This is a genomic window from Amycolatopsis vancoresmycina (genome assembly GCF_000716785.1).
Classification (GTDB): Bacteria; Actinomycetota; Actinomycetes; order Mycobacteriales; family Pseudonocardiaceae; genus Amycolatopsis; species Amycolatopsis vancoresmycina.
Genome location: NZ_JNYY01000021.1, coordinates 57672 through 109310, shown reverse-complemented (window position 1 = coordinate 109310; position 51639 = coordinate 57672). Strand labels below are relative to the sequence as shown.

The 51639-nt window shown below is 72.1% G+C and carries 45 protein-coding genes (1 of these 45 cut by a window edge); 30 read left to right on the top strand and 15 right to left on the bottom strand.

Annotated elements, in window-relative coordinates:
* The first annotated feature begins 455 nt into the window (after positions 1–455).
* The 3 genes from OO60_RS36805 to OO60_RS36795 are packed head-to-tail and all read left to right on the top strand — an operon-like array spanning position 456 to position 3330.
* Positions 456–1583 carry a hypothetical protein gene (locus tag OO60_RS36805; RefSeq protein WP_003083275.1) on the top strand — a complete coding sequence of 376 codons (1128 nt, stop codon included), beginning with the start codon at positions 456–458 and terminating at the stop codon, positions 1581–1583.
* Complete coding sequence (locus OO60_RS36800; protein ID WP_003083277.1) at positions 1580–2491, top strand: ABC transporter ATP-binding protein; 912 nt, start codon at positions 1580–1582, stop codon at positions 2489–2491. The genes OO60_RS36805 and OO60_RS36800 overlap by 4 nt, the downstream gene beginning before the upstream one ends.
* Entirely contained in the window at positions 2488–3330 is an 843-nt protein-coding gene (locus tag OO60_RS36795) for an ABC transporter permease (RefSeq protein ID WP_003083279.1), read from the top strand. The genes OO60_RS36800 and OO60_RS36795 overlap by 4 nt, the downstream gene beginning before the upstream one ends.
* On the opposite strand, the gene OO60_RS36790 is transcribed toward OO60_RS36795, so the two are convergent.
* Both OO60_RS36790 and OO60_RS47985 read right to left on the bottom strand, forming a co-directional pair.
* A complete protein-coding gene (locus OO60_RS36790; protein ID WP_003083281.1) occupies positions 3320–4126 on the bottom strand; it encodes a lipase family alpha/beta hydrolase in 807 nt (268 codons plus the stop codon). The two genes, OO60_RS36795 and OO60_RS36790, sit on opposite strands and share 11 nt — an antisense overlap.
* A 212-nt stretch (positions 4127–4338) precedes the next feature.
* Positions 4339–4479: a hypothetical protein gene (locus OO60_RS47985; RefSeq protein ID WP_003083284.1), complete on the bottom strand. Its 141-nt coding sequence runs from the start codon at positions 4477–4479 to the stop codon at positions 4339–4341.
* Between the two features lie 186 nt (positions 4480–4665).
* Here OO60_RS47985 and OO60_RS45595 point away from each other — a divergent pair, with 186 nt between their 5' ends.
* Entirely contained in the window at positions 4666–4830 is a 165-nt protein-coding gene (locus tag OO60_RS45595) for a hypothetical protein (RefSeq protein WP_240490695.1), read from the top strand.
* Here the strand turns inward: OO60_RS45595 and OO60_RS36785 are convergent.
* Positions 4827–6011 carry a glycoside hydrolase family 64 protein gene (locus OO60_RS36785; protein WP_033263081.1) on the bottom strand — a complete coding sequence of 395 codons (1185 nt, stop codon included), beginning with the start codon at positions 6009–6011 and terminating at the stop codon, positions 4827–4829. The genes OO60_RS45595 and OO60_RS36785 overlap by 4 nt on opposite strands.
* Positions 6012–6048: 37 nt before the next feature.
* Positions 6049–6942: an EamA family transporter gene (locus OO60_RS36780; RefSeq protein ID WP_003083294.1), complete on the bottom strand. Its 894-nt coding sequence runs from the start codon at positions 6940–6942 to the stop codon at positions 6049–6051.
* Positions 6943–7048: 106 nt separating this feature from the next.
* Here OO60_RS36780 and OO60_RS36775 point away from each other — a divergent pair, with 106 nt between their 5' ends.
* Positions 7049–7546, top strand: a complete 498-nt coding sequence (locus OO60_RS36775; RefSeq protein ID WP_003083295.1) for a MarR family winged helix-turn-helix transcriptional regulator — start codon at positions 7049–7051, stop codon at positions 7544–7546.
* Here OO60_RS36775 and OO60_RS36770 read toward each other — a convergent pair.
* Positions 7543–8487 carry an MBL fold metallo-hydrolase gene (locus OO60_RS36770; protein ID WP_003083296.1) on the bottom strand — a complete coding sequence of 315 codons (945 nt, stop codon included), beginning with the start codon at positions 8485–8487 and terminating at the stop codon, positions 7543–7545. The genes OO60_RS36775 and OO60_RS36770 overlap by 4 nt on opposite strands.
* A gap of 438 nt (positions 8488–8925) precedes the next feature.
* Here OO60_RS36770 and OO60_RS36765 point away from each other — a divergent pair, with 438 nt between their 5' ends.
* From OO60_RS36765 to OO60_RS36750, 4 genes are read left to right on the top strand one after another with little or no spacing between them, the layout of a single operon-like run.
* Positions 8926–9402 carry a PTS sugar transporter subunit IIB gene (locus OO60_RS36765; RefSeq protein WP_003083297.1) on the top strand — a complete coding sequence of 159 codons (477 nt, stop codon included), beginning with the start codon at positions 8926–8928 and terminating at the stop codon, positions 9400–9402.
* A gap of 6 nt (positions 9403–9408) precedes the next feature.
* Positions 9409–11028: a PTS system mannose/fructose/sorbose family transporter subunit IID gene (locus tag OO60_RS36760; RefSeq protein WP_033263078.1), complete on the top strand. Its 1620-nt coding sequence runs from the start codon at positions 9409–9411 to the stop codon at positions 11026–11028.
* A gap of 11 nt (positions 11029–11039) precedes the next feature.
* Positions 11040–11432, top strand: a complete 393-nt coding sequence (locus OO60_RS36755; protein ID WP_004562120.1) for a PTS sugar transporter subunit IIA — start codon at positions 11040–11042, stop codon at positions 11430–11432.
* Positions 11429–12736 carry a hypothetical protein gene (locus OO60_RS36750; RefSeq protein WP_004562119.1) on the top strand — a complete coding sequence of 436 codons (1308 nt, stop codon included), beginning with the start codon at positions 11429–11431 and terminating at the stop codon, positions 12734–12736. Before OO60_RS36755 ends, OO60_RS36750 begins: the two co-directional genes overlap by 4 nt.
* A gap of 4 nt (positions 12737–12740) precedes the next feature.
* Here OO60_RS36750 and OO60_RS36745 read toward each other — a convergent pair whose 3' ends face one another.
* Together OO60_RS36745 and OO60_RS36740 are read right to left on the bottom strand one after the other, a co-directional pair.
* Positions 12741–13511: a GntR family transcriptional regulator gene (locus OO60_RS36745; RefSeq protein ID WP_004562118.1), complete on the bottom strand. Its 771-nt coding sequence runs from the start codon at positions 13509–13511 to the stop codon at positions 12741–12743.
* A gap of 333 nt (positions 13512–13844) precedes the next feature.
* Entirely contained in the window at positions 13845–16928 is a 3084-nt protein-coding gene (locus OO60_RS36740) for an AfsR/SARP family transcriptional regulator (RefSeq protein ID WP_033263077.1), read from the bottom strand.
* Positions 16929–17013: 85 nt separating this feature from the next.
* Here OO60_RS36740 and OO60_RS36735 point away from each other — a divergent pair, with 85 nt between their 5' ends.
* The 11 genes from OO60_RS36735 to OO60_RS36685 all read left to right on the top strand — a co-directional run bounded on the left by OO60_RS36735 (position 17014) and on the right by OO60_RS36685 (position 28612).
* The gene (locus tag OO60_RS36735) at positions 17014–17628 is read left to right on the top strand and encodes a thioesterase II family protein (protein ID WP_003066634.1); all 615 of its coding nucleotides are present in this window, start codon (positions 17014–17016) and stop codon (positions 17626–17628) included.
* Between the two features lie 142 nt (positions 17629–17770).
* Entirely contained in the window at positions 17771–19015 is a 1245-nt protein-coding gene (locus OO60_RS36730) for an MFS transporter (RefSeq protein WP_244885632.1), read from the top strand.
* A gap of 623 nt (positions 19016–19638) precedes the next feature.
* Entirely contained in the window at positions 19639–20616 is a 978-nt protein-coding gene (locus OO60_RS36725) for an ABC transporter substrate-binding protein (RefSeq protein WP_003072708.1), read from the top strand.
* A gap of 222 nt (positions 20617–20838) precedes the next feature.
* Positions 20839–21630 carry an ABC transporter ATP-binding protein gene (locus tag OO60_RS36720; protein WP_033263076.1) on the top strand — a complete coding sequence of 264 codons (792 nt, stop codon included), beginning with the start codon at positions 20839–20841 and terminating at the stop codon, positions 21628–21630.
* Positions 21623–22330 carry an ABC transporter ATP-binding protein gene (locus OO60_RS36715; RefSeq protein ID WP_033263075.1) on the top strand — a complete coding sequence of 236 codons (708 nt, stop codon included), beginning with the start codon at positions 21623–21625 and terminating at the stop codon, positions 22328–22330. The genes OO60_RS36720 and OO60_RS36715 overlap by 8 nt, the downstream gene beginning before the upstream one ends.
* A 29-nt stretch (positions 22331–22359) precedes the next feature.
* A complete protein-coding gene (locus OO60_RS36710; protein WP_033263074.1) occupies positions 22360–23211 on the top strand; it encodes a branched-chain amino acid ABC transporter permease in 852 nt (283 codons plus the stop codon).
* Complete coding sequence (locus OO60_RS36705; protein WP_033263073.1) at positions 23208–24254, top strand: branched-chain amino acid ABC transporter permease; 1047 nt, start codon at positions 23208–23210, stop codon at positions 24252–24254. The genes OO60_RS36710 and OO60_RS36705 overlap by 4 nt, the downstream gene beginning before the upstream one ends.
* 11 nt (positions 24255–24265) lie before the next feature.
* On the top strand, positions 24266–25579 hold the full coding sequence (locus tag OO60_RS36700; RefSeq protein WP_003086481.1) for an ABC transporter substrate-binding protein: 1314 nt from the start codon (positions 24266–24268) through the stop codon (positions 25577–25579).
* Between the two features lie 187 nt (positions 25580–25766).
* A complete protein-coding gene (locus tag OO60_RS36695; protein WP_003086479.1) occupies positions 25767–26333 on the top strand; it encodes a TetR/AcrR family transcriptional regulator in 567 nt (188 codons plus the stop codon).
* A gap of 21 nt (positions 26334–26354) precedes the next feature.
* A complete protein-coding gene (locus tag OO60_RS36690; protein ID WP_003086477.1) occupies positions 26355–27305 on the top strand; it encodes a GlxA family transcriptional regulator in 951 nt (316 codons plus the stop codon).
* 200 nt (positions 27306–27505) lie between these two features.
* The gene (locus tag OO60_RS36685; RefSeq protein WP_420835562.1) at positions 27506–28612 is read left to right on the top strand and encodes an MFS transporter; all 1107 of its coding nucleotides are present in this window, start codon (positions 27506–27508) and stop codon (positions 28610–28612) included.
* On the opposite strand, the gene OO60_RS36680 is transcribed toward OO60_RS36685, so the two are convergent.
* From OO60_RS36680 to OO60_RS36670, 3 genes are all read right to left on the bottom strand, one after another.
* On the bottom strand, positions 28581–28775 hold the full coding sequence (locus tag OO60_RS36680) for a hypothetical protein (protein ID WP_003086473.1): 195 nt from the start codon (positions 28773–28775) through the stop codon (positions 28581–28583). The two genes, OO60_RS36685 and OO60_RS36680, sit on opposite strands and share 32 nt — an antisense overlap.
* A gap of 71 nt (positions 28776–28846) precedes the next feature.
* Positions 28847–29503 carry a response regulator gene (locus tag OO60_RS36675; RefSeq protein WP_033263072.1) on the bottom strand — a complete coding sequence of 219 codons (657 nt, stop codon included), beginning with the start codon at positions 29501–29503 and terminating at the stop codon, positions 28847–28849.
* Positions 29491–30690, bottom strand: coding sequence for a sensor histidine kinase (locus OO60_RS36670; protein WP_033263071.1), 1200 nt, complete (start codon positions 30688–30690; stop codon positions 29491–29493). The genes OO60_RS36675 and OO60_RS36670 overlap by 13 nt, the downstream gene beginning before the upstream one ends.
* 133 nt (positions 30691–30823) lie before the next feature.
* Here OO60_RS36670 and OO60_RS36665 point away from each other — a divergent pair, with 133 nt between their 5' ends.
* From OO60_RS36665 to OO60_RS36650, 4 genes are all read left to right on the top strand, one after another.
* On the top strand, positions 30824–31564 hold the full coding sequence (locus OO60_RS36665) for an ABC transporter ATP-binding protein (RefSeq protein WP_003086470.1): 741 nt from the start codon (positions 30824–30826) through the stop codon (positions 31562–31564).
* 3 nt (positions 31565–31567) lie between these two features.
* On the top strand, positions 31568–34099 hold the full coding sequence (locus tag OO60_RS36660) for an FtsX-like permease family protein (RefSeq protein WP_081911300.1): 2532 nt from the start codon (positions 31568–31570) through the stop codon (positions 34097–34099).
* A gap of 231 nt (positions 34100–34330) precedes the next feature.
* The gene (locus OO60_RS36655; RefSeq protein ID WP_003104516.1) at positions 34331–34996 is read left to right on the top strand and encodes a glycoside hydrolase family 11 protein; all 666 of its coding nucleotides are present in this window, start codon (positions 34331–34333) and stop codon (positions 34994–34996) included.
* A 2-nt stretch (positions 34997–34998) separates the two neighbouring features.
* A complete protein-coding gene (locus OO60_RS36650; protein WP_003104518.1) occupies positions 34999–35661 on the top strand; it encodes a polysaccharide deacetylase family protein in 663 nt (220 codons plus the stop codon).
* A gap of 47 nt (positions 35662–35708) precedes the next feature.
* Here the strand turns inward: OO60_RS36650 and OO60_RS36645 are convergent, their stop codons facing one another.
* Together OO60_RS36645 and OO60_RS36640 are read right to left on the bottom strand one after the other, a co-directional pair.
* Positions 35709–36383 carry a hypothetical protein gene (locus OO60_RS36645; RefSeq protein ID WP_003104520.1) on the bottom strand — a complete coding sequence of 225 codons (675 nt, stop codon included), beginning with the start codon at positions 36381–36383 and terminating at the stop codon, positions 35709–35711.
* A 69-nt stretch (positions 36384–36452) separates the two neighbouring features.
* Positions 36453–36665 carry a DUF5988 family protein gene (locus tag OO60_RS36640; protein ID WP_003104522.1) on the bottom strand — a complete coding sequence of 71 codons (213 nt, stop codon included), beginning with the start codon at positions 36663–36665 and terminating at the stop codon, positions 36453–36455.
* A gap of 335 nt (positions 36666–37000) precedes the next feature.
* Here OO60_RS36640 and OO60_RS36635 point away from each other — a divergent pair, with 335 nt between their 5' ends.
* The 3 genes from OO60_RS36635 to OO60_RS36625 all read left to right on the top strand — a co-directional run bounded on the left by OO60_RS36635 (position 37001) and on the right by OO60_RS36625 (position 42059).
* Positions 37001–37915, top strand: a complete 915-nt coding sequence (locus tag OO60_RS36635) for an ABC transporter ATP-binding protein (protein WP_033263070.1) — start codon at positions 37001–37003, stop codon at positions 37913–37915.
* Between the two features lie 67 nt (positions 37916–37982).
* Positions 37983–39314, top strand: a complete 1332-nt coding sequence (locus OO60_RS36630; RefSeq protein ID WP_033263069.1) for an ABC transporter permease — start codon at positions 37983–37985, stop codon at positions 39312–39314.
* Between the two features lie 3 nt (positions 39315–39317).
* Positions 39318–42059: a bifunctional YncE family protein/alkaline phosphatase family protein gene (locus OO60_RS36625; RefSeq protein WP_033263068.1), complete on the top strand. Its 2742-nt coding sequence runs from the start codon at positions 39318–39320 to the stop codon at positions 42057–42059.
* Positions 42060–42100: 41 nt separating this feature from the next.
* Here OO60_RS36625 and OO60_RS36620 read toward each other — a convergent pair whose 3' ends face one another.
* Entirely contained in the window at positions 42101–42685 is a 585-nt protein-coding gene (locus OO60_RS36620) for a GNAT family N-acetyltransferase (RefSeq protein ID WP_003083463.1), read from the bottom strand.
* A 43-nt stretch (positions 42686–42728) separates the two neighbouring features.
* Positions 42729–43283 (bottom strand): hypothetical protein, encoded by a 555-nt coding sequence (locus tag OO60_RS36615; RefSeq protein WP_003083460.1) that lies wholly within the window; start codon positions 43281–43283, stop codon positions 42729–42731.
* A 143-nt stretch (positions 43284–43426) separates the two neighbouring features.
* Here OO60_RS36615 and OO60_RS45210 point away from each other — a divergent pair, with 143 nt between their 5' ends.
* The 3 genes from OO60_RS45210 (at position 43427) to OO60_RS36600 (ending at position 50234) form a co-directional block, all read left to right on the top strand.
* The gene (locus tag OO60_RS45210; protein ID WP_003083458.1) at positions 43427–48322 is read left to right on the top strand and encodes a tetratricopeptide repeat protein; all 4896 of its coding nucleotides are present in this window, start codon (positions 43427–43429) and stop codon (positions 48320–48322) included.
* Positions 48315–49673 (top strand): lipase/acyltransferase domain-containing protein, encoded by a 1359-nt coding sequence (locus OO60_RS36605; RefSeq protein WP_003083456.1) that lies wholly within the window; start codon positions 48315–48317, stop codon positions 49671–49673. Before OO60_RS45210 ends, OO60_RS36605 begins: the two co-directional genes overlap by 8 nt.
* Positions 49674–49745: 72 nt before the next feature.
* Positions 49746–50234 (top strand): carboxymuconolactone decarboxylase family protein, encoded by a 489-nt coding sequence (locus OO60_RS36600; RefSeq protein WP_003083455.1) that lies wholly within the window; start codon positions 49746–49748, stop codon positions 50232–50234.
* Here the strand turns inward: OO60_RS36600 and OO60_RS36595 are convergent.
* Positions 50195–51639, bottom strand: the 3' portion of a protein-coding gene (locus OO60_RS36595) for an aldehyde dehydrogenase (RefSeq protein ID WP_003083453.1). It continues 46 nt past the right edge of the window; 1445 of the gene's 1491 nt are visible here — the last part of the coding sequence; its start codon lies beyond the right edge, outside the window — the gene reads right to left on this strand; it ends in the stop codon at positions 50195–50197. The two genes, OO60_RS36600 and OO60_RS36595, sit on opposite strands and share 40 nt — an antisense overlap.

The following is a 51639-nucleotide window of genomic DNA, read 5'->3' as shown; positions in this document are numbered from 1 at the left end:
AGCCGGGCCCGCAACACAGAGCGCAACGCGAGAGAGCAGCGCAACCTTGCGGGCCCGGCTCAAAGTGATAGGCCTCAATCAGGCGACGGGATGACCACCCTGCGGCCCACCTCACCAACGGGAGATGACAGCGGCACGAGTGGTCATCCCAGAGCCTGCCCGTCCGGCGAGGACATGCTTTTGTCTTTTGCCGCGGCAGAATTCCCTGCCGCGGCGGAGAGGCGGGTCCGACCTCCCCCGCCCCTCCGGTGGGAGTGTCAGCCGGCGGTCGGGTTCGTCAAGGCGGGAAAGCGTGCCTTGACAAACCCGACCGCCGGCTGAAGGGAAGGCTGGGATGAGGGGCGGGGGAGGTCTGGTGAGTTCGTGCTCGGCTTCCGCTGCCGGCCGCCGGTCCGCTTCGTCGGTCGGCCCGGGCTCGTTCCATGGCGTACAAATGATGCTAGAGGTGATGCCGGATGACACCCTCGCCTGCGCGGTGGGAAAAGCGGCGCCGGTGGGCGGTCGTTGCCACCCTGGCCGTCCTGCTCGTCTCCAGCCCCTCCATCCTTACCGCGCTTGCCCCCGCCGGAGCGGCCACCGATCCGGGCAAGCTGCGTGCCCTCGTCCTCGACTCCGCCGGGAAGCCCTACCAGGGTTACGCCGAAAGCGTTGGCTCGCTCGCCCTGCCGGAACTGCCGAACCTGGGTGCCGTCACCGCTCTCTTCTCGATGCGGACGCCCATGCGCGTCTGGTACGCCGGGCCTGATCGGTACCGGGTCGACATCCTGGGTACCGCCGGTGAGCACGATGTCTACCGGCTGCCCGATGGGGAGTACACCTGGGACTACGGCGACAACACCCTCACCGAGCTGATCGGCGATCCCGGTGTCCGGCTGCCGAGGGGCGGTGACCTGCTGCCGCCGGAGCTTGCGCGGCGGGTCCTGCGTGCCGCCCGTGGTGATCCGGTGAGTGCGCTGCCCGGGCGGAATGTTGCCGGGGTTGCCGCGGCCGGGTTCCGGGTCGTTCCCGCCGATCCGGATACCACCATCGGGCGGGTGGACGTCTGGACCGACCCCGCCACCGGTGTTGCCGTGCGTGTCGAGCTCACCGCGCGGGGGCAGGAGACCCCGATTCTGGTCACCGAGTTCCAGCAGCTCGACCAGGCGACTCCGGTCGTCGAGGCGCCGCGGCCCGTGCTCGGGTCCGGGTTCACCGTCGCGAGCGCTCCGGATGTTGCCGACACCCTTGGCGCGTACAGCCAGGTGCCGCTGCCTGCGCGGCTCGCCGGGCGTTCGGTGACGTCGTCGGACTTCGGGGGTGTTCAGGGGGCCGCGTTGTACGGCAGCGGGCTGGCCTCCTTCGTCGTGATCGCCGTGCCGCGGACCGTTGCCAACGCCGCGAGCGATGCCGCCGGGAAGGCCGGTGCGGTGCAGGCCAAGCTGGCCGCCGGGAGCGTTGTGCAGCTGTCGATCACTCCGCTTTCCCTCGGCATCGTGCGGTCGTCGGTGTCGCGGCGCTCCTACCTGCTGGCCGGGACCGTGACGCCCGCCGTGCTGAAGTCCGTGGCCGATGAGCTGTCCCGGCTGCGCCGGAGCGGGCCGTGATCGTCACGCGCGGGCTGACCAAGCGGTACGGCCGCACCGTGGCCGTCGACTCGGTCGACCTCGAAGTCCGGGAGGGTGACCGCTACGGCTTCCTCGGGCCCAACGGCTCGGGCAAGACCACCCTGGTCCGGATGCTGCTCGGCCTCGTCTACGCGACGGCCGGGGAGATCGAGGTGCTCGGGAAACCGGTGCCGAAGCGGGTCGCCGAGGTGCTGCCCGACGTCGGTGCGCTCGTCGAGGGGCCGGCCGCCTACCCGCACCTGTCCGGGCGGCGGAACCTGGCTCTGCTCGACGCCGCCGGGCGCGGTGGTGGGCGGCGCACGCGGCGGCGTCGCGTCGGGGAAGCCCTCGAACAGGTCGGGCTGGGCGGGGTCGACCAGCGGCCGGTGAAGGCGTACTCGCTCGGCATGCGGCAGCGGCTCGGGCTCGCGGGCGCGCTGCTGCGGCGGCCGCGGCTGCTCGTCCTCGACGAGCCGACCAACGGGCTGGACCCGCAGGGCATCAAGGAGATCCGGGAACTGCTGGTGGCGCTGAACGCGGGCGGCACCACGGTGTTCCTCTCCAGCCACCTGCTGGCCGAGGTGGAACAGCTGTGCACGCGCGTCGGCGTGGTCGACCGGGGCCGGCTGGTGCTGGAGGAGGACCTGGCGACACTGCGGGCGGTGACCGGCCGGGTCCTGGTCGGCACGCCGGACCCCGCCGCGGCGGCCGCGGTGCTCGACGGGCAGCTCGAAGCCCGTGACGGCGACCGGCTCGTCATCCGGCACGACGACCCGGCGGCGCTGAACGCCCTGCTCGTCGAGGCGGGGGTGCGCGTGACGTCCATCCACGCCGAGCAGCGGACGCTGGAACAGGTCGTGCTCGACGTGACGGGTCCGGGCTCGGACCGGTTCGGGGCGGCCGGATGATCGGCGTCGAACTGCGGAAGCTCGCGCTGCGGCCGCGGGTGTGGTTCAGCGTGCTGTTGCTGTGCCTGCTGCCCGCGATCGTCGGCGTCTTCCTGGCGACGGCCGACTTCGCGCCGCCGCCCGGGCAGGGCGGGGCGTTCCTGTCGGCGGTGGTGAACGACGGCGCGCTGTTCCCGGCGGCCGCGCTCGCGCTGGTGCTGCCGTTGTTCCTGCCGATCGCGGTCGCCGTCACCGCGGGTGACGCGATCGCCGGCGAGGCGGCCGCCGGCACGCTGCGCTACCTGCTGGTGCGCCCGGTCGGCCGGACGCGGTTGCTGGGCGCGAAGATGGTGGCATTGGCCGTGTACGTGACCGCGGCGATCGTCATCGTCGTGCTGACGTCACTGGTGCTCGGGGTGTTCCTGTTCGGCACCGGCGGCACGCCGGGCGTCGCGGGCCCGGGCGGCCAGCCGTCCGGGGTGACGTCGTTGTCGGGGCAGTCGCTCAGTTCGTCCGCGCTCGGCCTGCGGCTGCTGGGCGCGGTGACCTACATCGTCGTGTCGATGCTGGGGTTCGCCGCCATCACGGTGTTCCTTTCGACGGTCACGGACTCGGCGCTGGGGGCCGCGCTCGGCGGGCTCGCCGCGCTGATCATCAGCACGGTGCTGGAGACGCTGGACGCGGCCGCGTCCGTGAAGCCCTACCTGCCGACGCACTACTGGCTGTCGTGGATCGACTTCTTCCGCGATCCGGTGCTGTGGCGCAACATCGACAACGGGCTGCTGCTGCAGGCCGGCTACATCGTCGTGTTCTTCGGGGCCGCCTGGGCGAACTTCGCGACGAAGGACGTCACGAGCTGAGGCATTCCGCGGGCGGTTCGAGCGGGGTGGTGCCGAGCGCCTGCAGGACGATTTCGGTGACGGCGGGATCGGTGGGCAGGTCGCCGTGGGCGGCGGTGTTGCCGGGGCACACCTCCTGCAGGGAGACGTTGACGGCGCCGTCGAGCCGGGCGGAGTCCGGCGGGGTGACCGTCTCGTCGCGGTCGGTCCAGAGCGACAGCCACGGCAGGGTCGGCGGGACCGGCTGCTTGGCCAGCTCCTGCAGCAGGCTGCTGCCCGGCGCCAGCTGCACGCACGCGGTGGGGCAGGCGCCGGGGACCAGCGCGCCGCCCGCCGTGGCCAGGCCGGTGCCGTGCATCGGCGCGCCGAGCGTCACCACCCGGCGTGCCTGGTGCAGCCCGCCCTCGCGGCTGACCCACAGCCGGGCCACGACACCGCCCGCGGAGTAGCCGACGACGTCGACCGAAGGCGCGCCCTGTTCGTAGGCCTTCTCGACGGCGTCGGCGAGGACGCCGGCCTGTTCGACGAGGTCACCGGTGCCGTCGCCGGCCAGGGTGAGCACCTCGGCGGGACGGCCGGTGGCCTGCCGGATCCGCTCGGCGAGGGTTTCCAGGGCGTCCCGGCCGCCGCCGTAGCCGGGGACGAGCAGCACGGGACCGGGCTTGTCCTGGTCCGGCACACCGGTTTCCGGCGCGGCCTTCGCCCCGGCGGTGACGACGAAGCCGGCCACGGCGACCGCGGCGAGGACACCGGCGACGCAGCTCAGCATCAGCCGCCGCCGCGGGCTGAGGCCGCCCCACCAAGCCGTGATCCGCACAGTCCCATGATGACCCGGCTCAGGCTCGGCCGGTGTGATGGAACCCGGAACTCGCGTGATCGGAGCCGGAACCCGCGTGATCGGACCCGGAACTCGCGTGATCGGAGCCGGAACTCGCGAGTTACGGCCCGGATCACGCGAGTTACGTTTCTGATCACGCGAGTTCCGGCCCGGATCACGCGAGTTCCGGCCCGGATCACGCGAGTTGCGGGTCAGCCGGCGCCGTAGCAGACGTAGCTTGCCGCGGCGGGGGAGTCCGGGAGGTCGAGCAGGCTCGCGTACCGGTCGACGAGGGCGTCCCAGGCCGCCTGGTCGCCGCGCGCGGCCGCCTCGAGCAGGGTCGTGGTGTCCACTTCACCTCCGGTTGCCCCGCTCAGCCTAACCAGAAGCGGCCCTGCGGACCGGTACGCCATGGGGGACTCCTTCGCGTCTTCCCCCCGCTCAGCCGATCCGGTGAGAGCGCGGGAAATACCTGAACCGGCGATCGGCGTGTGCCGTGTGCCCGGTGGGAGTGGTGGAGTCGGATCGGGGTGAGGGTCGTGCGGACCGTCGTGCTCGTCGTGCTCGTGGTGGACCTGGTGGCGTGCGGTCAGCCGGTGGTGGAGGTGACGGGCACGGCGGTGCCGGTGCCGGTGCGCACCGGCACGCCCCCGGGCGAGCTGCTCGGGGATACGCCGGTGGCGCCGGTCGTCGTGAAGCTCTAGTTGAACGGGTCCAGCGTCAGGTAGGCGGTCGCCGGATTGCCGTCGTTGACCAGGGATTCGTAGTGGCCGACGTCGTCGAAGGCGAACGCGTACGCCCTGCCGTCGGCCATCTGCGCGTGGACCTTGCGCGCGTACTGGTTGGTGACGGCGTCCTGGTAGAACCCGGCCGAGCCGGTGTCGGGCTGGTTCGCGTTGGTCAGCAGCGTCGAGCGGTTGAAGCCCGCGCAGAGCGTGCGCGAGATCTGCCCGCGGACGTCGTTGGGTGCGTCGAGGTTCTTGTAGCAGCCGAAGACGCTGTCGGAGTCCGGCTTCTGGAACGCCGTCACGAACCCGCCGGCGGTGTTGGTGAAGTTCATGGTGTTGCCGGAAACCCGGCCGTAGTACTTGACGTTCGGCTGGTCGGCCACCGGCGTCACGGTCAGCGTCGACGAGCTGTACTTCGTCCAGACGCGGTTGATGTAGTCCTGCAGCACGGTCGCGGGCAGCGCGCCGGCTTCGATGCCGTGGCTCGGGGCCAGCGCGCGCAGGACGGTGCCGTCGGAGCGGGTCCGGATCAGGTTGGCCCAGCCGCCCGCCTGGCTGCGCAGAGACGAGTAGAAACCGTTGTAGCCGCCTGCTTTCAGGTGCCCGGTGCTCTTCGTCGTGCCGCCGACCGGCTGCACGCCGACCGCGTACGGCGCGGAGAACATGTCCACCTGGGTGCTGTTGATCCAGAGGCCGCCGTCGTTGAGCGTGTACTCCGACCAGTTGAAGAGGATGTTGACGTTCGGGTCCGACGGGTTCTGGACCGCCGGCTGCACCAGCCCGCCGGTGGCGAGCTTGAAGACCAGCTTCTGCCCGTAGGAGAAGTAGATCCGGCCGGAGAACTTCGGGATCCGGATGGTGATCGACTGGCCGTTCGCGGGGCCGGGGATCGACGCGTCGGGCGCCGGGATCGGCGGGACCGCGCCGCCGGGCCAGGCGTGGAACCCGCCGTTCGCGTCGGCCCAGCCCTGCTGCCCGGTCGCCAGGTTCGTGCCGAGGTCGTAGAGGTAGACGGGGTCGCTGCGCCCGGAGTTGTTGGTGATCTTCAGGGGGATGGTCGCCGGGACCGCCTCGGCGGCGGGGGCGGTCGCGGTGACCACCGCGAGTGCCCCGGCCAAGACCGCAAGCCGTTGCCACAAGGACGTTTTCGTGCGCACTGGCACCTCCTCGTCGAGGCCGATGATCGCAAGTTGTTCAGACCATTTCAGCGTCGGTGTCCCGGTGAGCGGTTGTCAAAGGCTGATAATTATCAGCCCCCGTCCGGCCCAACGGCTTCCGTTGCGCGACCACGACGGCGGCGAGCACGATCGCCGCGCCGAGCAGCTGCCACGGCGTGAGGCGCTGGCCGAGGACGAGCCAGCCGAGCAGCGTCGCGACGACCGGGCTCAGCAGCCCGAGGAACGTCACGTGCGTGGCGGACAGGGCGCGGATGCCGCGGAACCACAGCGCGTAGGCGAACGCGGCGCCGATCAGGCCGAGGTAGGCGTAGCCGGCGAGGTTCGCGCCGGACAGCGATGCCGGCGGAGCGCCTTCGACGGCCAGGGTGACCGGCACGAGCACCAGCCCGCCCGCGACGAGCTGCCAGCCGGTGGTGGCCAGCAGCGGCGCCGGTGACGTCCAGCGCTTGCTCAGCACGACACCGGTGGCCATCACGACCGCGCCGCCCGCCGCGGCGGCCACCCCGATCGCGTCGAGCCGCGCGGTCGACTGCAGGACCAGGAGGCTGACGCCGGCCACCCCGGCGACGCCGGCGAGCACGGTCCGCCGGGTCAGGCGTTCGCCGAGCAGGCCGGTGGACAGGCCCGCGACGATCAGCGGCTGCAGGGCGCCGAGTGTGGCGGCGACTCCGCCGGGCAGCCGGTAGGCAGCCACGAACAGCAGCGCGAGGAACGCGCCGATGTTCAGCGTGCCGAGCACGAGCGACCGCCACCACCAGTCGCCCTTCGGCAGCCGCCGGGTGAGCGCGACCAGCAGCAGCCCGGCGGGCAGGGCGCGGAGGACGGCGGCCAGCAGCGGGCGCCCGGGTGGCAGGAATTCGGTGGTGACGAGGTAGGTGGTGCCCCAGATGGCCGGGGCGAGGGCGGTCACGAGGAGGACCCCGAGTCGATTGTTTAGCACTAAGGCAGATTACCTCAGTGCTAAGCTAAATGGCTACCATCTCACTTACCGCTAAGACATCCGTTACGCTGTGCGGATGGCCGACCACGTGGACCGGGTCCTCGAGCAGTGGCACGCCGAGCGTCCCGACCTCGACGTTTCCCCGATGGCGGTGATCGGCCGGCTCTCCCGGCTCAGCGCGCTGGTCGACGCCGAGCTGCGCCGCACGTTCGCCCGCCACGACCTCGACCGCGCGTCCTTCGACGTCCTCGCCACCCTGCGCCGCAGCGGGCCGCCCTACCGGCTGACCCCGACGGAGCTGATGCGGTCGGCGATGGTGACGTCCGGCGCGATCACCCAGCGCCTCGACCGGCTGGAGGCGCGCGGCCTGGTCGAGCGCAGCCCGAACGAGGCCGACGGCCGCGGGGTCCGGGTGGCGCTGACCGAGGCCGGCGGCGAGCTGGTCGACCGGACGCTGCCGGACCACGTGGCGACCGAGCACCGCATCCTGGCGGCGTTGAGCGCGGACGAGCGCGACGAGCTGGCCGCGACGCTGCGGACGCTGCTGGAGAGCCTGGGCGGCCCGGTGGCCTAGGAGATCCGCCGGATCGCTTCGCCACCCAGCAGGGAGTCGAGGTCGATGCGGCCGCCCGCGGCGGCCAGCACCGCGTCGATCGCCAGGTCGACGTCCAGCTTGCGGCCGTGCTGGTCGGCGTACGCGCGCATCAGGTTGCCGATGTGCCGCTCGGGGTTGCGCCACGACGGCCAGCGCAGGGACGCCTGCTTCGCCAGCTTCGTGAAGTTGGACTGGCGGGTCGTCGCCTCCAGCAGCCACTCGAGGTAGACGCGCATCCCGTGGAAGGCCGTGTGGCCCGGCGTCGCCACCGGGCCGTGGCCGGGCACCAGGGTGCGCGGCCGGAACGTGTCCTGGAGCCAGTCGAGTGCGTCTAGCCAGCCGGGGATCGAGCCGTGCACCGCCATCGGCGTGTCGCCGATGAACACCAGGTCGCCGGTGAACAGCGTGCCCGAGCGCGGTTCGTGCACCACCAGGTCGCCCGCCGTGTGGGCGACGCCCGGCACGGCCACGATGTCGACCGTCGCGCCGCCGAGGTCCAGCTCCTGCCAGCCGGTCACCGGCCGGACCGCCGACGGCTCGGGCGGTTCGAGCACGCCCCAGCTCGTGTACGTGAAGACGTTGCCGTAGGTCTGCGGGCCGGCCTTGACCAGGTCGAGGCTGCCGGGGGCAGCCAGCGCGGTGCCGCCGTCGCGCAGGGCGACGCCGAGGCCGTTGTGGTGCTCGCCGTGGGCGTGCGTGATGACGACCGTGAGCTCCTGCTCGCCCGCGTATTTGCGGACGTCGCGCAGGAGGTCGAGCGTCGCCTGCTCGGTGCCGCAGGTGTCGACCAGCGCGACGCCGTCGCTGCCCTGGATCCAGCCGCTGTTCGCGACGAACCACTCGGCCGGGCTCTTCACGTACGCCACCACTCCCGGCCGCGCGTGCCGGAGCGGGACGATGTTCGATCTGACGGCCGGCATGCTTTCCTCCCCTGGGCGGACGAAGCGTTAACGACGACGACCGGACCAGGTTGCGCGGATTCCGGCGGGAATGTCCGGCCGGCTGGCGGTCTAGACCAATGGGATCCTAGGAGTAGCTCCGGGGGCTGTCACTGACAGGACCGGACACCGGCGGGTGAACTTTCCCCGTCGATTCCCCGCGAATTTCGATCGGGCGACCGTGCGAGAATTTTTCGGATTTCGCCGTGGCCAGGGTCTTGACAGTCGATCACGACCGTCCATACTGGTATATACCTTTATGGGAGGGTCCGGGCCGAAAAAAGAGGGGGACTTCGCGCTCACGGGCCGACGGAAGGTCTGAGGGGTCCTTCCGTCGGCCGCGCGAAGGCCGGTCACCGGCAGTGTTGACACAGATACTGGTACGAACCAGTATGTCTCCTGCCGTCCGGGAGGAGAAACATGACGGGGGCACATGTCCGGATCGACAACCGGCTGATCCACGGTCAGGTCACCGTCGCGTGGACCCGCCGCCTCGGCGTGCGCCGGCTGGTCGTCTGCAACGACGACGTCGCCGCCGACGAACTCCAGTGCATGCTGCTCCCGCAGGCCGCCCGCGGACTGCCCACCGACGTCCTGTCTGTCGTGGCCACGCTGGCCGCCGAGCCCGGCGCGGACGCCATGATCATCGCGAAGCACCCCGAGGACGTCTTCCGGCTCGTCGAGGGCGGGCTGCGGCCCGAGATCGTCAACGTCGGCAACGTCGCCCCCCGTCCGGGTGAAAAAAGCAGCATGGTCACCCGCTCGGTCGCGGTCACCGCGGACGAGGCCGACGCCTACCGCAAACTCGCCGCCGCGGGTGTCCCGCTGGTCACGCAGCTGCTGCCGCAGGACAAGCCCGCCGATTTCGTCTCGTTGCTCGACCGGAAAGGGCTCTAGCTCCGCATGCTCGTCGCGTTGGCCCTGACCCTCTGGGCGATCTACTGCACGTACGACGGCCTCGGGCCGTTCCTCATCTACGCCCAGCGCCCGCTGATCGCCGGCTCGGTGGCCGGGCTGATCACCGGCCATCCGCTGCTCGGCCTGCTGATCGGCGCGACGCTGGAGCTGGCCGCGCTCGGCGTCTACACCTACGGCGGCGCCACCATCCCGGACTACCAGACCGGCGCGATCGTCGGCACCGCGCTGGCCGCGGGCGCCGCCGGTGCGCCGGCGGCGCAGGCCGCGATCGGGATCGGCGTCGGGCTGCCCGCGGCGATCCTGCTCTCGGCGCTGGACCCGGTGGGCAAGATGGTGACCACCGCGCTGGTGCACCGGGCCGACGGCTACGCCGCCGACGGCAACGCGCGCGGCCTGGCGGTGATCCACTGGGTCAGCCTGGTCCCGTGGGTCGCGGTCCGCGCGATCCCGACGTTCCTGGCCGCGCTCGCCGCGTCCGGCGGGCTGGTCAAGGACATCACCGCGAGCATCCCGGCCGGGTTCGTGCAGGGCATGACGCTCGCCGGGTCGCTGCTGCCGGCGGTCGGCTTCGCGCTGCTGCTCGGCATGATGGAGCTGTCGCGGTACTGGTACCTGCTGCTCATCGGGTTCGTCGGGTTCGCCTACCTGAAACTGCCGGTGCTGGGGATCGCGCTGGTCGGCGTCGCGGTCGCGATGCTGTTCGTGACATTGAAGCGCGACGAACCGGTGCTCGCGGTGCCCGAGGCCGCGGCCGAAGAGCCCGCCGCGGACCCGCGGCTGACGAAACAGGACCTGCGCCGCGCGTTCCGCCGGTACTTCTGGTCCAGCCAGATCTCCTGGAACTACGAGCGGATGCAGGCCCTCGGCTTCGCGTACTCGATGGAACCCGTGCTGCGCCGGCTCTACCCGGAGAAGGCCGACTACGTCGCCGGCCTGCAGCGGCACCTGCAGTTCTTCAACACCTCCGTGCTCGTCGGCGGCCCGCTGATCCTCGGCTCCAGCGTCGCGCTGGAGGAGGCGGGCACGCCGAAGTCGGCGGCGAGCACCAAGGTCGCGCTGATGGGGCCGCTGGCCGGCATCGGCGACACCGTCGTCTTCGCGCTCTACAACAGCATCGTCTTCACCATGGGCGCGTCGTGGGCGCTGCAGGGCAACTGGCTCGGGCCGGCCTTCGCCGCGGTGATGGTGCTCGTGCCGTACGCGCTGATCCGGCGCTGGCAGTTCGGGTTCGCCTACCGCGAGGGCAAACGGCTGGCCGGGCACCTCGCCGCCGGTGCGCTCGCGCGCGTCGCCCAGGGGGCGACCGTGCTGGGGTTCGTCGTGCTCGGCGGGTTCATCCCGTCGATCGTCAAGGTCGTCACCACCCTCACCTACCGGCAGACCACCACGGTCCAGGGGCAGCCGGTGACGCAGTCGGTGGCGATCCAGGACCGGCTCGACGAGCTGCTGCCGTTCCTGCTTCCGGTGCTGGTCACGGCCGGGGTGTACCTGCTGACGGTCAAGGCCCGGCTGCGGCCGGTCTGGGTCATCGGCATCGTCGTCGTCGCCGGGGTCGTCCTGGGGTGGCTCGGCTGGTTCGCGCCGTCGGCCCCGGCGAAGAGTTAGGGGGAGCCGTCATGTCCGTCCCGATCATCCTGGCCGGTCACGGCCGCCTGCCCTCCGGTGTCGGGGAGGCCGCCGAGATGATCCTCGGCCCGCAGTCGCGGCTGAAGGTGTGCGAGCTGAGCCCGCGCGACAGCCCCGAGGAGTTCGGCCGCCGGGTGCTCGAGCTCGCCCACGACGCCGACGGCGTGCTCGTGCTCGCCGACCTGCACGGCGGCTCGCCGTTCAACGCCGTCCGCGCGCTCGCCGCCGGCCCCGGCCCGCGCATCGAGCTGGTCTCCGGGCTGAACCTGCCGATGCTGCTGGAAGTCCTGCTGCACACGACCGACGACGTCACCGAGCTCGCCGGGGTGGCCCGCGCCGCCGGCCGCGACGGCGTCGTCGACGTCCTGGAATCGACCTGGTGACCGCCGCGCTCCTGCTGGCCGCGCAAGACGTCCGGATCACGCCGGGACCCGGGCACCGGCTCGGCGGTTACCTGGCGAGACACGGCGTCGCGACCGGCACGCACGACGACCTCGAGGCGTCGCTGATCTGGCTGTCCACCGAGGACGACCCCGGCGTGGTGTGGGTGGCGCTGGACGCGCTGGCGGTCGACGCCGGACTGACCCGCATCCTGGCCGACGCGGTCGCCGCGGCGGTGGAGATCGACCCCGACCGGGTGCTGGTCTGCGCGTCGCACACGCATTCCGGGCCGGAGGGCTGGACCGGCCAGCTGCACCCCGGGCTGCCGGGGCAGCGCGACGCCGGGCTGGTCGGCCGGATGGCGGAGAAGGTCACCGGCGCCGCGCTGCGGCTGCGCGCCTGCCGCGGCCGGGTGCGGGCGCGCTGGCACGCGGGCGAGACGGAGGCCGTCGGCGGCAACCGCTACCGGCCCGACGGGCCGCACGACACGTCGTTCGGCGTCCTCGAACTGCGCCGCGACGACGGCAGCCCGGCCGCGCTGCTGTTCGACTACGCGAGCCACCCCACCGTGCTCGGCCCGGACAACCTCGCCTGGTCGGCGGACTGGCCGGGCGCGACCCGTCGCGAGCTGGCGACGCTGGTCGGGCAGCCGGTGGCGGCGTTCCTGCAGGGTGCGGCGGGCGACGCCAGCTCCCGGTTCGTCCGCCGCGGCCGCGACCACGCCGAGGTCCGCACGCTCGGCGGCCACCTGGCGACGTCGATCGCGCGAACGCTCGCGGCGGTGTCGTCACCGGCCGCGGCCGCCGGCCCGGTCCGGCTGACCCGGTCCACGCTGCACCTGCCCTACCGCGAGGTGCCGTCGCTGGAGGACAGCGTGGAGCTGCGCGACGCGGCGGAGGCGGAGTGGCAGCGCGAGCTGGCCCGCCACGGCGAGGACCACCCGGCGGTCCGCATCGCGCAGACCCGCTACGAGGGCTGCGCGATGCTCGCGACGATGGCGGCGGGCGGCCGGCCCACCGGCTGCGCCGAGGTGCCGGTCAGCGTGGTGTCGCTGGGGGAGATCGCCTGGCTGCACACGCCGTTCGAGCTGTTCGCGTCGCTGGGCCTGCGCATCCGCCGCGGCAGCCCGTTCCGCCACACGCGGGTGATCGGCTACACGGACGGGTACCTGGGCTACCTGCCGGACGCCGACGGCCACCGCGACGGGATCTACGAGTCGTACGTGACGCTGTTCGGCCCGGAGTCCCCGGACGTGCTGGTGGAGCACTGCCTGCGGGTGCTGCGGGCGCACCAGTCCGGCTGTTGACGCCTCAGGAGGCCGGGCTGCGCCGCGCCTGGGTGAAGACGGTGTAGCGGTCGGCCCGGTACAGCGACCGGCCGGCTTCGATGACGCCGCCGCTCTGGTCGTGCAGGGTGCCTTCGATGATCAGGCACGGCTGGGTGGCTTCGATGCCGAGCAGGGCCGCGTCGCTGGTGTTCGGCAGTACCGCGGAGATCGCGGTGTCGTTCCACTCGGCGCGGACGCCCCAGCGTTCCTCGATCGTGCGGTGCAGGGACTGGGTTTCCCAGTCGAACAGCTCGATGTCCGGGAACCGGTCGACGGACAGGTTGGTGCGTTCGACGGCGAACGGCTCGTCCTCGACGTACCGCAGCCGTTCCAGCCGGAACACCCGCGCACCGGGCGGCACGTTGAGCCGGCCGGCGATGCGCGGGCCCGCGCTCTCGACCTCGGCGTGCAGCACCTTGGTCTTCGGGACCACGCCGCGGGCCTGCATGTCCTCGGTGAACGAGGTCAGCATGTCGATGTGCGCGGCCTGCCGTTCGGCGGTGAACGTCGCGGTGCCGTGCTGGCGGTAGAGGACGCCGTCGGCGACCAGCCGGTTGACCTCCTGCCGCACGGTGCCGCGCGCCACCTGGAAGTGCTCGGCGAGGAACCGTTCCGACGGCATCAGCCGCCCGGGCCCGGCTTCGGTCGCGACGCTTTCCAGGATTTCGCGCAGCTGGTCGCCTTTCGGCCGCCCCGGCTGCAGCGCGTCCGGGAGGCGCAGATCGCTCGCGGGAACGTGTTTCGGACGGGGCATGACTTCAGTATGTCGCGCGGCGCCCACGGAGGTAACACCCGCCGCGGCTGAGACCAGGTCGGGGAGCGGCGGGGCAAAGCCGCGGCAAAGCCGCTTTTCCCCGGCTTGCCCCAGCCCGGTGGTCGTGAGTGGTAAGGCGAGTTAGAACTCGCCTTACCACTCACGACCACCGGGGCGGATCGGCCGGAACTGTCGGTCGTCGCCGGTAAGCTGGATACCGGGGGCCGGAGGCGTCGCTCAGCCTGGGGCGCGGGTCGGGCTGGGGCTCGGTCGGCCTGGGGCTTGGCCGCTCAGGCGGGCCAGGAACTGCGCCGCGGTCGGCCTGGGGCGCGGTTAGCCTGTGGCTCGGCCGCTCAGGCGGGCCAGGAACTGGGCCGCGACCGCCTCGCCCGTCACGTGGCCCACCGCGCGGTACAGCCCCTGCGACTCGCGGGCCGTTCCCTCCGCCAGCATCGAGCGGCCCGCCGCTGCCTGGACCGCCGCCAAGCCCAGCAGCGCCTCCGCTTCCACCACGCGGAAGCCGCCCGCGCGGGCCGCGTCGAGGGCCGTCCGGGCGTGCTCGCCCGCCTCGGTCGCCCGGCCGCCCGCCGCCAGGACCCTGGCCAGCGTTGCGGCCGCTTCCGCCAGCTGGCCGCGGAGGCCCGACTCCGCCGTCAGTGCCCTCGCCTCGCGCAGGACGCGCTCCGCCGCGCCGAGGTCGCCCCGGCCCTCCTCGGCCCGGCCCAGCGCGATCAGCGCCGCCGCCTCGACCTGGCGGTCGCCGTCGCGGCGGACGCACTCCAGGGCCGCTTCCGCGGTGGCCACCGCCGCCGCGTGGTCGCCGTGGGCGATCCGGAGGGCGCTCACCACGTTCAGCGTCGTCGCCTCGCCGAAGCTGGACCCCACCTCCCGGAACGCCTGCAACGCCTGGTCCAGCACCTCCCCGGCCTGCTCCAGCCGGCCCGTGGCGAGCAGGATCGAGCCGAGGTCGGCGAGGTTGGCCGCCTCCCAGAACGCCAGGTCCTCCTTGCGGGCCAGCGCGATCGCCTCGACCAGGCAGTCCTCCGCCTGCTCCAGCCGGCCCAGCTGGCGGTAGTGGCAGCTCAGCGAGTTCAGCGCCAGTGCTTCACCCGACCGGTTGGCCAGCTCGCGGAACAGCTGGATCGCGCGCCGGCTGTGCTCCACCGCCTCCGACAGCCGCCCGGTCCACTCCAGCATCGCGCCGAGGTTCGCGACCGCCGTCGCCTCGCACTGCCGCCAGCCGCACGCCCGGCTGGCCAGCACCGCCTTCTCCGAGTGCCGGATGCCTGCTTCGTGCTGGCCTTCGCGGAAGTACGCGCCGCCGATCGACAGCTGCACCAGCGCCTCGGCGGGCTGTGCGCCCTTGTCCTGCGCCGCGCGCAGCACGATCGGGGCCAGCTCCAGCCACTCCGCGCGGCGGCCGTGGTCGTGGAAGAACCGCCGCAACGCGTCGGCGAGGTACCAGGCGCCCGGGTACGGCCCGCGCGCCGCGGCCTGCCGCAGCGCCGCCGACAGGTTCGGCACCTCGACGTCCAGCCAGGCCACGGCCGAAGCGGCGTCGGCGAAGACGACCGGGCTCGGCGCCGACGGCGCGTCCTCGCGGGGGAGCGCCACGATCCGCGCGCCCAGCAGCGCCACCGCCGCGTCCGCGGCCGCGCAGTAACCGGTGAACAACCGCGCCCAGGCCTCCTCGCGCGCCGGTTCGTCCTCCTCGGCGCGGACGCACTGCTCGGCGTAGCGGCGGGCGAGGTCGTGGAACCGGTAGCGGCGGGGCGCGTGCGCCTCGAGCAGGTTCGCCGCGGTCAGCCCGCGCAGCCGGCGCGTCGCGTCCTCGGCCGGCGTGGCCAGCAGCGCCGCCGCGTCGACGGCCGTGAAGTCGGTGCCCGGCACCAGCGCGAGCAGCCGGAACGCCTGCCGCAGCCCGGGCGGCAGCGCCTGGTACGACACCGAAAACGCCTTGGCGACGGCGCTTTCGCCGTCCCCGTCGAAGCCGAGCTGGGCCAGTGGGTCGCCGCGCAGCTCGTCGACCAGCTCGCCGATGCTGGCGACGCCGGTGTTCGCCGCGGCGATCCGCAGGGCCAGCGGGTGGTGGCCGCAGAGGCGGGCCAGCTCGGCGGCCGCCTCCGGTTCGGCGGCCGTCCGGTCGCCGAGCAGGGCGGTCAGCAGCGCCCGGGAGTCCTCCTCGCGCAGCTGCGCCAGCCCCAGCGACCGCGCGCCGACGCGGGCGACGAGCTCGTCGAGCCGGTGCCTGCTGGTCACCAGCACCCGGCCCGACGACGGCAGCAGCGGCAGCACCTGCGCGGTGTCGCGGGCGTTGTCCAGCACGACCAGCGCCTGCCGGTCGGCCAGCAGCGACCGGTAGAGCTTGCTCTGGTCGTCGACCCCCGGCGGCACGTCCCGCAGGTCGACGCCGAGGGTGCGCAGCAGCTGCGCGAGCGCGGCGGCGGGGGTGAGCGGCTCGTCGTCGGCGTCGAAGCCGCGCAGGTTCACGTACAGCTGGCCGTCGGGGTAGCGCGTCCGCGCGGTGTGGGCCCAGTGCACGGCCAGCGCGGTCTTGCCGACGCCCGCGGTGCCGGTGATCACCCAGACGTCACCGGGTTCGTCGAGCGCGGCCAGCTCCGGCGCGCGGCCGGCGAACCCGCGGACGTCCAGCGGCAGCTCGGCGGGCCGCGGCGCGACCGGGGCGGCGGGCGGCGCCGGTTCGCCTTCGCCGCGCAGGATCCGCAGCCGCAGGTCCTGCAGCGCCTGGCCGGGTTCGATGCCCAGCTCGTCGACCAGCAGCTCGTGCGCCCGCGCATACGTCTCCAGGGCCTCCGGGGTCCGGCCGCAGCGGTGCAGCGCGAGCATCAGCGCGGCACGGAGGCGTTCGCGGAACGGGTGCTCGTCGACCAGCCGCCGCAGTTCCCCGACGACCTCGGCGTGCCGCCCCGACCCGAGCTCCTGCTCGTACAGCTCCTCCAGCACGACGAGCCGGCGTTCGGCCAGCGCCGGGCCTTCGTGCGCGGCCAGCTCGTCGCTCACCCCGCCGAGCGGGGTGCCCTCCCATAGCGCCAGCGCGGCCCGCAGGTGCGCGACGGCGTCCGGCCCGGACGTCGCCCTGGCCTTCGCGACCTCGTCCTCGAACACGTCGAGGTCGCGCTCGCCGGGGGCGACCTCGATCAGGTAGCCGGACGCGCGGCGCACGATCACGTCCCGGCCGAGCAGCTTCCGCAGTTCCGAGATGTGCACCTGGAGCCGCCCGCGCACGCTCGGCGGCGCGTCCGCGCCCCAGGTCAGGTCGATGAGGCGGTCTTCGGTGACGACCCGGTTCGGGGTGAGCAGCAGCGCGGCCAGCACGGACGTCTGCTTCCGGCCGCCGGGCGGGACCGGGCCGCTTTCGCCGGGAACGGTGATCGGCCCGAGCAGGCGGTAGCGCACATATACCCCCGGAAGGCGGACCGAAGCGGAACGGAAGTGCCGTGATCGACCCTAGCCGTGGACAGCTGGGAAGGGAGGCCACGGGGTGGACCGAGACGACGCGGAGCGCCTGTTGTTCGTGTGTTTCCCGGAGGGCGGCGAAGCGGCGGGCCGCTACCGGGCCTGGCGCGATCCCCGGATCGCGGTGCACGTCGTCGAGCTGCCCGGCCGGGGCGGCCGCCGGGAGGAGCACCCGTACCGGGACATGTGGCTGCTGGTGGAGTCACTGGCCGCGGAACTGGCCGGGGCACTGGCCCGCCCGCACGTGCTGTTCGGCGCGGGGCTCGGCGCGCTCGTCGCCTACCGGCTGGCCCAGCGGCGGGTGGCCGCGGGACTGGGGGTCCCGCGGGCACTCGTCGTGGCGCACCAGGCCCCGCCGGACCGAGCCGCGCACGCGGTGCCGGACCAGGCGGAGCCGGCCGACGTCAGCCTGCTGGTCAGCGACGGCCACGTGCCGGTGGCGCCACCGCTGCCGTGCCCGATCCGCGGGTTCGGCGAGCCGCAGGTGATGACGGGCTGGGGCGAGCACACCAGCGCGGGGTTCGTGCTCACCCCGGCCCGCGCCCAGGACAGCACGGCGCTGCTGCGCGACGCGGTGCTGCGGGCGGGTTACCTGATTTCGGCGCTGGCCGGGCCGCCGCCGAGGCTGACGGAGGCGTAGCGCGGCGCGGGTCCGCCGGGACGAGCACGCCGGCGCGGGGTGCGTGCTCGTCCCGGTTCGGGCGCTGTCCCGGGGGTTCCATCGCCGCGAGACCGGGCCGGGCGAACCCGCGCCGAAGATGCATAAGCACTGTTACGATCGGGTGCGTGATCCGGCCGTGCTGACCCGCGCCCTCGTCGACCTCGTTCCCCTTCGCACCTCTCCGGCGTTCCGGCGGCTCTGGGTGGGCCGCGCCTTCTCCGGCTTCGGGTCCCAGATGACCCTCGTCGCCGTGATGTTCCAGGTCTGGGACCAGACCCGGAGCACCGTGTGGACCGGGGCCGTCGGGCTGGCGCAGGCGCTTCCGCTCGTCGTGTTCGGGTTGTTCGCCGGCTCGCTCGTCGACCGCGCCGACCGGCGGAAGGTGGCGCTCGTCGCCACCGCCGGGCAGGCCGGCTGCTCGGTCTTGCTCGCCGTGCAGGGGTTTGCCGACCGCGTGCCGGTGGTCGTCGTGCTGGGGCTGGTGGCCGGGCAGTCCTGTTTCGTCGCACTCGGCGGCCCGGCGGCGCGCACCTTCGTCCCGCGGCTGCTGCCGCCGGAACAACTGGCCGCCGGGCTCGCGCTGAACCGGATCGCCTTCCAGGGCGCGATGCTGCTCGGCCCGGCGCTCGGCGGGCTCTTCCTCGGGCTCTTCGGCGTCGGCGGCTGCTACGTCGTCGACGCGCTCACCTTCGGCATGGCCTTCTACGGCCTCTTCGGGCTGCCCGAGATGCGGCCCGGCGGCGAACCAGCGCGGCCCGGCGTGGGCGGGGTGCTCGACGGCCTCGCCTTCCTCGTGCGGACGCCCGTCGTGCGGGGTGCGCTGCTCACCGACCTGGCCGCCACCGTCCTGTCCATGCCGATCAGCCTCTTCCCGCTGGTCAACGCCGAACGCTTCGGCGGCGACCCGCGCACCCTCGGCCTGTTCCTCTCCGCCGTCGCGGCCGGCGGGGTCGCGGCGTCGGTGCTCTCCGGCACCTTCACGCGGCGGGCGCGGCCGGGCCGGGTGATGCTCGCGGGGGCGGCCGCCTGGGGCGTCGCGCTCGCCGGGTTCGGCCTGGCGCCCGGCGCGTGGCCCGCACTGGCCTGCCTCGTCGTCGCGGGCGCCGCCGACACGGTCTCGGTGGTCTCGCGCGGTGCGCTCGTCCAGCTGGCCACCCCGGACGCGCTGCTGGGCCGGGTCGCCGCGGCCGAGCAGATCGTCGGCCAGGCCGGTCCGGACGTCGGCAACCTGCGCGGCGGGCTCGTCGCCGGCGCGACCTCCGGGACGTTCGCGCTGGTCAGCGGCGGGGTGCTGTGCCTCGTGGCGGTCATGGCGGTCGGTGCGGCCACTCCCGGCCTGCGCCGCTTCGTGCCGCCTGCTAACTGATTTCCGGTGCGCTGGCGGGGGGTGTTCCGCGCCGAATTCGCCGACGACCCGGCGGCGGCCGCGAAAATCGCGTCCCGGCCCCCGAAGCACGCCGGCTGGTCCGATCGGCCGCTGCCGGATTGACCCGTCCGGACCTGTCGGACAACCCGCCGCGAGCAGGGCGTCCGTCGCCGGAAGGTGTCCGGCCGCAGGGTTCGGTTCCCCATTCTCGATCAATTCCGGCAAGTGTCCATGAATTGTCCAAGAATCGGAATTCCGCTCGATTTCTTCGGAAACCTATCGGATCGTCGAGGTTGTGTGGACTTTCTCGTGCCGGTGGTCGAGACCCTGTTTTCCGCCGCTTTTCGGTGTCCTCGTACCCGTCGAGCCTGGCTGCGACGGGTGTCACCTGCGGTGGCGAGATCACGAAACCTTCCTGCTCAACGTGGGTTTGTTCCCCTCGGGCGGACTGACGCTGTCAGTAGGTAACCCGATCGCCCTCTTGTCACTCTTTCGCGTGAACGTGACGTGACATATTTCTCGGCAACGCAATTGCGGCCCGGGAAATCGTCATCTACAGTCCGGCTGATCCCGGCCGAACGAGCCGTATTCCGTGATCCGCAGAATCATCCCCGAGGAGTGGCATGCCCCAACGCCCCTCGACGCGCCGGCTCGCCGTGCTCGCCCTGATCGCCGTCCTGGTGACCGGGTGCAGCCAGCTCAAGGGCTCCACCGCCGCCGGTGCCGTCGAAAAGCCGTCGATCCGGGTCGCGATCCTCACCACCGTCGACCTCGCCACCCTGTGGCTGGCGCAGGAGGGCGGGTACTTCAAGGCCGAGGGCCTCGAGGTGCAGACCGACGTCGGCGCCAGCGGCCAGGAAACGCTGCAGCGCATGGTGAGCGGCCAGGACGACCTCGCGCTGTCCACCTACCCGCTGTTCTTCCTGGCCAAGAACAGCGGAACCGCGGACATCAAGCTGGTGGCCGACGGCACGTCGGCGAGCCCGCGCAGCAACGAGGTCGTCACCGTGCCGAACTCGCCGGTCAAGACCGTGAACGACCTCGTCGGCAAGCGCATCGCCATCAGCTCGAAGAACGCGGCTTCGGACGTGCTGACCCGGTCGGTGATGCACGACCACGGCATCGACGCGAGCAAGGTGCAGTGGGTCCCGATGCCGCTGCCGGAGATGGGTGCCGCGCTGGCCCAGGGCCGGGTCGACGCGGCCTACCAGCCCGAACCGTTCCTCACCCAGGCCGCCAAGACCGCCGGCGCGTACCCGGTGGTCGACGCGGCCAGCGGCAGCACCCAGGCGTTCCCCCTCACCGGCTACGGCGCCACTGCCAAGTGGGTCCAGGATCACCCGAAGACGGTGCAGGCGTTCCAGCGCGCGATGGTCAACGCCACGCGCGCCGCGGTGGACCGGTCCCGGATCGAGCCGCTCGTCGTCCGCAACGCCAAGGTCGACCAGGACATCGCCAGCCTGATGGTGATGCCGGCCTTCGGGTCCACTCTGGACGCCCGCCGCATCCAGCGGGTCCCGGACCTGCTGCAGCAGCTGGGCGTGGTGCAGACGAAGATCGACGCCTCCTCGATGATCGCCCCGCAGGCCGGCACCGGCTGAGCCGGGACGGGCCGCGAAGGGCGGGTGCGCGAGTTCGCGCACCCGCCCTTTTCGTTGTGCCACCGGGAAGTTTTCCCGGTAGCCGGCCATCGTGAAATTTTCGGACCGCCGGTGGCGAGTCCGGTTTCGGCGCTTCGCACCTTGACACGACCGCCGTCGCACCCCAGTCTCTTCATACCGACCGCGCGGTACGTCGGTGTCCACATGGTGAGAGGGTCGACGATGACGCTTCCCGGCGAGGACCTCCTCGTGGCCGACGGCCTGACCGTGCGCTTCGGCGGTCTCACCGCCCTGCACGACGTCCGGCTGAGCGTCGGCGCGGGCACCGTCGTCGGGGTCATCGGGCCCAACGGCGCGGGCAAGACGACGCTGTTCAACGTCATCTGCGGCTTCGTCCGGCCGCAGGCGGGGCGCGTGCTCTGGCGCGGGCAGCCACTCGTCCGGCACCGGCCGGAGCACCTCGCCCGGCTCGGGATCGTCCGGACGCTCCAGGGCCTCGGCCTGTTCCCGGGGCTGACCGTGCTGGAGAACGTGCTGGCGGGCGCGAGCCGCCACGCCCGGACCGGCGTGCTCCCGGCCCTCGCCGGCGCCGGCCGCGCTGCCCGCGACGAAGCCGGCCTCGCCGAACGGGCCCGCGCGGTCCTCGGCGAGCTCGGCATCGCCGACCTCGCCGGCCGCTTGCCCGGCGTCCTGCCCTACGGCGTGCGCAAACGCGTCGCACTCGCCAGGGCGCTGGTGGCCGAACCGGACCTGCTGCTGCTCGACGAACCGGCGAGCGGGCTCTCGGCCGCCGAGCTCCACGAGCTCTCGACGTTGATCCTCTCGCTGCGCCGGCAGATGGCGGTGGTGCTCGTCGAGCACCACATGGACCTGGTGATGGAGGTCTGCGACCGGGTGGTGGTGCTGAACTTCGGCGAGGTGATCGCGGCCGGCACCCCGGCGGAGATCCAGGCCGATCCCCGCGTGACCGAGGCGTACCTCGGCGACCCCGCCGAGGAGGCGCCCGGTGCTTGAGATCGAAGACCTTTCCGTGGCCTACGGCGCCGTCCGGGCCCTCGACGGCGTCGGCGTCACCGTCGAGCGCGGCGGGATCACCGCCGTGCTCGGGGCGAACGGCGCCGGTAAGACCACGCTGCTGCGGACCATCAGCGGCCTGCAGCCCGCCCGCGGCGGCCGGATCACCTGGGACGGCCGGGAACTCACCGGCCTGCCGCCGGACCGCATCGCGCGCGGCGGGGTCGCGCACGTGCCCGAAGGCGGCGGGGTGATCACCGAGCTGACCGTCGACGAGAACCTCCGGCTGGGCGCGCTGTGGCGGCGTGACCGCGCCGACCGCGCCGCCGCGCGCAAGGAGGTGTACGAGCTCTTCCCTGCCCTGGACGAACGTGCGGCGAAACCCGCCTCGACGCTGTCGGGCGGAGAACGGCAGATGCTCGCCATCGGCCGTGCCCTGATGAGCCGGCCCGGGCTGCTGCTGCTCGACGAACCCTCGCTCGGGCTCGCGCCGCTGATCACCGCCCGGATCATGGGGATCCTGCGTGACCTGCGCGCGGCCACCGGGCTCACCGTCGTGCTCGTCGAGCAGAACGCGCACAGCGCGCTGTCGATCGCCGACCGGGGGTACGTCCTCGCGCTCGGCCGGGTGGTGGCCGTCGACACCGCGGCGGAACTGCTGGCCGACGACGGCCTCCGCCACGCCTACCTCGGGTTCTGACCGTCCACAATGGAGGTGACCGGTCCGGTATGCAGGACTTCTTCGACCTGACCCTCGGCGGGATCTCGGCCGGCGCGGTGTACGCGGCGCTCGGGCTCGCCCTGGTCATCATCTACCGGGCCACCCGGGTGGTGAACTTCGCGCAGCCCGCCCTCGCCCTGATCTCGACCTACCTCGCGTACTCGGTGACGAAGGCGACGGGCAGCTACTGGCTCGGGTTCGCCGTCGCGATCGTCGCCGGGACCGTGCTGGGCGTCGCCACCGAACGGCTGCTCATCCGGCCGCTGCGGCACCGCTCCGAGCTGAGCTCGATCATCGTCACGCTCGGGCTTCTGCTGGTGCTGCAGGCGGTCGCGGGCATGATCTGGTCCAACGAACCGCTGGCGTTCCCGTACGCCTTCGACTTCCGCGGCCGGTTCTCCGCCAACGACCTGTTCGTCGTCCTGGTCGTGCTCGCGATCGCCGCCCTCGTGCTGGTGCTGTTCAAGTACACGCCGCTGGGCCTGCGGATGCGCGCGGCCGCGTTCGCCCCCGAGGTGGCGCGCACGCTCGGCGTGCGGGTCGGGCTGATGCTCACCGCCGGCTGGGGCCTGGCCGCGGGCGTCGGCTCGCTGGCCGGGCTGCTCGCCACGCCGCCGTTCCTCTTCCCGAACGTGCTGGACGGCGTCTTCGTCTACGCGCTCACCGCGGCGGTGCTCGGCGGCCTCGACAACCCGATGGGCACCATCGCCGGCGGGTTCGTTCTCGGCGTCGGACTGTCCTATGTGTCCGGCTACTTCGGACCGGAGATGGTGACGATCGCCGCGCTGGCCATCCTGGTGGTCGTGCTGACCCTGCGGCCCAGCGGGTTGTTCGGCCGGGCCAAGGTGAGGCGGGTATGACCGTGCGCACCAGGACCCCGGACGTCCGAGCGAAGCCGGTGGAGAAACGCCGCGTGCTGCCGCCGCTGCTCGTCCACGCGCTGGCCGCACTGGCGGCGCTCGCGGTGGTCGTGCTGCTGACCCTGGTCACCGACGAGTTCACCAACCTGCGGATCGCGACCATCGGCTACTACCTGGTCGCGGTGGCCGGGCTGACCCTGCTGACCGGCCTCACCGGCCAGGTTTCCCTGGGCCACGGCGCCTTCATGTTCATCGGCGCCTACACGGTCGCGCTGCTGGTGAAGCACGTGCCGTCGTTCCCGCTGTGGGCCGACCTGCTGCTGGCCTCGGCCGCCGGCGGGCTCGCCGGGCTGCTGGCGGGCGCCGCCGCGGCCCGGCTGCGCGGCCCGTACCTCGCCGGGGCGACCCTGGCGCTGGCCGTCGGGCTGCCCGCGCTGACCCGCAAGTTCCCCGATTTTCTCGGCGGCAGCAACGGGTTGAGCTTCACCGTCCACAGCAGACCGGCCGGAATCGGCGTGCCGGAGCTGCGCTGGCAGACCTGGATCGTCTGGCTCAGCGTGCTGCTGGCCCTGGTGCTGGTGGTGAACATCGCTCGCGGCCGGCTCGGGCGGGACTTCCGCGCGGTCCGCGACGACGAGGTCGCCGCCGCGCTGAGCGGGATCGCCGTCGGCCGCACCAAGATCCTCGCGTTCCTGGTCAGTGCGGTCTGCGGCGGCCTCGCCGGCGGCCTGCAGGCGTTCCTGCTCGGCACCGCCGCACCGGGCTCGTTCACGCCCGCGCTGTCGCTCAGCCTGCTGGCGGCGGTGGTGCTGGGCGGGCTCGGGTCACTCTGGGGCGCGCTGTGGGGCGCGGTCGCGCTCGTGTACTTCCAGGCGTGGTCCGAGGACCTCGCCGACGTGCTGCACCTGAACACCGACGTGGCCAACAACCTCCCGCTCGCGGTGTACGGCGTGATCCTCATCGTCGTCGTGCTCGCCTTCCCGCGTGGCATCCAGGGCGGTTTCCGGTGGCTGCGCGGGCTTCTCCGCCGATCCGCCGAGTGAGAAGGAGAACCATGAGAAAGACCAGTATCGGCGCGGTTTTCGCCGCCGCCGCCCTGACGCTCAGCGCGTGCGGGGGCGCGGGGGAGAGCGACGGCGGCGGGCAGCAGGCCGCCGACTCGGCCGTCGGCGTCACGAAGGACACCGTCGTCATCGGCACCCACCAGCCGCTCACCGGCCCGGCCGCGCCGGGCTACAGCAAGATCTCCGTCGGCGCCCGCGCGGTGTACCAGGCGATCAACGACGGCGGCGGGATCAACGGGCGCAAGATCGACTACAAGGTGGAGGACGACGGCTACAACCCGACGAAGACCGTCGAGGTCGTGAAGAAACTCGTGCTGCAGGACAAGGTGTTCGCGATCGTCGGCGGCCTCGGCACGCCGACGCACTCGAAGGTCGTCGACTACCTGAACTCCGAAGGCGTCCCGGACCTGCTCGTGTCGTCCGGCGCGCTCGCCTGGGACAACCCGCAGAAGGACCCGATGACCTTCGGGTACCAGGTGGACTACACGCGCGAAGGCAAGATCCAGGGCAAGTACGTCAAGGAGAACCTCGCGGGCAAGAAGGTCGGGTACTTCACGCAGAACGACGACGTCGGCCGCGACACCCAGGCCGGGCTCGACCAGTTCGTCAAGGACCAGACCGTCGTCCGGCAGGGCTACGACAGCGCCAACACCGACGTCACGCCCCAGCTGTCCGCGCTGAAGGGTGCCGGCGCGGAGGTCGTCGTCTGCGCCTGCATCCCGGCGTTCACCGCGCTGGCCATCCTGGCCGCGGCGAAGATCGGCTACCACCCGCAGTTCGTGGTCAGCAGCATCGGCGCGGACCCGGCGACGCTTTCGGGGCTGCTGCAGGACTTCGCCAAGCGCGGCGGCGCGAGCGTGTCGAGCGGGCAGCTGCTGGCCGGCCTGATCGGCACCGGCTACCTGCCGGACGTGGCCCAGACGTCGGACCCGTGGGTGGCCTACTTCAAGGGCATCCACGACAAGTACATCGCGAAGGAGCCGTTCACCAACACCGTCCTCTTCGGCATGGTGCAGGCCTACACGTTCGGGCAGGCGCTCAAGGCGGCCGGACCGGACCCGACGCGGCAGAAGGTCGTCGACGCGATGAGCTCCGGCGCGCTGAAGGGACCGGGCCTGACGCCGTTCGGCTTCTCGAAGGAGTCGCACTCCGGCTACACCGGCGCGTACGTGTTCAAGATCAATCCGGACACCACGACGACGGTGATCCAGCCACCGGCCGTCACCGACCGCGGCACCGGCGCGATCACGCCGTACACCGGCGAGCGGGCGACCCCGGAGCAGGTGAACCTGGTGCGCAAGTGAGGGCGGGGCCGGGCTGTTCCGCGGCCCGGCCCACCCGCCGGCCTCCGCTCGCCCCGCCCGCACTGCCGCGAATGACTCATTCGGGACGTCCGACGTCCCGAATGAGTCATTCGCGACCTTGGGGGGAGCGCGTCGGCACGGGCACCGTCGAACCTTCGCCGGGTCCCCGCTCGCTTAGGGTGGCGCCATGACGGTCAGGGAGAAGGTGGTGCGGGCGGCGGTGCGCCTGTTCGCCGAGAAGGGCTTCGAGGCGACGACGGTCCGGGAGATCGTCGAGGCCGCCGGCGTCACCAAGGGCGGCCTCTACCACTACTTCGAGTCCAAGGACGACCTGCTGTTCGAGATCTACGCCGCCATGCTGCGGATGCAGACGCGGCGGATGGTGACGATCGCCGAGTCGGACCTGCCGCTGCCGGAGCGGCTGCACGCGATCGTCGCCGACGTCGTCGTCACGAGCATCGCCGACCTCGACGCGGCGACGGTGTTCTTCCAGTCGTTCCCGCTGCTGGAAAAGTCCAAGCAGGTCCAGGTGCGGGCCGAGCGGCGCACCTACCACGAGCGGGTGCGTGACCTGGTCGCCGAGGGCCAGCGGACCGGTGTCTTCCGCGCCGACGTCCCGGCCGACCTGGTGATCAACTACCACTTCGGCGCCATCCACCGGCTGGGCATGTGGTACCACGCCGACGGCGAGCTGTCGGGGGAGCAGGTGGGCGAGCACTTCGCGAACCTGATGCTGCGCAGCCTCCGTCCTTAGTGGACGATCTATCGTGGTGGCATGCACACCGTGGCCGTCCTCGCGCTGGACCGGGTCGTCCCGTTCGACCTGGCGACGCCCATCGAAGTCTTCTCGCGCACCCGCCTCCCGGACGGCGCCCCGGCGTACGAGGTCCGGATCTGCGGCCCGGCGCCCGAGGTGGACGCGGGGATGTTCACGCTGCGGCCGCCGTGGGGCCTGGCCGGGCTCGCCGACGCGGACACGATCATGGTGCCGGGCCGCTCGTCGAACCCGCCGGTGCCGCCCGAGGTGCTGGCCGCGTTGCGCACGGCCGCGGCGCGGGGCGCGCGGATCGCGTCGATCTGCTCGGGCGCGTTCGTCCTGGCGGCCACCGGGCTGCTGGACGGCCTGCGCGCGACGACCCACTGGGCCGCGGCCGCCGAGCTGGCCCGCCTGCACCCGGCGGTGGAGGTGGACCCGGACGTGCTGTACGTCGACAACGGCCGGTTGCTCAGTTCGGCGGGCGCGGCGGCCGGCCTCGACCTGTGCCTCCACCTGATCCGCCGCGACCACGGCTCGGCCGTGGCGGCCGACGCGGCCCGCCTGTCGGTGATGCCGCTGGAGCGCGAAGGCGGTCAGGCGCAGTTCATCGTCCAGGACCCGCCGCCGGTGCCGCGCGGATCGGAGCTGGAACCGGTGCTGGAGTGGCTGGAGCGCAACTCCGCGGACGAGCTGACGCTGCCGGCCATCGCGGCGCGGGTGGGGATGAGCACGCGGACGCTGAACCGCCGGTTCCGCGAGCAGACGGGCACCACCCCGCTGCAGTGGCTGCTGCGGGCCAGGGTCCGGCGGGCGCAGCACCTGCTGGAGGCCACGGACGAGCCGGTGGACCGGATCGCGGGGCAGGTCGGCTTCGGGTCGCCGACGGCGTTCCGGGAACGGTTCAAGCGGGTGGTCGGGACGAGCCCGCAGGCCTACCGGGCGGGGTTCCGGGGCGCCGCGGCGTCGTGACGGGGGGAGGAGCTGGGACGCGGCTCGTGGCGGGTCGCCGGGCGGCCGTAAACCGGTCGCCGCGGGGAGGTCCCGGTCGGTAGGGTCGGCCGCGTGTCGAGCCCCGAAGCGTCCAGGGCCGGGCTGCCGGTCATCCGCGCAGTCCGGTAATCGCCGTTCTTCCCGGGTGACCACGAAATCGTCCGCCGATCTCGTGCTCCCTGGAGTTTCGTGTGCCCCTGTACTTCCTCGCCCTGGCCGTGTTCGCCATGGGTACGTCCGAATTCATGCTCGCCGGGCTGGTGCCCGGCATCGCCGCCGCGCTCGGGGTTTCCCTCGCGCAGGCGGGCTTCCTGACTTCCGCCTTCGCCCTCGGCATGGTCGCCGGGGCGCCGCTGATGGCCGCGCTCGCGCGGCCGTGGCGGCGCCGCTCCGCGCTGCTGGGCTTCCTCGCCGTCTTCGTCGCCGCGCACGTCGGTGGGGCGCTGACGACGTCGTTCGCCGTCCTGGTCGGCACCCGGCTGGTGGCCGCCGTGGCCAACGCCGGGTTCCTCGCCGTCGCCCTGACCGCTGCCGCCGCGCTCGTCCCGCCCGGGCGGCAGGGCCGGGCGCTCGCCGTCCTGCTGGGCGGCACCACCGTGGCGTGCGTTGCCGGTGTTCCCGGTGGTGCCGTGCTGGCCGCCGCGTTCGGGTGGCGTGCCGCGTTCTGGGCGGTCGTCCTCCTGGGCCTGCCCGCCGTCGCCGGGGTGTGGCGGGTGCCCGACACCCCGGCCGGCACGAAACCCGCCGGGCTGCGTGCCGAACTGGCCGAACTCCGCCCGCTCGCCGGGGTGCTGCTGCTCGCCGCGCTGGTCAACGCGGCCACTTTCGGTGTCTTCACCTACCTCGCGCCGCTCGCCGCCGGGCTCGCGCCCGTGGCGGTGGTCCTCGGCGCGTTCGGCGTGGGCTGCTTCGCCGGGGTGACCGCCGCGGGCCGGCTCGCGGACCGGTGGCCCGGCCGGGTCGTGGCGCTCGGTGGGGTGCTGCTGCTCGCCGGCTGGGTCACGCTGGCCCTCGTCCCCGCGGCGCTGCCCGTCCTCGCCTTCACGCAGGGCGCGTTGTCGTTCGCGGTCGGCGGCACGGTGATCACGCGGATCCTGCACCTGGCCACCGGTGCCCCGACGATGGCCGGCTCCTACGCGACCGCGGCGCTCAACGCCGGCGCCACGGCCGGCCCCCTCCTCGCCGGTGCCCTGTTCGGGATCCTCAGCCCGTTCTGGACCGCCGCCGGGCTGGTCGCCGCGGCCCTCGCGGTCTTCAGGCGCGCCGGCGCCGGACGTAGTGGGTGATCAGCAGGCCGATCGTCACCACGGCGATCGCGCCGGCCACCATCCGGGGCACCAAACCCAGGCCCACCAAGGGACCGGCCGCGTTGACCGCTCCGCTGACCACCAGCACCAGCCACAGCAGGACCGGGCTCGAAGAACGCGTCGAAACGTTGTCGTTGTTCATGTCCTGAACGCTAGGCAGCCGACGGCCCGCCGGAAATGCCGTGCGCACCCGGATGCGGGGTAGTGCCTGCGCTACCCCGCATCCCGGCCCAGGTAGGCCAGCACCGCCAGCACCCGGCGGTGTCCCGCGCCTTCGTCCGAGGGCAGCCCGAGCTTCGCGAAGATGTTGCGGATGTGCTTGAGCACCGCGCCGTCGCTGACCACCAGGAGCTCGGCGATCGTGCTGTTGTTGTAGCCCTCCGCCATCAGCGCCAGCACCTCGCGCTCGCGGGCGGTCAGCGCCGCCAGGGGGTCCGCGGTGCGGCGGCGGGCCATCAGCTGGCCGATCACCTCCGGGTCCATCGCCGTGCCGCCCTTCGCGACCCGCTGGAGCGCGTCCAGGAACCGCTCGACCTTGCCCACGCGCTCCTTGAGCAGGTAACCGACGCCGCCGACGCCGTCGGCGAGCAGCTCGACCGCGTAACTCGTCTCCACGTGCGCCGACAGCACCAGCACCGGCAGCGCCGGGTGGATCTCGCGGGCGCGCACGGCCGCGCGCAGGCCCTCGTCGCGGTGGGTCGGCGGCATGCGCACGTCCATCACCACCGCGTCCGGGCGGTCCTGCTCGACGAACGCCAGGAAGTCCTCGGCGTTGTCGACCGCCGCCACCACCTCGATGCCCGCCGTCTTCAGCAGCAGCGCGAGGCCCTCGCGCAACAGCGCGTCGTCCTCCGCGATCACGACCCGCATGGCAGCTCCACTCGCAGCACGGTCGGCCCACCGTGTGGGCTGGTCAGGGTCAGGGTTCCGTCGAAGGCTTCGGCGCGGCGGCGGATGCCGGCCAGCCCGCTGCCGCGGGACTCGTCCGCGCCGCCGCGGCCGTCGTCGCGGATCTCCAGGCACAGCAGCGACGCCGTGCCGCCGAGCACGACGTCCACTTGGGACGCGTCGGCGTGCTTGGTCACGTTCGCCAGCACCTCGGCGACGACGAAGTACGCGGCGGCCTCGACCGCGGCCGGCCGGCCCGTCTCGTACGCGACGTCGACGGCGACCGGCACCGGGCTGCGCTCGGCGAGCGCGCGCACCGCCCCGGCCAGGCCGCGTTCGCTCAGCAGCGGCGGGTAGATGCTCCGGACGACCGTGCGCAGCTCGGCCAGCGCGTCGGTCGCGGTGTCCTGCGCCTTGACCAGCAGGTCACGCGCGGTGACCGGGTCGCGGTCGTACAGCTGACCGGCGATGCCCAGCTGCAGCACGACCGCCGCGATCCGCGCCTGCGTGCCGTCGTGCAGGTCACGCTCGATGCGGCGCAGCTCGGCCCCGTGCGCCTCGAGCGCCGCCGCCCGGGTCGCGGTCAGCTCGGCGACCCGGTCCGCCAGCACGACGCCGGGAGCGGGCGCGAGCAGCTTCCGCGCGGTGCGGGCCTGCCACCGGGCGACGCGCGGCAGCTGCAGCGTCGCCGCGACCATGGCGGCGGCCACCAGCAGGTCCAGCCCGGCCTTCGGCCAGGAGTCGACGACGATCCCCACCGAGCCTTCGATCCCGCCGGGCACCAGCGGCCAGACGAAGCTCGTGATGACCTGCTGCACCGCGCCCAGCGGCAGGCCGAACGCCAGCGCGCCGATGACCATCCCGGTCGCCGCGTGCAGCAGCAGCCACGCGAGGTCGCGGCGGGTGGCGGGGTCCCGGAGCGGGGAGCCGTCGCGGTACGGCTCGGGGATCGGCTCGCCGAGCTTGCGCGCGGCCCGGCGGCGGTCGAGCCCGACGGGCAGGCGCGAAAGCCGGATCATCGGGGTCAGCGACGGGATGCCGATGCCGAACGGGCACAGCAGCAGCACGGCGAACAGCCCGACGAGGGCGAACATCGAGAGCATCGACGTGCCGGCGCCGATCACCAGGTAGCGAACGGCCGACCAGCACTCACGCAGGCGGGTCGTCACCCGGGCAGTGTCCCACCCCACCACCGTGGTGGTGCTGGCGCTACCCCCGATCCACCTCTCCACGGGATCGAACCCGCGGCTTCGCGCTTCTAGTTTTCCTTGGGACGCAAGAGACAGTCTTAAGGGGACAGAGATGACCACAGCGAGCGCGTACGCGCTGGAGCTGACCGGGGTGCGGAAGGTGTACGGCTCCGGCGACGGCGCGGTCACCGCGCTGGACGGGGTGTCGGCCGGGGTGGCGCGGGGGACGTTCACCGCCGTGATGGGCCCGTCCGGCTCGGGCAAGAGCACCTTCCTGCACTGCGCGGCCGGCCTCGACCGGCCGACGTCGGGGCGGGTGCTGCTGGGCGGCACCGAGATCGGCCGGCTGAAGGAAGGCGAGCTGACCCGGCTGCGGCGCACCCGCATCGGGTTCGTCTTCCAGGCCTACAACCTGCTGCCGTCGCTGAACGTGCTGCAGAACATCACGCTGCCGCTGCGGCTCGCCGGGCAGAAGCCGGACCCGCACTGGCTGCGGGAGGTCGTCGACGGCGTGGGGATCGCGAACCGGCTGGAGCACCGCCCGGCGGAGCTGTCCGGCGGGCAGCAGCAGCGCGTCGCGATCGCGCGGGCGCTCGTCACCCGGCCCGAGGTGGTGCTCGCGGACGAGCCGACCGGCGCCCTCGACACCCGCACCGGACGGCAGGTGCTGGACCTGCTCCGCGCCGTCGTCGAGGGCATGGGGCAGACCGTCCTGATGGTCACCCACGACCCGGTCGCCGCCTCGGCCGCGCACGGCGTGCTCTTCCTGGCCGACGGCAAGCTGGCCGGTCACCTCGCGCACCCCACCCCCGAGCGGGTGGCGGAGCGGATGACGCACCTCGGGGAGTGGTGAGCGATGCTGACCCTCGCCTGGCAGACGATCCGCAGCCGGCTCGGCGGTTTCGCCGGCGCCTTCCTCGCCGTCCTGTGCGGCACCGCGCTCATGGCGGCCTGCGGCATCCTCATGGAGTCCGGCCTGCGCGCCGGCGTCCCCACCGAGCGGTACGCCGCCGCGGCCGTCGTCGTCGGTGGCACCCAGTCGGTGCGCCCGCCCGGCGCCGACGCCCTGTCTTCCGAGCAGGTCGGCGAGCAGCCGTCGGTGCCGGCGGCGCTGGCCGGCCGGATCGCCGCGGTGCCCGGCGTCCGCGCCGCGGTCGCGGAACAGAGCTTCCCGGCGCAGGTCGTCACCCGCGACGGGCAGGTGCTCGGCGGGCGGGAGTCGCTGGGCCACAACTGGGACGCGGCGGTGCTGGCGCCGTTCACCCTGCGCGGCGGCGACGCGCCCGCGGCCGGCGGCGACGTCGTGCTGGACGCCGACCTGGCGCGCCGGGCCGGCGTCGGCATCGGCGGGCAGGTGCGGATCATGACCCGGTCGGTGCCGGAGACGTTCAAGGTCACCGGCGTCGTCGACGGCACCTCGCGCCAGTCCTCGATGTTCTTCACCCCGGAACGGGCCGCCGAGCTGGCCGGACGGCCCGGGCAGGTGCACGCCGTCGGCGTCCTCGCCGACCCGGGCGTCGCGCCGGAGGCCCTCGCCGGCCGGGTGCGCGCCGTCGTGGCCGGCGCCGAGGTGACCACGGGCATCGAGCGCAGCAGCATCGAGTTCCTCGACGTCAGCCAGACGCGGGTGCTGCTGCTGGCGATCGCCGGGTCGTTCGGCGGGTTCGCGCTGCTCGTCGCGGTGTTCGTGGTGGCGAGCACGCTGGCGCTGACCATCAACCAGCGCCGCCGGGAGTTCGCGCTGCTGCGGGCGGTCGCGGCCACCCCGAAGCAGATCCGCAAGCTCATCGGCACCGAGACGACGCTGGTCGCGCTCGTCGCCGGGGTGCTGGGCAGCGTGCTGGGCCTGGCGGTCGCCTCCGGCCTGCGTGACGCCTTCGCCGCGATCGGCGTGATCCCGGCCGACTTCGGGCTGGCGATCAGCCCGCTCCCGCTGCTGGCCGCGGTCCTGCTCGGCCTGGGCGCGGCCCGGCTGGCCGCCTGGGCGGCGTCGCGGCGGCCGTCGTCGATCCGGCCCGTCGAGGCGCTGGGCGAGGCCGCGGTTGAACGGCGCGAGCTCGGCCGGGTCCGGGTGCTCACCGGCTGGGGTCTGGTGGCGGCCGGCTTCGGCGGCGCGCTCGTCCCGCTGTTCCTGCACGGTGATATCGCCGCCGCGATCTCGACGATGGCCACCCTGGTGATCGTCATCGGGCTGGCCGTGGTCGGTCCGCAGGTCACCGGGCTGGTGGTGCGGTTCCTCGGCCCGGTGCTGGCCCGGCTCTTCCGGATCAGCGGGTACCTGGCGGGGGCGAACGCCCAGGCCAACGCCCGGCGCGTCGCGGCGGCGATGACCCCGCTGATGCTGGCGGTGGCGTTCGCACTCGCCACGTTCTACGGGCCGACGGCCAGCACCGCGGCGGCGCAGCAGGAAACGGCCCGGTCGACGACGGCCGACTACGTGCTGACCGCGCCGGGTGGGGTTTCGCCGGAGGTGGCCGAGGCGGCCGGGCGGGTGCCGGGGGTTGCCGCGGCGACGCCGGTGGTTCGCACGTCCGTCGTCACGGCTACGCCGGTGGGGGACAGCGTGGAAGTGCAGCGGACGCCTGCGCAGGGCTTGGCCGGCGACCGGGCGGGGGCCGCCCTCGAGCTGGGTGTCGATGCCGGGCGGCTGACCGACCTCACCGGGGAGACCGTGGCGCTCAGCCGGTCCGAGGCGGACTGGCTGGACAAGAAGATCGGTGATGAGGTGTCGTTCTACTTCGGGGACGGTGTGCCGGCGAAACTGCGGCTGGTGGCTACCTACACGCACGATTTGGCGTTCGGTGACTTCGTGCTGCCGGTTGCGCTGGCTCGGGAGCACGTCGGTGGGCGGCTGGATGATTCGGTGCTGGTCCGGCGGCAGCCCGGGGTGGACGCCGGTTCGGTGGCTTCGGCGCTGAGTGCGCTGCCTTACCCGGGGGTGGTGGTGGCTCCGGCGTCCGTTCTGGCCGCTCCGGAAGGTGGTGATCGGCAGGCTCAGTTCTACCTCAACCTTGTCGCGGCTGGGGTTATCGTGGGGTACCTTGCGATTTCGGTGGCCAATACGCTGGTGCTGACCACTGCGCAGCGGGGGCGGGAGTTCGCGCTGCTGCGGTTGATGGGGATGAACCGGCGTCAGGTTACCCGGATGATGCGGCTGGAGGCTGTTGCCACCGTGGGGATTGCGGTTGTTCTCGGGACGCTGGTGGCTGTGGTTCCGTTGGCCCTGTTGAACTTTGCGCTGCGGGGGAATCCGCTTCCAGCCGGTGGGGCGTCTGTCTACTTCGGAATCATCGGGGGTGCGGCGGTGCTCGGGATGGTGGCCATCGGGGTGGCTACCTCGGTGGCGCTGCGGGCGCGGCCGATCGACGCCATAGGTGTACGCGAATAGAACCCGGGTTCCCCAACCCCGAACCGTCCGTGTTCGGGCGTGGTCGTGAGTGGTAAGGGGAGTTCTAACTCGCCTTACCACTCACGACCGGCTTCCGGGGGCGGGTTGCGGGGACGGGCGCGGGAAAGTTTCACGGGTCGAAACTTTCCGAAAGTGATTGCCCCACCGGTGGGGGCGCTCGCATGCTTTTTCCCATCCTGGCTTGCCTGCCAGCCTCGACGAGGAGGACGCATGCTCACCAAGAAACGCGGCCGCAGCGGGATGTTCTTCCGCGGTGCCGTCCTTGCGCTGGTCGCCGCATTGCTGCCCGGTACCGCCTGGGCCGACACGGTCGTCACCACCAACCAGACCGGCTACAACAACGGGTACTACTACTCGTTCTGGAGCGCCGGGGGTGGCTCGGTCTCCATGACGCTCGGGTCCGGTGGGAACTACCGGACCAACTGGAGCAACGTCAACAACTTCGTCGCCGGGAAGGGCTGGGGCAACGGCAGCCGGCGGACCGTGAACTACTCCGGCAGCTTCAACCCCTCCGGCAACAGCTACCTGTCGCTCTACGGCTGGACCTCCAACCCGCTCGTCGAGTACTACATCGTCGACAACTGGGGCAGCTGGCGGCCGACGGGCACCTACAAGGGCACCGTGACCAGCGATGGCGGCACGTACGACATCTACCAGACGACCCGGTACAACGCGCCGTCCGTCGAAGGCAACAAGACCTTCAACCAGTACTGGAGCGTGCGGCAGCAGCGGCGGACCGGTGGCAGCATCACCACCGGCAACCACTTCGACGCCTGGGGCCGTGCCGGGATGCCGCTCGGCAACTTCAAGTACTACATGATCCTCGCCACCGAGGGTTACCAGAGCAGCGGCAACTCGAACATCTCGGTGGGCTGATCATGCGCCGGCTGAGTGCTTTCGTGGCCACGGCGGCCATCGCCGTGGCGAGTGCGGTTGCCGTCACGCCGGCGCAGGCCGCCGCGTGCGGTGGGTACGTCGGGCTGACGTTCGACGACGGGCCGTCGAACGCCCACACCCCGGCCATTCTGAACGCGCTGCGGCAGAACGGGTTGCGGGCCACGATGTTCAACGAGGGCCAGTACGCCGCCGCGTACCCGGCCCAGGTCCGGGCCGAGGTGAGCGCCGGGATGTGGGTGGGCAACCACAGCTACACGCACCCGCACCTCACCCAGCAGAGCCAGGCCCAGGTGGATTCCGAGATCTCCCGTACCCAGCAGGCGATCGCGGCGGCGGGCGGCGGTACGCCCCGGCTGTTCCGGCCGCCCTACGGGGAAACCAACGCGACGGTCCAGTCGGTCGAGGCCAAGTACGGCCTGCGGCAGATCATCTGGGACGTCGATTCGGGAGACTGGAACAACGCGAGCGTCAGTGCGATCGTCGCGGCCAACGGCCGGCTCCAGAACGGGCAGGTCATCCTGATGCACGAATGGCCGGCCAACACGCTGTCGGCCATTCCGCAGATCGCCCAGAACCTGGCGAGCCGCGGGTTGTGCGCGGGCATGATCTCCCCGCAGACCGGCCGGGCGGTCGCGCCGGGCTGAGGGGACGGTGGCGCGGCGGTTGCACCCCGCCGCGCCACCTCCGCTCCTCATTCGACGTACCACTCCACGCGCGCCGAGTCCGGCGCGAGCGGCCGGACCTCCGCGCACGTCTGGTGGTTCACCAGGAGCCCGGTGGTCCGGCAGAAGCGCGTCACCCCGTCGAGAGCCGGCGCCGGGGTGAAGTTGCGGGCCGTCAGGTGGGCCTGCCACACCTCGGCGGCGTGGTCGCCGGTCGATTCCGCGACGCGCCAGCAGCCGCCGGACCCGCAGTCGATGTCCTCGATGATTCGCAGCTGCGCGGGACCGGGCAGGACGCCTTCGTCGCTGGGGGCCTCCTGCCACCCGGCGACCAGCACCCCGCCGGTGACGACGAAGCCGCCGAACGCCGGCAGCAGCCACGGACCGGGCTTGCGGCTGCCGATCGCGCAGACCACCGCCGCCAGCGTGGTGTGCAGCCAGTAGACCTCGATCGCCGCCGGCACCCACGGCCCGGCCAGGCCCAGTTCCCGCGGCAGCACGAACCACGCCAGCAACGCCAGCAGGACCAGGCCGGTCACCACGCCGGCGCGGCCGGAGCGCGCCGCCGCGCACCACACGAGGATCGGGACCAGCGCGAACAGCCCGGCGAACGGATCGTCCCGCGAGAACGTGACCACCGCCACGGCCGCCACCGCGACAGCCGCGCGCCACCAATGGGTCTTCACCTGCTCCGCAGTCAGCACCCCGCCATTATCTTCGGCGCGATTGCCGGGCGGCCGGTTTTCCTGTGGAGGTTTTGTGGAGGTTCCGGATCACTCCGCGACGCGCGTGCGGCCGCACCAGGCGAACACCGGGACCTGGTCGCCGCCGCTGGTGGTCGTGAACTCGCCGTCGTGGGAGAAGTGTTCGTAGCCGGCACCGAAGCTGACCTTGGCGATTTCGCCGATGCTGCCGACCGTCCATTCGCGGTGCCGCTCGGCCAGTTCGGCCGGACCACCGGAAAGCGTCACCCTGATCTTCGCCATGATTCGTTCTCCGTGGGTTCGTCATGCGGGAAGAAGAACCGGGAATGTGGTCTTCGTCTCTCGACGATGCCTGACCGCGGAATGCCGTGTCAAGATGACCGGCTCCTATGTCGAAATGGCGGTGAATAGGGGTTGACCGCCATTTCGGTAAGGGTTTTCCGGGTGGTGGGACAGGGGTTGCCCGCCCCGCCAAGGCAAGCGGCCGGTTAACTCGGACATTTCACCGGCGCGGCGATGGCCGGTCGGCTGGCGTTCCCGGAGCGTTCACTTGCCGCGCGTGCCCCCGTCATTTGCGGTGCCTAAGTTTCTTCGCGCAGGCGGAACGGAAGGCACCCATGGACGCACCACTGGCAGTGAGCGCGCGCGGGGTCACCAAGTGCTTCGGTGACGTCGTCGCGCTGGACGGCGTCGACTTCGACGTGGCGGCGGGCCACATCCACGGCCTGGTCGGCCCGAACGGCGCCGGCAAGACGACGCTGCTCGGCCTGCTGCTGAGCCTGGCCGTCGCCGACGAAGGCGAGCTGGACGTCTTCGGCACGCCGGTCGGCCGGTCGCCGGGCGGTGTCGCCGGCTTCGTGGACGGGCCCGGCCTCTACCCGTCGCTGACCGCCCGGCAGAACCTCACGGCACTGGCCAGGCTCGGCGGCCACCGCGCGGACCCGGGTGACGTCCTCGACCAGGTCGGCCTCGCCGACGTCGCCGACGACCGGGTGCGCGGGTTCTCCCTCGGCATGCGCCAGCGGCTCGGCCTGGCCGCGGCCCTGCTCACCGAACCGCGCCTGCTGGTGCTCGACGAGCCGGCCAACGGCCTGGACCCGGCGGGCAAGAAGCACGTCCACGGCGTCCTGGACCGGCTGGCCGCGGCGGGCACCACGGTGGTGCTCTCCAGCCACCGGATGGACGACCTCGAGGCGCTGTGCGCGGAGGTGACGATCCTCGCCACCGGCCGCGTGGTGTTCACCGGGCCGCCGGCCAAGCTGTCGGCGGAGAACAGCGAGCTCGCCTACCGCCTGCGGACCTCCGACCCGGCGGCGGCGCGGCGCGTGCTCGCGCAGACGCGGGGGATCACGGAGGAGAAGGCGGCCCGGGGTGACGCGGAGGTCCTGGTGATCCGCGCCCGGGTCCCGGCGCTGGACGAGCTGGTCCGCCGCCTGGTGCAGGACGGCGTGGCGGTGCGGGAGCTCGCGCCGGTCGTGTCCCCGCTGGAGGCCGCGTTCCTCGCGCTGACCGAGCAGGGAGGTGGCCGGTGATCGCGCCCGGCCGGGCCGCCGCGGCCCGCCAGCCCCGAACGTCCCGCCGCCCCGCAGGAGCACCCCGATGACCGTCGATGCCTCCGTCCGTCCCGTCCCCACCACCCGCGCCTACCGGTTCGAGCTGGTCAAGCTCTTCGCGACCTGGCGCATCCGCCTGCTCGTCCTCGCCTGCTGGCTCGCTCCCGCGGTCTTCGTCGCCGCGGTCAGCCGGCAGAGTTCCCTGCCGGTCGACACCCTTTTCGGCCGGTGGATGAACGCCACCGGGTGGGCCGGTCCGCTCGTCATGCTCGGGTTCGCCGGCACCTACGCCCTTCCGCTGCTCACCTCCGTCGTCGCCGGGGACGTGTTCGCCGCCGAAGACCGGCTCGGGACGTGGCGGCACCTGCTCGTCGCCGTCCGGTCCGCGCGGCGGATCTTCGCCGCGAAAGCGCTTGCCAGCCTCACGGTCATCCTGCTGCTCGTGGCCGGGATGGCCGTCTCCAGCACCGCCGGCGGGCTGCTCGCGGTCGGGAACCGGGCCCTGGTCGGCTTCGACGGCCACCTCCTCACCCCCGGCGACGCCGCCGCGAAAGTCCTGCTCGCCTGGGTGAGCGTGCTCGCCCCGACGCTCGCCCTCGCCGGGATCGGGCTGCTCGGGTCCGTCCTTTGGGGACGGTCGCCGATGGGGCTGCTGCTACCCGCCGTCGTCGCGCTCGCGATGGCGCTCGCCCAGCTGCTGCCGCTGCCTGTCGCCGTCCGGCTCGCGCTGCCCAGCTACGCCTTCGTCGCGTGGAACGGCCTGTTCACCGACCCCGGCCAGCTCGGCCCGCTGCTGATCGGCGTCGGCGTCGGTCTCGCGTGGGCCGTCGCCGCGACCGCGCTGGCCTACTGGCTGTTCGTGCGCCGCGACTTCACCAACGCCGCCCACGACGGCTCCCGGCGCCGCGCGCTCGCCGTCCTGCCGCTGGCCGCGCTCTTCGCGGCCACCGCCGGGATCATCGCCGCGGCGGCGCCCGCGCTGGGCTCCGGGATCGGCCAGGACAACCTGCAGCAGTCGGTCGCCACGGCGTTCGCGCACCTCTACCGCCTGCAGGCCGGGCAGCTGCACCGCCCCGAAGTCACCGAAGCGCAGCTCGCGGCGACCGCCGCCTGCACCAAGGGTGACGGCCTCGTCGAGCCCGAAGGGCCCGGCAACGACTGGCGGTGCGTCGTCTCCTGGCACCTGCCCGGCGTCGCCGCCACCGGGTCGGCCGTCTACCAGCTGGACGTCACCTCGGACGGGCGGTACGTCGCCGACGGCGACGGGCCGAAGGAGGTCAACGGCTACTTCCAGGTGCGGACCCCGGACGGGGACCAGCCCAACCCGCTCTGGCAGTTCGACGCCAACGTCGAGCTGCTTTCCACCACGAAGGGATAACCGATGCAGGTAACCCGCCGCAGAAGGCATACCAGGAAGGGCGCGCCCGGCCGCCGGTTCCGCTTCGCCACGGCCGGGTCGGTCACGCTCGTGCTCGTCGCCGCCGGCACCGGCACCGGTGTCGCGTCGACGTGGCAGTTCGGCGAGGACCAGGTCGGCCAGGTCACCGGCCAGGGCCAGGTCGTCGCCGCCGACCAGTACCTCGACCCGATCGGCAACCGGCTGGTCGTCAACAACGGCAAGATCATGGCGTCCTCGGTCAGCCCCGACGGCAGCCACCTCGCCGCGCTGACCACCGACGGCGGGATCGCGCTCACCGTCGTCGACCTGAAGAGCTGGCAGGTGCAGCAGCTCGTCGGCAACTCCGCGACGGCGAACCTGCGCATCCCCGGCAACGACGTCGGCCAGGAAGGCCCGTCGTACTCCCCGGACGGGAAGTCGTTGTGGCTGGCGCAGACCGACGGCTACACGAAGTTCACGGTGAACCCGGACGGCACGGTCGCCGCGCCGGTGGCGGTCAAGATCCCGGCGGACGGCGCGAAGCACGCCCTGGTGGCGCAGGCGGTGTTCTCGCCCGATGGGTCCACTGTGTACTCCGCGGTCAACGGCCAGAACCGGGTCGTCGCCCTCGACGCGGCGACCGGCGCGGTCAAGCAGAGCTGGGCCGTCGGCAACGCCCCGCGTGACCTGGTCCTGGTCGGCAGCAAGCTGTACGTCAGCAACGAAGGCGGCCGCCCGGCACGCCCCGGCGAGCCGACCCTGAACTCCTACAACACCCAGGTGCCGGCCAGCCGGTTCACCGGCGCCACCACCAGCGGCACGGTCAGCGTCATCGACCTGGCGAAGCCGGCCGCCGCGCCGGCGAGCATCGACGTCGGCCTGCACCCGACCGCGGTGTACGCCAAGGGCGGCGCGCTGTTCGTCACCAACACCGCGAGCAACACCGTCTCGGTCATCGACACCTCCCGCGACCAGGTCGTCCAGACCATCGCGACGCAGCCGTGGCCGGAGGCGAGCGTCGGCTACGAGCCCGACGGCGTCACCCTCACCGCCGACGGGCACCTGCTGGTGACGCTCGGCCGCGCCAACGCGGTCGCCGTCTACCGCTACCACCGGGCACAGGAACCGGTGAGCTACGTGGGCCTGCTGCCGACGGACTACTTCCCGACGGCGATCGCCACGGTCGGTCCGGACATCCTCGTCTCCAACACCCGCGGGATCGACGCCCGCCGCCCGACCACCGCGGCCGGGCACGGCACGCACGACACGACGTCGAGCCTGCAGAGGTTCCGGCTGCCGAACGACCTGGTGACCCGCGCGTACACCGCCAAGGTGTTCTGGCAGAACGGCTGGACACCGGGCTCGGTCCAGGTGGCCCACGACAACGGCCACCGCAGCCCGGTGCCGGTCCCGGCGCGGCTCGGCGACCCGTCGACGATCAAACACGTTTTCCTGCTGGTCAAGGAGAACCGGACCTACGACCAGGTCTTCGGTGACGACTCCCGCGGCAACGGCGACCCGGCGGTGACGCAGTTCGGCGAGAACGTGACGCCGAACCAGCACGCGCTCGAGCGCCAGTTCGGGTTGTACGACAACACCTACGACATCGGCACGAACTCCGCCGAGGGCCACAACTGGCTGATGCAGGCCGACAACCCCGAGTACACCGAGTCTTCGGCGGGGGAGTACCTGCGCAGCTACGACACCGAGGACGACGCGCTCGGCCACCAGAGCACCGGGTTCCTCTGGACCGGCGCGCAGGCGGCCGGGAAGTCGGTGCGCGACTTCGGCGAGTTCCAGCAGTTCCTGACCAAGCCGGCCGGGGCGAGCTGGCAGAACCTGTACTGCGACGCCAAGAACATGGCCAACACCGGGGAACCGACGGCCTACCCGCTGGTGTCGTCGTCGCCGATCCCGTCGCTGAACGACGTTTCGGTGCCGGGCTTCCCGAAGTTCGACACCGCGGTGCCGGACGTCTACCGCTACCAGATCTGGAAGGACGACTTCGAGAAGCACGGGCCGGCGAACCTGAACATGTTCTGGCTGTCGAGCGACCACACCGGCGGCCCGCCCAACGCGGCCGCCCAGGTCGCCGACAACGACCTCGCGGTCGGCCGGATCGTCGACGAGATCTCGCACAGCCCGTACTGGAAGGACTCGGCGATCTTCGTCGTCGAGGACGACTCGCAGGCCGGTCTGGACCACGTCGACGGCCACCGCGCGCCGGTGCAGATCATCAGCCCGTACGCCCGGCACGGCGTCGTCGACAGCCACTACTACTCGCAGATCACCATGATCCGCACGATCGAGCAGATCCTCGGCGTCAAGCCGATGAACCAGAAGGACAGCGCGGCGACGCCGATGAGTGCGGCCTTCCAGCAGAAGCCGGACCTGACGCCGTTCACCGCGCTGCCGAACCGGACGTCGCTGACGGCGGGCCTGGCGACCCAGCCGTCCTGCGGCCCGGACGTCCCGGCGGCGGCGAACCCGGCCGCCGCACCGGTGCCGTCTTCGGCGGTGCCCGCGGACAAGCAGCACGTGGCGGCGCAGTGGCAGGAGTGGACGACGCACCAGCGCCTGACCGGCCCGGACGCCGTCGCCGACTACGCCAACCCCGCGCAGATGAACCACTTCACGTGGTACCAGACGCACGGCTGGCAGCTGCCCTACCCGGGTGAGAACCAGGTGTACGCCCCGGAGCAGGTGCCGGGGGCCTTCATCCCGTCCGCGGAATCGGACGGCTGAGCCGGTGCCGGGAGGCTCCCCTGTGGGGGCCTCCCGGCGCTTCAGCGGGTCAGGTGTTCGGCCCGCCAGTGCCGGCCCCGGCGCGGCGTGCGCCAGTGCCGTCCCCGGGAGGGCCGCACCGGACCGCGGGCGGCGACGACCACCGGGCGGTGCTCGGCGAACCGGTCCGCGGTGAGGCTCATCAGCACCGGGTAGCGGATCTCGCCGTGGCGCAGTTCGGTGTCCCGCGGCCTGCCCTCTTCGCGGAAGCCGAGTTCGCCGTGCAGCGCGAGGGAGGCGAAGTTCGCGCCGTTGATGCTGACCTCGCACTTGCGGTAGCGGCGCAGCTCGAACATGACGCCGAGCAGGACGGTGAGGGCGTCGGCGGCGTACCCGCAGCGGCGGTACTGCGGCCCGATCCCGATGCCGTAGCTGAACCGCCCGGCGGCCGGGTCGGCCTGGATCCAGATCGACCCGACCAGCGTCCGGGTGTGCAGCGTCTCGATGGCGAAGTGGAAGTCGTCGCCGGTGTCACCGGCCACCCGGTGCGTCGCCCAGTGCCGGTACCCACCGGCCCGCGCGGCCGAGTCGCGGTCGAACCCGATCAGGGCGCGGTGATCCGCCGCGCGGACCTCCCGCAACCGCACCTGCCACCCCGCCCAGCTCATCGACGGCGATGGTACAGCCCGGTCACCAGTAGCACTGCGTGGTCATGTCGTCGAGCCGGATGAACCGGGACGACCCGTTCGCGCCGACGATCGCCTTGACGAACACGGGGTTGACGCCGTTGAGGTTCCACCGGGCGGTGTTGACGGCCTGGTAGGCCCCGCTGCCGTTGAGCCACGGGTAGGTGCTGGCGAGCAGGTGCCCGCCGGCGTCCCAGATCTCGATCCCGACCTGCGCGCCCCCGGCGGTCTGCATGTAGAACTGCGAAGCGCACTGGGCGTTGCGCGGCACGGAGTTCGTGACGACCCAGTAGCCCTCGAAGGCCCAGCCTTTGGAGGCGAAGAGCCAGCCGTTGTTCCGCCCGGACCGAGCGGTCCCGGCCCCGACGTCGAACCCGGCGGAGGCGGATCCCCCGGTCGCGACCAGCCACGAGGACTGCGGGTTGACCTCGAACCCGTCCTGCACCTGCGACAGGGAGGCATGGGCGACACCGGCGGTGACGGCGGTGAGCGAAGCGGCCAAGACGGCGGCCAGGGCGAGGCGGCGGAGGCTTCTTCCCCGGGAAATCGTTGCGGACATGGTGGTTCCTTCCTCGATTCGTAGCCTTCGCCGCAACCGAGCCGGACGGGGGAGCCGGTGATACAACCCCGGCGAGGTGGTTGCAGTCCGTAACAGGGGAGGTTGCGGGCGCGACTGAGGAGGTGATTCGAGGAGGGGACGCAGTGCGGCGTGACGTGTTCGTCGGCGTGGGCATCGATCACTACGCCGCCCCGGAGCTGGTCGACCTCGACCACGCGGTCGCCGACGTCGAAGCGGTGGCGAACGCCCTTTCCGCGGCGTTCGAGGGTGAGCCGCTGACCGATGCCGACGTCACCGCGGTGCACAGCAGGCTGGAATCGGTCGGCGGCCGCGCCGACGGCGGGACGCTGCTGCTGGTGTGGAGCGGCCACGGCACCGACCTGGGCGGACTGCGGCTGGCCACCGCGGACAAGGCGGACGGCGTGGCCGCGTCGGAGGTGATCCGCGGGTGCGTGTTGTCCGGCGCCAGCCAGCTCCTCCTGGTGATCGACACCTGCCAGGCCGGCGCCGTCCTGGACTCCACCGCGATGGCCCGGCGGCTGCTGGAGCAGCTCCCGCCCAAGGGCGACCGGGTGTGGCTCGGCGTCCTGGTCTCGTGCTCTGCGGCGGACATCGGCGCGCGCGACGGACAGTTCGGCAAACTGCTGGTCAAGCTGCTGACCCGCGGCCCGGATTCGCCGGACCAGCAGCGGCGCTGGTCCAAGCACAACGACCGGATCCTGGGTGAGGACCTCGGGCTGGCGTTGCTGGAGGAGTGGCCGGGGATCGACCAGCGGCCGGAGTTCCTGCGGGACGGGCACCCGTTGCCGATCGTGCCCAACCCCCTGTACGACGAGGGAGCGCCGGAGGAGGTCGTGGAGCACCTCCTGCGGGCTGCGCGCGGCGGCGATCCCGGCGACGAGCGGTCGTGGTTCACCGGCCGGACGGACGAGGTGGACACGGTGGTGTCCTGGGTCAGGGCCGGCACCCCGGGGCTGCGCGTGGTGGCGGGCTCGGCGGGCACCGGCAAGTCGGCGGTGGTCGGCCGGGTGGTGTCGGTGTCCAACCCCCACGAGCGCGACCGCCTCCGCCATGCAGACGAAGGCTGGGGTCACGCGGACCCGGGCGAGCGTTCGGTGGCGGCGCACGTGCACGCGCGCGGGCTGACCGTGGAGCGGGTCGCCGAGGTCCTCGAGCGGCAGCTGATCCGCGTGCACCTGGTCGAGCCGCTGGCCGACCGGCGCAACGTGGCGGAGCTGCTGGGCGTGGTACAGCGGGTGGTCGAATCGGGGGCCGCGCCGCCGGTCGTGGTGATCGACGGTCTGGACGAGGCCCGCGGCCAGGCGTTCGCGATCGCGGAGGACCTGCTGACCCGCCTGGCCCCGTTCGCGACGGTGATCGTCTCGACGCGGCCGTTGACCCAGGACAACGGAACGGCGCTGCTGGACACGCTGTCGCCGGTTGCGGTGCTGGACCTGGACAGCACGGAGTGCGTGGAGTCGGCCCAGACGGCCATCGGCGAGTACGTCCGCAAGCGTTTGGCGGGGGTGGCCGACGGCATGGACGCCTCGGCGGTGGCGGCGCACCTGGCAGGCGAAGCCCTGGCGGCCGACCAGCCGTTCCTGCTGGCCCGCATCATCACCGACCAGCTGAGAGCCACGCCGGTGAGTACGGGCACGCCGCAGTGGCGGGAGCACATCGCCCATTCGATCGAGGACGCCTTCGACGCCGACCTGGCCCTGGTGGAACCACCGCAGTCGGGCTCACCTGACCGGGCGGCCGCCCGCGAGCTGGCGCGCACGATGTTGACCGCGTTGACGTGGGCGGTGGGGGCGGGTTTTCCGGAGCAGGAGTGGCTGACGGTGGCGTCGTCACTGGCGGGACGCGAGCTGAGCCGTGACGACGTGAGCTGGGTGGTGGACCAGCTGGGCCGCTACGTCGTCCAGGACGGCGACGGCGGGGTGGCGGTGTACCGGCTGGCGCACCAGAGCTTCGCCGATCACCTGCGGCCGCCGTACCGGCCTACCGGGCAGGAGCCGTTCAATCCCGCGGCTTTGCCGGTTGGGGTGGCGCTTTTGCGGTTGTACGAAGGGCTTCTCGAGGAGGGGGTGGATGCTCGGGAGCCGGTGTACTTGTGGCGGTATGCCTGGGTGCATGCGGCGATCGCCGGGTTCGAGGGACTGACTGCGCTCCGGGAGGTCGTCGGGGATCGGCCCGATCTGCAGGCCGATGTTGCGCTGGCGGCGCTCGACGTAGCCGATACCTCAGTGGAATGGGGCTGGCTTGTCAAGGCGGTCGCTCCGACTGAGGAAGCGGTGGCTCGGTACCGGGCAGTGGTTGCGGAGGATCCGTCTTACCTGCCCGAACTCGCCATGGCGCTGCGCAGGCTCGGCGGACGCTACGGCGATGTGGGGCGCCACAGCGAAAGGTTGGCACTGGTCGAGGAATCGGTTGCGCAGTATCGAACACTGGCCGACCAAAGTTCGTCGTACCTCCCCAGCCTTGCCATCGCGTTGAACTCTCTCGGCGTGAGCTATGGCGCGGTCGGGCGTCGGCTGGACGCGCTGGTCCCGGCCGAGGAAGCGGTGGCTCAGTACCGGCAGCTGGCCGAGGGCAATCCGGCCAACCTGCCCGGCCTCGCCACGGCGTTGAACGGGCTCGCGAATCGCTACAGCGCGGTGGGCCGGGACGCCGAGGCGGTGGCATCAGCTGAAGAGGTTGTCGCCCTGCACCGTACGCTCGTACAGGAAAGCTCGATACATTTGCCTGGCCTTGCCGGCGTGCTGAACAACCTCGGTAATCGTTACAGTGCGGTAGGACGGTTTCCGGAGGCCGTGCCTTTGACCGAAGAGGCCGTTGAGCGGTTCCGGAACCTTGCCGCAGAAAATCCGGGTTACCTGCCGGATCTTGCCATGGCGTTGGGCAACTTGGGGCTCCGGTACGGCGCGGTGGGGCGTGCTGTCGAGGCGGTCGTACCGGTCGAAGAATGTCTCGCACTACGGCGGGTCCAGGCCGTGGAAAATCCGGGTTACCTGCCGGATCTCGCCAAGGCGTTGAGCAATCTGGGTAACAGGTACGGCGAGGTGAGCCGGGCTGTCGAGGGAGTTGCACTCCACGAGGAGGCTGTAGCCCAGTACCGGGAACTGGTGAGGGAAAATCCGGCTTACGTTCAAGAACTGGCCGGCGCGTTGAACGATCTCGCTGCCGGCTACAGCGATGTGGGGCGGCGTATTGAGGCGGTCGCCTCGGCTGAGGAAGGCGTTGCCTTGTATCGGGAGCTGGCGGAGAAGATCCCAGGTTACATGCCTGACCTTGCCATGGCATTGAGCAACCTCGGCAGCCGCTACAGCGAGGGGGGCCGACACGTCGAGGCGGCGGCAGCGGCCGAGGAGGCGGTGGCACTGCACCGGATCTCGGCAGCTGACAACCCGATGCATCTGAATTACCTGGCTGCTTCGTTGAGCACTCTCGGCGGCTGCTACTTCGAGGGCGGGCGCGCCGCCGAGGCGGTGGCCCCGGCCGAGGAAGCGGTTGCCCGGTTTCGGAAGCTGGTGGAGAAGAGCCCGGCATACCTGCCCGACCTCGTCGCGGCTTTGACCATCCTCGGTGGCTGCTACAGCGATGTGCGAAGGCGAGATGAGGCGGTGGCGCTGACCGAGGAGGCAGTCACCCAGTACCGGGTGCTGGTGAGGGAAAATCCGGCCTACTTCTTCGAACTTGCCGCAGCGTTGAACAACCTTGCCTTCCACTGTGCCGCGGTTGGGCGCACCGCCGAGGGGGTGGATATCGCGGAGGAGGCGGTTGCCCGGTTTCGGAAGCTGGTGGAGAAGAACCCGGTGTACCTGCCTAACCTTGCCACGGCTCTGAACAATCTGGGCTACTGCTACGGCGAGGCGGGGCGCGTGGCCGACGCCGTGAATGCGACCGAGGCAGCAATAGCACAGCATCTTCGGGCGGTCGACGGGGAGGCGCGGCAAATACCGGACCTCGCAATGACCCTGAACAACCTCTCCGGTTACCTGGCAGCCAGTGGTGCAGACGCGAGAGCCGACGAAGCTTGGCAGGCTGCGCTGGCTGAGGTCGACGCGAGATCCCGGCCTTTGCTTCTTCTCCATCGTGTCGTTTACACGAAGGCCGGCGACCCGAGGACGGCTGCGTGGTTGCACGAGGTCTTGGCCGAAGACAATCGTGAGCTACTGAAGAAAGCGCACACACAAGCCCGGCGCCACCGCGCGGCAAGTCCAGAGGCCTGGCAACAGGCGTGGATCGCCATCGAGGGCACGCCGCTGCCGCCTTGGCTCGTCGTCGACCTGGACATGCTCAAGCTGGCAACCGGCTGGCTCGCGACCAAGACTTACGAGGACGAGTACGAATACCTGAAAACGCACCTGGAGCTTCTCGACGAGACGTTTGACATCGCCATGGAGGAGAGTCTGCTCCAGATCGCCGAAGAGCACGCATCACGGTACGTGGAGCTGCGAACCGCCGCCCGATCCGAGGGCAGCGAAGCGGCTTATCGTCCCCTGCTGCTAGGTGTCCTCGCCCGGCAGTTCGTCGCCGCGGATATCGAACAACAGCAGCAGCTGGTGACTGATCGCCGCACCGACTTGCTCGACGAACTCTGCCTGTCCTACCTGGACAAACTCTTCGAAGCTGGCAACGAGGCAGCCTTGGTCGCGTCGGCATTGTTACGGCTTGTTGAAAGAAAGCCCGACGACGAACTGGCCGAAGTCTTCACGGCAATGGCCGACCCGGACCTGTTCCCGCCCCTCCTCCACGCCGCAGCCGGCGGTTCCGACACCACTATCGTTGCCAGCCTCGCCACGATTGCCTTTCAAACTGCCCAAACCGCCGACCAAGCCGCAACCGCAGCCTTCTACCTCGCCGTATCCGCGGCGATCGATGGCGACGACACCGCACCAACCCAGCTACGGGAAGCCCTTGACGTGTCTCCCGCCGAACGCAACACCTGGATCGCCCGCCTGGCCGAGCTGGGCGCCGTCCACCCCGCCGTCCTCACCCTCATCCCTACCCTCACCGAGACGGAACCCGATGCCTGACAGCGACCTCGTCGTCGTGCTCCCCGGAATTACCGGCAGCACCCTGCTCCGGAACGGCACCCCCGTCTGGGCCCCCTCCGCCGGTGCGATTCTCCGGGCCATCGGCACCCTCGGCCGGAACCTCGACCGGCTCCGGCTCCCCGACGGACTCGGCGACGAACACCCCGGCGATGGTGTCGAACCGGGCGTCCTCATGCCCGACCTGCACGTCGTACCCGGGATCTGGACACCCATCCGCGGCTACACCGGTCTCCTGAAACGACTTCGGGCCCTCGGCTTCGACGAACAGCGCGGCAACCTGCTCCCGGTCGCCTATGACTGGCGGCTCTCCAACCGGTACAACGGCCGTCGCCTCGCGACTCTCGTCGAACCCGCGCTCGAGAAGTGGCGGGAGACCCACCCGGACGCCCAGCTCGTCTTCGTCTGCCACTCCATGGGTGGCCTCGTCGCCCGCTGGTACATCGAACGCTGCGGCGGTGCCGGCCACACCCGCAAGCTCATCACCCTCGGAACTCCCTACCGTGGGGCTGCCAAAGCGCTCCTGCCGCTCGTCAACGGTGTTCGCAAGGAGCTCGGCCCCTTCGCCGTCGACCTCACCCTCTTCGCCCGCAGCATGCCCGCGCTCCACCAGCTGCTCCCTTCGTACGCCTGTGTCGAGGAGCCGGGCGGCCTGGTCAACCTCGCCGAGCGAACACCTCCGGAACTCGACGCCGCCATGACCGGTGACGCGCTCGCCTTCCACCGGGACCTCGCCGACGCGGAAGCCGGCCGTCCGGAAAGCCTGAGCATCAACCACACCATCGTCGGTGCGCGCCAGGCCACGCCCACCACCGTGCGGATCTCCGGCGGGCGGGCCGAGGCGCTCGACACCATCGACGGGGACAACGACTTCGGCGACGGCACCGTCCCGCTCGCCGGTGCGATCGGGCACGGCCTTCCGATGGACACCCACACCGTCCGCCGGGTCGTCGAGCACCACGGCAGCCTGCAAGCCAACCCCTACGCCCTCGACGAAGTCGAAGAAGTCCTCACCACCGTCCCCATCCGGCGGCGGGCACCCGCCACGGTTCCCGTCCGGCTCACCGTTCCGGAGCTCGTGCTGGCCGGCGAGCCGGTGCCCATCGCCGTCGAGCTGCCGCCGGATGCGCGCGACGGCGTCCAGGTCACCGTCGTCGACGAACGGCAGCAGCCGGTCTTCGCGCGCCGGCCGCGCGGTGCCGACGGCCTCTTCCGCACCGACGCGCCCGCGCTGCCGCCCGGTGGCTACGAAATCCACGTCACCGGGACGCGGCCCGGGTCGCCGGTCACCCCGGTCACCACGCCGATCCTCGTCTGGGGATCCACGATCTGAGCAGAGCTGTCACAACCTCCGTCCCGCCGGTGTCTTGAGGTCGTTGCACCCCACGACCAGGAGGACGAAGCCATGGAACCCCGCATCGACCTGTTCACCACCGACACCGGCGCCCGGCTGGCCAAGCGGTTCGCCGGGCTCGGGCAGGTGCTCGAACGGTCGCCGCTTCCCAAGCGCACGCAGGAGCTCGTCAGCCTGCGGGCCAGTCAGATCAACGGGTGTGGCTGGTGCCTCGACATGCACGCCAAGGAGGCCGCCGCGGCCGGGGAGACCGCGGTGCGGCTCGCCCTTGTCGCCGCGTGGCGGGAGGCGACCGTCTTCACCGAGGCCGAACGGGCCGCGCTTGCGCTGGCCGAGGAGGGCACCCGGCTGGCGGATGCCGCCGAGGGCGTGTCCGACGGGACCTGGGCCCGGGTGCGCGAGCACTACGACGACGAGCAGGTGGCCGCCCTCGTTGCGCTCGTCGCCCTGATCAACGCGGCCAACCGGCTCGCCGTGATCGTGCACCAGAAGGGCGGCTCCTACGAAGCCGGGATGTTCGCCGCCGCCGCTGCCGGGTGAGCCGTGCCGGGCACGGTGATCGTCTTGTACTCGGTGTACGTGCCGATTCCGGCGGCGCCGTATTCGCGGCCGATGCCACTGGCCTTGAAGCCGCCGAACGGTCCGTCGAAGCCGATCGGGGCGCCGTTGACGGTCACCGTGCCCGTCCGCACCCGGCGGGCGATCGCCAGTGCGTGCTCGGGGTCCGCCGACCACACGCCGCCGGACAGGCCGTACTCGGAGTCGTCGGCGATGCGGACCGCGTCGTCCTCGTCGTCGTAGGCGATGACGACCAGGACCGGGCCGAAGATCTCCTCCTGCGCGATCCGCATCGAGTTGTCCACGTCGGCGAACAGCGTCGGCGTCACGTAGTTGCCCCGCTCCAGCCCCGACGGGACCTCCGGGCCGCCGGTGACCAGCCGGGCGCCCTCTTCGACGCCGAGGCGGATGTAGTCGAGGACGCGCTGCTGCTGGTCCCGGCGGATCATCGGGCCGATGAACGTCCCGCCGGCCGCCGGGTCGCCGACCGGCAGGGACTCGATCAGGTCCTTCAGCCCGGCGACGACCTCGGCGTACCGGCTGCGCGGCGCCAGGATCCGCGTCTGCGCGATGCACGCTTCGCCGTTGTTGAGCAGGGAACCGAACTTCAGGCCCTGCACCGCCGCGTCGAGGTCGGCGTCCGGCAGGATGATCGCGGCCGACTTGCCGCCCAGTTCGAGGCTGACGCGCTTGAGCTGTTCCCCGGCCAGCGCGGCGATGCGGCGCCCGGCGCGGGTCGACCCGGTGAAGGCGATCTTGTCGACGTCCGGGTGCTTGACCAGGTATTCGCTGGTCTCGCGGTCGGCGGGCAGCACGCTGACGACACCTTCGGGCAGCCCGGTCTCCGCCAGCAGCTCCGCGAGGAGGTTCATGCTGAGCGTGTTCTCCGGCGAGACCTTGAGGACGACGGTGTTGCCGGCCAGCAGCGCCGGGACGATCTTGGCGAGCGCCGAGGAGAACGGCGAGTTCCACGGGATGACCGCGGCGACCACGCCGATCGCCTCCCGGCGCACGACCGACCGGAACGGCGCGGCGGGGTCCGACGGTTCGAGCGTCGCCTCCCAGCCGAACTCCTCGGCCGCCTTCAGGAACGCGTTGGCCTGCCGCGTCAGGCCGGCTTGACCGGCCTTGGTGAACCACAGCGCGGACCCGTTCTCCGCGGTGATCAGGGCCGCGATCTCGTCCGCGCGCTTCTCGCGCAGGCCGGCCAGCCGCCGGAGCACCGCGATGCGGTCCGCGGGCGGGGTGTGCGGCCACGGCCCTTCGTCGAAGGCGCGCCGGGCGGCGGCGACGGCCCGGTCGACGTCGGCGGGCAGTGCCTGCGCGGCGCGGCCGATGACGGAATTGTCGTGCGGCGAACGGATGTCCAGCAGCTCGGTGCTGCTCG

Excerpts from the sequence above, each read along its gene's own strand:
- OO60_RS36805 (WP_003083275.1), top strand. The coding sequence starts at position 456 with ATGACACCCTCGCCTGCGCGGTGGGAAAAGCGGCGCCGGTGGGCGGTC.
- OO60_RS36795 (WP_003083279.1), top strand. The coding sequence starts at position 2,488 with ATGATCGGCGTCGAACTGCGGAAGCTCGCGCTGCGGCCGCGGGTGTGG.
- OO60_RS36775 (WP_003083295.1), top strand. The coding sequence starts at position 7,049 with ATGGCCGACCACGTGGACCGGGTCCTCGAGCAGTGGCACGCCGAGCGT.
- OO60_RS36770 (WP_003083296.1), bottom strand. The coding sequence starts at position 8,487 with ATGCCGGCCGTCAGATCGAACATCGTCCCGCTCCGGCACGCGCGGCCG.
- OO60_RS36765 (WP_003083297.1), top strand. The coding sequence starts at position 8,926 with ATGACGGGGGCACATGTCCGGATCGACAACCGGCTGATCCACGGTCAG.
- OO60_RS36760 (WP_033263078.1), top strand. The coding sequence starts at position 9,409 with ATGCTCGTCGCGTTGGCCCTGACCCTCTGGGCGATCTACTGCACGTAC.
- OO60_RS36755 (WP_004562120.1), top strand. The coding sequence starts at position 11,040 with ATGTCCGTCCCGATCATCCTGGCCGGTCACGGCCGCCTGCCCTCCGGT.
- OO60_RS36745 (WP_004562118.1), bottom strand. The coding sequence starts at position 13,511 with ATGCCCCGTCCGAAACACGTTCCCGCGAGCGATCTGCGCCTCCCGGAC.
- OO60_RS36725 (WP_003072708.1), top strand. The coding sequence starts at position 19,639 with ATGCCCCAACGCCCCTCGACGCGCCGGCTCGCCGTGCTCGCCCTGATC.
- OO60_RS36720 (WP_033263076.1), top strand. The coding sequence starts at position 20,839 with ATGACGCTTCCCGGCGAGGACCTCCTCGTGGCCGACGGCCTGACCGTG.
- OO60_RS36710 (WP_033263074.1), top strand. The coding sequence starts at position 22,360 with ATGCAGGACTTCTTCGACCTGACCCTCGGCGGGATCTCGGCCGGCGCG.
- OO60_RS36705 (WP_033263073.1), top strand. The coding sequence starts at position 23,208 with ATGACCGTGCGCACCAGGACCCCGGACGTCCGAGCGAAGCCGGTGGAG.
- OO60_RS36700 (WP_003086481.1), top strand. The coding sequence starts at position 24,266 with ATGAGAAAGACCAGTATCGGCGCGGTTTTCGCCGCCGCCGCCCTGACG.
- OO60_RS36695 (WP_003086479.1), top strand. The coding sequence starts at position 25,767 with ATGACGGTCAGGGAGAAGGTGGTGCGGGCGGCGGTGCGCCTGTTCGCC.
- OO60_RS36690 (WP_003086477.1), top strand. The coding sequence starts at position 26,355 with ATGCACACCGTGGCCGTCCTCGCGCTGGACCGGGTCGTCCCGTTCGAC.
- OO60_RS36680 (WP_003086473.1), bottom strand. The coding sequence starts at position 28,775 with ATGAACAACGACAACGTTTCGACGCGTTCTTCGAGCCCGGTCCTGCTG.
- OO60_RS36675 (WP_033263072.1), bottom strand. The coding sequence starts at position 29,503 with ATGCGGGTCGTGATCGCGGAGGACGACGCGCTGTTGCGCGAGGGCCTC.
- OO60_RS36665 (WP_003086470.1), top strand. The coding sequence starts at position 30,824 with ATGACCACAGCGAGCGCGTACGCGCTGGAGCTGACCGGGGTGCGGAAG.
- OO60_RS36660 (WP_081911300.1), top strand. The coding sequence starts at position 31,568 with ATGCTGACCCTCGCCTGGCAGACGATCCGCAGCCGGCTCGGCGGTTTC.
- OO60_RS36655 (WP_003104516.1), top strand. The coding sequence starts at position 34,331 with ATGCTCACCAAGAAACGCGGCCGCAGCGGGATGTTCTTCCGCGGTGCC.
- OO60_RS36650 (WP_003104518.1), top strand. The coding sequence starts at position 34,999 with ATGCGCCGGCTGAGTGCTTTCGTGGCCACGGCGGCCATCGCCGTGGCG.
- OO60_RS36640 (WP_003104522.1), bottom strand. The coding sequence starts at position 36,665 with ATGGCGAAGATCAGGGTGACGCTTTCCGGTGGTCCGGCCGAACTGGCC.
- OO60_RS36635 (WP_033263070.1), top strand. The coding sequence starts at position 37,001 with ATGGACGCACCACTGGCAGTGAGCGCGCGCGGGGTCACCAAGTGCTTC.
- OO60_RS36630 (WP_033263069.1), top strand. The coding sequence starts at position 37,983 with ATGACCGTCGATGCCTCCGTCCGTCCCGTCCCCACCACCCGCGCCTAC.
- OO60_RS36625 (WP_033263068.1), top strand. The coding sequence starts at position 39,318 with ATGCAGGTAACCCGCCGCAGAAGGCATACCAGGAAGGGCGCGCCCGGC.
- OO60_RS36615 (WP_003083460.1), bottom strand. The coding sequence starts at position 43,283 with ATGTCCGCAACGATTTCCCGGGGAAGAAGCCTCCGCCGCCTCGCCCTG.
- OO60_RS36605 (WP_003083456.1), top strand. The coding sequence starts at position 48,315 with ATGCCTGACAGCGACCTCGTCGTCGTGCTCCCCGGAATTACCGGCAGC.
- OO60_RS36600 (WP_003083455.1), top strand. The coding sequence starts at position 49,746 with ATGGAACCCCGCATCGACCTGTTCACCACCGACACCGGCGCCCGGCTG.